Source organism: Corynebacterium afermentans subsp. lipophilum (assembly GCF_030408375.1).
In the GTDB taxonomy this organism is placed as follows: domain Bacteria; phylum Actinomycetota; class Actinomycetes; order Mycobacteriales; family Mycobacteriaceae; genus Corynebacterium; species Corynebacterium lipophilum.
The window spans coordinates 785,617-838,681 of record NZ_CP046530.1; the positions used below are offsets into that span (position 1 = coordinate 785,617).

Sequence of the window (53,065 nt, forward strand, 5' to 3'; positions counted from 1 at the left end):
TGCGTGCGGAGCCGGGGAGGGCGTCGGGCACGATGCCGTCGAAAGGCTCGGGCTTTGCAAAGTGGAGCACGCCCGCGCCAGTGAACAGGGGGATGAGGAATTTCTGAAACTTCGTCACCTTGCCGAGAGTACGCCTCACACCGCCTGAGCCACCTGGTCGGCGACGAAAGCGGACCCGGCGCGGGAGGGGTGCAGGGCCATGTTGTAGTCGGCCGTGGTGGTGTCGATGAGCCCAGCCACCCAGCGGTCGGCGTCGCGGGCGCAAGTGCCGTGGTTGGTGGAAAGCGCGCGGATGTCGATGAACGTCGCGCCCACCTGGGCCGCTAGCGCGCGCTGGTAGGACTGGGTGCGTTGCTCCCACTGCAGCACCCGGGGTGCGGGGACGCCGAGCGGGGCATTCGGCATCACGTTGATCAGGCAGAGTCGCCCGGTTCCACCGGTGACCGAGAGCATCCCCGGGATGACGATCTTGGCCCGGGGTGCGGCGGCGCGCACTTTGGCCACAGCTTCGTGCATGTTGCGGAAGTAGTTGTCGCGCACCGCGTCGGCGTTGTACGGCGCGCCGGGGGATTCGACCAGTGGGCGCCAGTGATCGTTGAACCCGACCGCCAGCGTCACCGCCCGAGTGTTGGCGTTGAGGTCGCCGGCGCGTACCGCCAGGTCGACGTGGCCGGGCAGGCTGGCCGATTGGTGGCCGGTGCACGACCAGTCCGCCACGGTGAGACCGGTGCGGGCTTGTAGCTGGCGCGGCCAGTTATCCGGTCCTTGCAGGCACCCAGCCTGGCTGGGATAGGAGGAGACCAGCCTCTCCGACGACCCCGAGGACAGCTGCGAGATTCCCGTGAGGTTGAGCGCGGAGTTGCGGTATTGGTCCGGGTTCGAGGCGAACGAATCGCCGAATACGACCACGTTGCCGGTGGGCTGAGCCGTGGCAGGTGCGGCTGTGCCGGCGACAAGGGCTGCGCATGCGGCAATGCCAGCGGTGACTTTGCGGAATAGAGCTTTCATTCAGACGACCCTACCGGTCGCCTTTGATGTTGTTGTACGTCTCGAGCGCGGTTTTTCGGGATTCGTTGACGCCCACCATCGGCTCCGGGTACCCGGAGGTGTCGTCGATAAGCACACCTGCGACCTCCCCGCGCGAAGCCGCCCACGACAGGGCGGGGTTGTCCGTGACACGAAGATCGTCGCGGATCCAAACAAGGGTGGTGGGCACGCGCGCCTCCGTTCAGTAGAGTCGAAGCCATGACTGATCGCATGAATGTGGAATCTTTCAACCTCGACCACACCAAGGTAGCCGCGCCGTTCATCCGGCTCGCGGACCGCAAGCAGCTGCCCGCAGGCGACACGCTGGTGAAGTGGGACATCCGCTTCAAGCAGCCCAATGTCGAGCACCTGGAGATGCCGGCGGTGCACTCACTGGAGCACATGTTCGCCGAGCACGCCCGCAACCACGCGGACAACGTCATCGACTTCGGGCCGATGGGCTGCCAGACCGGCTTCTACCTCATGCTTGCCGGCGACGTAGCCGAGGCCGAGGTTGCTGAGCTGGTGGAAAAGACGCTGACGGACATCACCAACGCCGACGAGGTCCCGGCCGCAAACGAGAAGCAATGCGGCTGGGGCGCAAGCCACGACCTGGAGGCGGCCAAGCGCGAGGCCCAGGCGTTTTTGGACAAGCGCGACGAGTGGGGCAACGTCTTTAAGTAGTCGGGTCCACCACTCGGAATTCCAGCGGCGCGGTGCGCAGGCGGTAGATGCCCGGCACCGCGTCGAATGTTGCGAGCAGCTCGTGGGCGAACGCCGCGGTGGCGGGGACGACAATATGGTCGCTCGCACACTCGGTTGTCTGAGACTGCGGGTTGAGTAGCAGCCAAGTTTCACCGTTGAGCAGCGCGAATGACCTTTCGTGCAACAGGCGGTGGCGCGCGGCGCGCAGTAACGCGCGCGCAGCCGCCGGATCCAGGTCCACGCGCCCCTCGGCATCGACCTCGAGGTAGCGGGCGTGCATCGCGCCTATCGACGCCCCTTCGGACCCCACCGCCTCCTCCAACAATGCCCGGTCCTGCGGGTCGGCGCTGATGGGATCGCGGCCCGTGGAACTCAGGCCGAGCGGCACGCGGTCGCCGACAAAGGCCGCGAATTTCAACGGGTCCCAGGACAGCATCTGTTCCACGTCGTCGCCGTTAATGCCGACCGCGTACGTGAAACGGATCAGGCCGGTGGGCCCGTCCACCACACCGAGGACCGGGTCGGTGACAAACACAAAGCCGGACAGGGTGCCGCGCGGGTTGTCCAACACGAGGTAGTGCCCCGGCTCGATGTCGTCGCGGGCGGCGCGGGCGAGCAGGCGCGCCGGCCATTCGTCGGGAAGCGCAGGCGTGCCGGGCACGCGCAACGTCAGCTCCGTCTGGGTGCCCGCGACAGGCTGGGAAGACTCCACGCGGGACTTGCCATACGTGCAGTACAACACGTGGGGAACCGGCTCGGGCAACACGTACGCGTGGACATCTAGGTGGCGGTAGGAAAACACGTACGCGTCCTCGCCGCCGGTGGTCTGCGCGATGTGGCCGCGCACCACCTCACCGCCGGTTCTCGGGCCGCGGCGGGCGTTGTCGAGCACTCCCATGCAGCCCACCATATCCCCGCTGGAAGGTGGCGAGTGATCAGCTGGCATCACACTGGCGGGAACCTTTTTGGTACGTGTGGCGTTATACCCGGTGAACTCTTGGACAAACTCATTGGAAAGGAATGTGCGACGTGAGAAGCACTAACCCCGTTCTGCGCAACATTCCGGGGGCGGATGCGGACAACGGCTACCAGGCCGGCCAGACCGCGACGCTTCCGGGGCACGCGCCCGAAATTGATCAGCAACGCCCGATGACGGTCGACGACGTGGTGACCAAGACGGGCATCACGCTCGCCGTGATCATCGCGTTCGCCGCTGTGAACTTCGTTATCTTCCTCACCGGCAACATCAGCCTCGGTGTTATCTTGACCTTCGTCGGCGCCATCGGCGGCTTCATCACCACGCTGGTCAACGCGTTCCGCCGCGAGTTCGGCTCGAAGACGCTGACGCTGATCTACGCTGCGTTTGAGGGCTTGTTCCTCGGCGGCTTCTCTCTGACCGTCTCCGGCTGGTTCAGCGTCGGCGGCGCCGATGCCGGCCAGCTTATCTTCCAGGCCATTTTGGGCACGATCGGCGTGTTCATCGGCATGCTCGTGGTCTACCGTCGCGGCGCGATCCGCGTGACTCCGCGTTTCCACCGCATCGTCACCGGTATGATCTTCGGCGTGGCCATCATGGCGCTGGGCAACTTCCTGCTGGCAATCTTCACCGGCATCTCCCCGCTTCGCGACGGCGGCACGCTGTCCATCATCTTCGGCGTGGTCTGCATCGTTCTGGCGGCCCTGTCCTTCCTGCAGGACTTTGACTTGGCCGACAAGCTGGTCCGCACCGGTGCGCCGGAGCGCGCCTCCTGGGGCGTCGCGCTTGGTCTGGCTGTGACCCTGGTGTGGCTCTACACCGAGATCTTGCGCCTGCTGTCCTACTTCAACGACCGCTAGGCCCACAGAAACGCAAAGCGCCTCGCTTCCGGATCATCTCCGGAAGCGAGGCGCTTTGTTGTGTGTGTGGCTTAGTAGTTGTTGTCCGGAACCACGGACTGGCCGTCGACGGACACGGTGGTGAACACCGGCTTGCCGTCAATGATCTCCGGGTTGCCCAGCACAACCTTCACGTCTTCTTCGCGGTTGTCCGGGGAGACAACGACGCGGGTGCCGGTGCCCTCGGCGAGATCCTCGCCCCACTGCTCCCAGACGATGTTTTCGAGGAAGTCGTCCTGGTTCTTGCAGTCCACGGTCAGGCGGTCCGGGCGCACCAGGTCGGTGGCGCCGCAGTTATTGAACACCGGGGCGGCAGCGACCGCGGCCTCTGCGGTCTCCTGCTCCTGCGCCGCGTTGGCCTCGGTGACGTTGGTCGCCGTCGCGGTGCTGGTGGCGGTGGTCGCAGTGCCGGCGCCCTTCAGCGAGTCCGGGTCCTGGGTGGTGGCGGTGTCGACCTTCTCGGAGGAGGGGTTCTCGTGCGGCGGGGTGCAGCCTGCCAGAGCGATGGCGGCCAGGGCGGCGACGCCGGCTACAGCTTTGCGGGAAGAGGTGGCAATCACAGGAATGGTCCTTCTGTTTTTGAAAAGAGAAAAGTACTGGCTACTTCGCGCGGGGCGTGGAGGCCTTGACTGAATCATACGGCTCGGCGGAGACGATGGTGACGGAAATCTCGCGGCCGTTCGGGGCGGTGTACTTGCGGGTTTCGCCCTCGGAAGCGCCGACGACGGCAGCGCCGAGCGGGGACTGCTCCGAGTAGGTCTCCAAATCCGCGTTGTCCGTCGAGGCTGCGCGGGTGCCGATGAGGAAGGTCTCGCGGTCGTTCTCGTCGCCGTCGTAGTAGACGTGCACGACGGAACCGACGTGGGCGACACCCTCGACGATGCCGGTGCGCTCGGTGGTGGAGTTGGACAGGATCTCGGAGATCTGCTTGATGCGCGCCTCCTCCTGGTCCTGCTGCTCGCGGGCTGCGTCGTAGCCGGCGTTCTCCTTGAGGTCGCCCTCCTCGCGGCGCTCGTTGATCTCGGCCGCGATGGCGGGGCGGTTGTCAATGAGCTGCTGCAGTTCGGCCTCGAGCTTGGCCTTCATTTCAGGAGTGATGTACTGCTGCTGGGATTCAGCCATAGGGGTCTAAACCTTCCCTGATACGTGAAATCGGCCCGCCGCTCGCGGGCCAATGTGTGCAGATATACAGCCGGAAGATTACCACACGCGAATGTGGCGGTTTCCGCTAGCGTGCTGCGTAGAAGCTGCTCTCCGGGTCCATGTAGAAGGGGAGATTTTCGGAGCAGCCGTAGATGCGCCCCGACACCAACGGCTCGCGCACCGGCAGGTCCACGGCGATGCGGGAGTGCTCGTCGCCGCCGGCTGGCAGGACCACCTCGCGGCGTCCCACCTCGGCGTGGGAGTAGTCCACCGCCGTGACGATGCAGTACGCGGGCGTGTCCGGGTTTTTGCGGTTCACGTCGATCCAGAGCCGGCCCGTGTCGTCGTCGATATGCTCCTGCGAAATAAATTCGGCGCGGACCGGTTCGTTGAAGCGCTCCATGATCGTGCGGGCGCCGACGAAAAGCAGGGCGACCATGAGCAGCCCGGAGACAATCGCCACCACTTTGCCGCCGATCGAGCCGCCGGAGCCGCGGTTGCGGCCGTAGCGTTCGGCTGGGCGGGGAGAGGTAGCGGTGCTCACGGAAACGGCTCCTTGCAGGTGGTAAGGACTTTAGCGTTGATGGTACTAAGATGACGCGGAGGTACAGAACTGACCCCTACGAAAGTTGGATTGATCGAGTGACCGGGTTTCGTCTCATGGCAATTCACGCCCACCCAGACGACGAGTCCTCAAAGGGTGCGGCCACCATGGCCAAGTACGCCGCGGAAGGCAACCGCGTCAAGGTCGTCACGTGCACCGACGGCAGGCGCGGCGACATCCTCAATCCGGCTATGGACCGCCCCGGCGTGCTAGACAACATCCTCGACGTGCGCCGCGAGGAGATGGCGCGCGCCGCGGCGGCGCTCGGCGTCGAGCACGTCTGGCTGGGCTACGAGGACTCCGGGCTGCCGGAGGGCGACCCGCTGCCGCCGCTGCCGGAAGGCTCGTTCGCGGTGCAGGACCCGGAAGAAGTGGCAGTGGAGATCGTGGAGCAGATCCGCGAATTCTGCCCACACGTGATCATCACTTACGACGAAAACGGAGGCTACCCGCACCCCGACCACCTGATGGTGCACGCGATCTCCATGATCGCCTGGGAGCGCGCGGGCGACCCGGATTTCGCCCCCGGCGCTGGCGAGCCGTGGACGCCGCTGAAGCTGTACTACTCGCACGGCTTTATCTTGCAGCGTATGAAGCTTCTGCAGGAGCGGCTCATCCAGCGCGGCGAGAAGAGCCCGTACGAGCTGATGATCAAACGTTGGGAGGAAAACGAGGGCGACGTCTTCGACCGCGTGACCACCCAGGTGGAGTGCGCCGACTACTTCCCGCAACGTGCCGAAGCGCTGACGGCCCACGCCACGCAGATCGATCCCGCCGGCGCTTTCCTGGCAAGCCCGGTGAAGGACCAGCAGGACGTCTGGCCCACCGAAGAGTTTGAGCTGGCCGCGACCAGGGTAAAGACCACCCTGCCGGAAACGGACCTGTTTGCCGGCATCGAGGAGGAAAACTAAATGTCTACGTTCACCGTCGCCTCCGCCAGCGCCGCGAATTTCGTGCTGGCCCAGAACCCGGGCGAGACCCCGGTCGGCCCGGACTTCGGCAAAGCCTCGCCGATCGGGTTGCTGCTGCTGGTGGTCCTGGTCATCGTGGTGCTGTTCATAGGCTGGTCGTTTCACCGCCGCTTCTCCCGGTTCAAGCGCCGCCAGGCGTTTGCGGAAGCCCGCGGGATTGATCCGTTCGACGAGAAAGCGATCGACGAGGCCATGGAGAAGGCTGGTTTGAAGGACCAGCGGAAGAAAAACGCTTTCTAGCTGGCTAGAATTTATCCCGTGTCTGTCCTTTCGAAGCTGCGATACCCGCTGTACCCGCTGTATGAGGCGCGCCTGAAGCGCGAGCTGCGCGGCAAAAAGCGCCCGAAGCACATTGCCGTGATGGCCGACGGTAACCGGCGCTGGGCGCGCGAGGCGGGCTTCGAGGACATCTCCCACGGCCACCGCGTCGGCGGCGCGAAGATCGGCGAGCTCGTACGCTGGTCCGCGGAGATGGACGTGGACGTGCTCACTATCTACTTGCTGTCCACGGAGAATCTGCAGCGCACCACCGAGGAGGTGGAGCTGCTGTTCGACATCATCTCCGGGGTCATCGAGGATCTCGCCACGGAGGACTACACCTGCCGCGTGCGGTTGGTGGGGCATCTGGATTTGTTGCCGGAGGACGTCGCTAAGCGGATGCGCGAGGGCGCGGCCGCAACCGATACGAAGCACGGCCTCACCGTGAATATCGCGGTCGGCTACGGCGGGCGTCAGGAGATCGTGGACGCGGTGCAATCGCTTATCGACGACAAAGCCCACGCCGGAGTGCCAGCCACGGAAATGGCCGCCGAGATCACCGTGGAGTCCATCGCGGAGCACCTGTACACCTCCGGCCAGCCGGACCCGGATTTGGTCATCCGCACCTCCGGCGAGCAGCGCCTGTCCGGTTTTTTGCTGTGGCAGGCGGCGTACTCGGAGATCTGGTTCACCGATATTTACTGGCCGGCGTTCCGCAAGATCGACTTCTTGCGCGCGCTGCGCGATTACTCGCAGCGCTCCCGCCGCTTTGGCAAGTAGCTACATCTTGCGCATGCGCACGCGTTGGACGGTGTGGTCGTAATCCTTGCGCAGCACCAGCGAGGCGCGCACGCGGGTGGGCAGGATGTTTTCCACCAGGTTGGGCAGGTTGATGGTCTGCCACAGCTCGCGGGCGGCGTAGGCGGCCTCGGCGTCGTCCATGCCGGCGAAGCCTTCGAAGTGGTTTCCGGGCTGCTGGAACGACGTATCTCGGAGTTTGAGGAAGCGCTCGATGTACCAACGCTCGATGTCTTCGGTCTTCGCGTCGACGTAAATGGAGAAATCGAACAGGTCGGAGACCATCAGCGTCGGGCCCGTCTGCAGCACGTTGAGCCCCTCGAGGATGAGGATGTCGGGCTGGCGGACTTCCACGAATTCGTCGGGGAGGATGTCGTAGGCCTCGTGCGAGTAGATCGGGGCCTTGACCACCGGCTGGCCGGATTTGACCTCGGTGACAAACCGCATGAGGTTTCTGCGGTTGTAGGACTCCGGGAAGCCCTTGCGTTTCATGATCCCGCGCTCTTCCAGCACCGCCTTCGGGTGCAAAAAGCCGTCGGTGGTGACCAGGTCCACCCGCGGGTGCGAATCCCAGCGCTGCAGCAGCACCTGCAGCACACGCGCGGTGGTGGACTTGCCCACGGCCACCGAGCCAGCCAGGCCGATGATGAACGGCACGTGCCCCGGGTCGCCGCCGATGAAGGTCTCGGTGGCGTTGGTGAGCTTCTGTCGGGCGCGCACCTGCAGGTGGATCAGGCGCGACAGGGGCAGGTAGATGTCCTCGACCTCCTGCAGGTCGAGGTTTTCGCCGATGCCGGAGAGTTTCTTCAGCTCTTCCTCGGTGAGCACCTGGGGCATCTTGGCGCGGCGCTTGCGCCAGTCCTCGCGGTGGAAGTCGAGGTACGGCGACGAATCGGCTCGAGACATAGCCACCATTGTTGCACCCGCGCAAAAGGGGAATAAATCAGCCTTCTGGGCGTGCCGACTTTCCTATACTTCGAGGAGCCGTAATCATCGCGAAAAGAAAGGACCCGGTCGACGTGTCTGAAGACCTCCGTTACCAGGATCTGGCCACCTACGATCCCGAGGTGCACGCCGCAATTGTGGACGAGCTGGCGCGCCAGCGCGACACCTTGGAGATGATCGCCTCCGAGAACTTTGTGCCCCGCTCTGTGCTGCAGGCGCAGGGTTCGGTGCTGACCAACAAGTACGCCGAGGGTTACCCGGGCCGCCGCTACTACGGCGGCTGTGAGCACGTGGACGTGATCGAGGACTTGGCGCGCGACCGCGCCAAGGAGGTCTTCGGCGCCCAGTACGCGAACGTGCAGCCGCACTCGGGTGCGCAGGCCAACGCCGCGGTGCTCATGGCGCTGGCGGAGCCGGGCGACACCATCTTGGGCCTGGACCTGGCGCACGGCGGCCACCTCACCCACGGCATGAAGATCAACTTCTCCGGCCGCCTCTACAACGTGGAGGCGTACCAGGTGGAGGAGGACACCCACCAGATCGACATGGCCAAGCTGCGCGAGCAGGCCCGCGAGGTCAAGCCGAAGGTGATCATCGCCGGCTGGTCCGCGTACCCGCGCCACGAGGACTTCGCGGAGTTCCGCTCCATCGCCGACGAGGTCGGCGCTTACCTGTGGGTGGACATGGCCCACTTCGCAGGCCTGGTCGCCGCCGGTCTGCACCCGAACCCGGTCCCGCACGCGCATGTGGTGTCCTCCACGGTGCACAAGACTCTCGGCGGCCCGCGCTCCGGTTTCATCCTCACCAACGACCTGGAGCTGCACAAGAAGCTCAACTCCGCGGTTTTCCCGGGCCAGCAGGGTGGCCCGCTGATGCACGTCGTGGCTGCGAAGGCGACCGCGTTCAAGATCGCGGGGAGCCAGGAGTTCAAGGACCGTCAGCAGCGCACCCTCGACGGCGCGAAGGTGCTGGCGGAGCGTCTGCTTGCCGACGACGCACGCGAGGCCGGCGTTTCCGTCGTCTCCGGCGGCACCGAGGTGCACCTCGTGCTGGTGGACCTGCGTAACTCGCCGATGGACGGGCAGCAGGCCGAGGACTTGCTGCACTCGGTGGGCATCACCGTCAACCGCAACGCGGTGCCGTTCGACCCGCGCCCGCCGAAGGTGACCTCCGGCCTGCGCATCGGCACTTCCGCGCTGGCCACCCGCGGCTTCGGCGAGGAGGATTTCCGCGAGGTCGCCGAGATCATCGCGGAGACGTTGATCAAGGCCGAGAATGCCGACGTTGATGCGCTGCGCGGCCGCGTTGAGGCCCTGGCGCGCAAGTACCCGCTCTACCCGGACCTCGAGGATTGGAAGATGCTCTAGTCCTCCTCGGCTTCTCCGGCGTCGGCGCTTGCGCCGTCGCCGCCGGCAACATCATGCCCGCGCTGCTCCGCGAGAGTGGCGCGGGCTTTTTGCAGCCACTCGGGCTGGTCGTCCAGCAGCGCGCGGATCTCGTCGGTGGTCATCGCCTGGTCCACGCCGGCGCTTTTCAGCGCGGTCACGGAAATGCCCAGCTTGCGGGCGACCTCGGGGCGCGGGTGTGGGCCGGAAAGGCGCAGCTCCTGCAGCCACTGCGGCGGGTTGTCCTGCAGGTCGCGCAGCTCGGCGTGGGTCACGGCGCCGTCCTGGAACTCCTGCGGGGTGGCGGGAAGGTAGATGCCCAGCTTCTTTGCGGCGGTTACCGGCTTCATGGCGATGCCGGAGGGGGTCTGATCAGTCATGGTCAAAACGGTAGCATTGACGGCCATGCTCACCATTGCCTTCGCCACCGGCACCGAGCCGGGGAAGTGGTTCCGCCGCTTCGAGGAACTCACCGGAAGCCGACTTGAGACGATGCCGGCGGATGATCCGTTCGTGCTCGTCGGCAAGCAAGCAACTGCAGCGCTCGTGCGGCTTCCGGACGAGCGCGTCACCGACGAGTACCACGTGGTGCGCCTCTACGAGGAGGCGGCCGGCGTCGCGGTGCCGAAGGATTCCGTCTACGCGGAGGTAGGGGAGGTTTCCCGCGCGGATCTCGCGGACGAGATTGTGAACTTTGACGGGCAATCGCCTATCGACGACCTCCGGTCCGCCCTGCAAGTCGTCGCCGCGAACGTCGGCGTGGCCTACGGGCCACTGCCGCTGTTGAAGAACCTCGCGCGCAAACAGATCAAAGCATTACCCCTTCTGGGGGAGGAACCGGCGACGCAGATCGCGCTCGTGTGGCGCAGGGCGGACGATTCGGACGCTGTGCAGGACTTTGTCGGTGTGACGAAGGGGCGCACGGTGCGTTCTTCGCGTGGAAATGCGCACCCCCGATCGGGTGCAAAGCGGACTCGACGTTAACGCAAAGTTCATAATGGACGGCGCACTTATTTCAAGAATGAAAGGTATTGATTATGTTTTCCCGTAAGATCGTCGCTTCCGCAGCTGCTCTGACCCTTGGCGCAACCGGCCTGGTTGCTTGCTCCAACGACGGCGAGGGTGAGCCGACCTCCACCGAGATCGTCTCGGAGACCGCTACCGAGACCGAGGTTGCCACCGAGACCGCTGGCGAGGCCGCGGATAACACCGACGCCGCTGCTGCTGGCGACGCTGAGGCTACCGAGGAGATCACCACCGCCGACGGCGCAACCGCGATGGTTCCGGCAGGCGTGAAGGCCGCTATGGACGAGTACGCTCAGCCGGAGTGGGGCGAGCCGATGGCAGTTGAGGAGACTGACGGCGGCTGGATCGTCACCTACGACAACGAGCACTACATCACCTGGAACGAGAACACCGGTGGTGCTCCGACCTGGGGCCAGATCGCTAACGAGTGGATCACCGACGTGCGTCTGGACCAGAAGTTGGGCTTCCCGGTCGCACCGGAGACCGAGAACGCCGACCAGTCGGGCTGGACCCAGGAGTTTGAGAACGGCACCATCGAGTGGACCCGCGGCGGCACCGAGGATGCCTTCACCGCAATCGTGACCGAGAAGTAAATCGGCGGCCTACCTCGCCTGATTCCAAGCGCCACTCCGCTGCGGCGGGGTGGCGCTTTTGCGTTGCTGGGCGAGTGTTTGCGCGCCCTCGCGCGGATCTGGACAATAGAGCGCATGCAAAAATCGGACTTTGCCATCCGGCCCATCCGACCGGAAGACTATCCGCAGGTACGAGCCATCTACGAGATGGGACTACAGACAGGCAACGCTTCTTGGGAGACCAAGGGGCAGAACTGGGAGCAATTCTCCCGCAAGAAAATCATGGAGACCGTCTTCGTGGCGGTTGACGCGAACGACGACAACAAGGTGCTCGGCTGGGTCGGCGCCGCGAAGGCGTCGACACGCAGCGTGTTCCACGGCGTGGTGGAAGACTCGATTTACACCCACCCGGACGCCCGCGGCCGCGGCGTTGCCGGCGCGCTGTTGGACCACCTGATCCAGACGTGCATCAGCCTGCACAAGTGGTCCATCCACTCCTGGATCTTCCCCGAAAATGAAGGATCCGCGGGCCTGCACAAGTCCCGCGGATTTGAAAAGGTGGGCACGTTCCACAACATGGCGCAGATGGCCTACGGCGAGCGCCAGGGCGAGTGGCGCGACTGCGACATCTGGGAGCTGATTCTGCCGATGTCGCGCGAGCAGTGAGCTGCTAGCTCAAGTCCTCCTTGAGTGCCTCTTCGCGTACCGGCAGCAGGAGGACGAAGGCGACGACCGCCAGCGGCACCATCAGTAGGAACACAGGCGTCAGGCCGTCGTTGTAGCTGCTCAGCACGGCTTCCCGGAGGGGATCCGGAAGCTGGGCGACTGTGCCGGGGGTGAGGCTGTTCGCCCCGCCGTCCTGGAACTTCGCGGCGTACGCTTCGCCCTCCGGCCCCAGCTTTGCCAGTGCCTCCGGCAAGCGCTGCTCCAGGTTGTCGCGCATGTTGTGGATGAACAGCGAGCCCGCGAGCGACGCGCCAATCGACGAGCCGATCTGACGGAAGAAGTTGTTCGTGGACGTCGCAGTTCCCACGTGCTTGAGCGGGAACGAGTTCTGCACGATCAGCACCAGCACCTGCATGACCAGCCCAAGGCCGAAGCCGAAGATGAACATGTAGATGCCCAGCCTGGTCAGCGACGTGGTCACCTCCAGGCGGGAGAACAGGAACAGCCCCAGCGTGGTCACGAGCATGCCAACCAGCGGGTAGATCTTGTAGCGGCCGGTCTTGGAGATGATGAAGCCGACCGTCATGCCGGTGACGAGCATGCCGATGACCATCGGCAGCATCATCAGGCCCGCCTCGGTGGGGGTGAGCTGGTGGACCATCTGCAGGTAGGTGGGCAGGTACGCCAGCCCGCTGGTCATGGCCAGGCCCAGCACAGTGCCGGCCAGGGTGGTCAGGACCATGTTGCGGTTTGCGAACAGGTCCATCGGGATCAGCGGGTTGGCCGCGCGCAGCTCCACGAACACGAACGCCACGGCCGCAACCAGCGCGATGAGCGAGGTGGCGATGATGGTGGGGGAGGTCCACTCGTACTGGGTGCCGCCCCACGTGGTGGTGAGGATCAGCGAGGTAGTGGCCACCACCATCAGCGTGGTCCCCAGGTAGTCGTAGTGCATGCCCTTGGCGGTCCCGCGGCGCAGGCGCAGCACAGCGGCGCACACGCTCATGGCGAGCAGGCCCAGCGGAATGTTCATCCACAGCGCCCAGCGCCAGCCGGGCCCGTCGGTGAACCAGCCGCCCAGCACCGGGCCGAGCACCGAGGACACACCGAAGACGGCGCCCATGACACCCATGTACTTGCCGCGCTCGCGGGCGGGCACCACCTCGGCGATGATGGACTGCGAGTTCACCATCATTCCGCCCGCGCCCAGGCCCTGGACGGCGCGGCCGATGATCAGAAGCTCCATGGTGTGGGCGAAGCCGCCGATGGTGGAACCGATAACGAAAAGGCCAATGCCGGTGATGTAGAGCCACTTGCGGCCCAGGATGTCGCCGAGTTTGCCGTTGACCGGCATCGCGATGGTCATGGTGACCAGGAACGCCGAGATGACCCAGCTCATGTGGTCCACGCCGCCGAGCTCGCCGACGATGGTGGGTAGGGCGGTGGCGAAAATCATCTGGCCCAGCGAGCTCATCAGCATGGTCAGCAGCAGGGCCGAGAACACCAGCCCCACGTTTGGCGCGGTGGCCTGTAGCGGATCGCGGTCCGCGCGGGTTTCTACCATGTCATCTCCTTTGCGTAAGTGGATAGATCGTGTGCGTTTGCCAGCAGTTGCTCGACGGGGTCGGCGCCCTCCGGAGGGTGCCACAGGTAGCGGCTTACCGCGCCCTGGAAGAGGATCACGATGAGCTGCGTCTCGTCCTCCAGCGTCCCGGTGTGCCTGCGGTCTTCAGGGAAGCGTTCGAAGTGTGCGTAGACGGCGCGGCCGACCTCGGTGAGGAACCCGCGTTTGCGGGCGGCTTCGGCGTGCATCAGGCCGGGGTTGTTTTCCAGCAGCTCCCGGCGGCATTTCGCGGCGGGCCCGTCGAAGCGCCCCGTCTCGACCTCGATGGAGCGGATGACAAGCTCGAGCACGTTGTCGCTTTGCGTCTGGCGGATCGCGGCGAGCGCGTCCTCGCTGAAGGCGAAGGGGAACGAGCCCAAGATCGCCTCGTCTTTGGAGTCGACGTAGTTGAAAAACGTGCGCCGGGAGATGCCTGCAGCCAGGCAGATGTCGTCGACGGTGACGTTGTCGTAGCCGTGAGCGCCCACAAGCCGGGCCGCCTCGTCGCGGATGCGTTGCAGCGTTTCGCGCCGCTTCTGCTCCCTGATTCCCTCATTTTGCACGGGGTGCAATATTACACCCGGTGCACATTATGGCAAGCCCGCTGAAAGTTCGCCTTCTACCAGCGCTTTTCCGTCCTCTAAGTAGGTCAGCTTCACAATGCCGGGCGTATGCTTCTCGACGTCCCAACGGCCCTGCCCGTCATTACAGCCCTTCGTCAACGGGATCGATTCGCCGCCTTCACCGATCAACGCCGTGCAGCCAGTGAGGGGGTAGGTCACCGAGGCGGTGCCGCCGCCGAAGGTCGCCACCGCGGGCCACGCCTTGACCTTTGCGTCATCTTCCAAGCTGTTCAGCGTTCCGGTGTAGGTGCCGGTGGGGGCCGAAGGGTCGTCGATAGGCGATTGCGGCTGCGCGGTGACCGTGACCGTTTCGGGGACGGTGCTTTCGGGCTCGGGGCGCGGGTTGGCGTACCAGTAGGCCGCCGCGAGCGCGACGCCGATGATGGCGACGATGAGCGCAAGCACCCCGCCGACGACCCACGGCTTGTTCGGCCCGCCCGCGGTGCGCAGTTCGGAGAAAGAATCAGGCATGGAAAAAGCCCCCAGCAGATTGGTTGATGTGCTGGGGGCAGATTCTAGCGGGGAGCTAGTTGCGGACTAGTTGCGGTCCGTGTTGGCCATGGACAGCACGTCGAGGCGCTTGTCCAGCTCCTCCTCGGTGAGCTTCTCGCCGTCCACGAAGCCCAGGTCGATGGTGGCCTGGCGGATGGTGATGCCCTCCTTGACCGCGTGCTTGGCAATCTTCGCGGCGTTTTCGTAGCCGATCGCGGAGTTCAGCGGGGTCACGATCGACGGGGAAGATTCGGCCAGGGTGCGCATGCGCTCCTCGTTCGGCTCGATGCCGTCGACAAGCTTGGTGGCGAACTGGCGGGCCGTGTTCGCCAGCAGGCGGGAGGACTCGAGGACGTTGCGCGCCATCATCGGGATGAACACGTTGAGCTCGAACTGGCCCTGGGTGCCGCCGAACGCGACAGCCGCGTCGTTGCCGATGACCTGCGCGGAGACCTGGGTTGCGGTCTCGCACAGCACCGGGTTGACCTTGCCCGGCATGATGGAGGAGCCCGGCTGCAGGTCCGGCAGGTGGATCTCGCCGAAGCCGGCCAGCGGGCCGGAGCCCATCAGGCGGATGTCGTTGGCGATCTTGTACAGGGACACAGCAACGGAGCGCATCGCGCCGGAGAACTCGACCAGGCCGTCGCGGTTGGCCTGCGCTTCGAAGTGGTTCTTCGCCTCGGAAAGCTGCTCAACACCGGTGAGCTTGATCAGCTCTTCGGTGACCTTGCTGCCGAACTCCGCCGGGGTGTTGATGCCGGTGCCCACGGCGGTGCCGCCGATGGCGAGCTCGCCCAGGCGCTCCAAGGTGCCCTCGACGCGTGCGATGCCCAGCTCGATCTGGCGGGCGTAGCCGGAGAACTCCTGGCCCAGGGTGACCGGGGTGGCGTCCATGAGGTGGGTGCGGCCGGACTTGACCACCTCGTGCCACTCGGTGGCCTTCTTCTCCAGGGACTCCTGCAGCACCTTCAGCGCCGGGATCAGGTCGTTCGCGGCGGCCTCGGTGGCGGCGACGTGGGTGGCGGTGGGGAAGGTGTCGTTGGAGGACTGGCCCATGTTGACGTGGTCGTTCGGGTGGACCTCAACGCCGTTCGCCTTCGCGATGGAGGCGATGACCTCGTTGGTGTTCATGTTCGACGAGGTGCCGGAGCCGGTCTGGAACACATCGATAGGGAACTGCTCGTCGTGCTTGCCGTCCGCGATCTCCTTCGCGGCGGCGATGATGGCGTCGGCCTTCTCGGCGTCCAGGTTGCCCAGGTCCTTGTTTACCTGCGCGCAGGCCGCCTTGAGCAGGCCGAGCGCGCGGATCTGCTGGGACTCCAGGCCGCGGCCGGAGATGGGGAAGTTCTCCACAGCGCGCTGCGTCTGGGCGCGCCACAATGCGTCGACGGGCACCTTGACTTCGCCCATCGTGTCATGCTCGATGCGGTATTCCTGATCAGCCATTATTGTCCTTTACTTCTGTCGCGTGCACGTCGCGCACGGTAAGGTGCGCGCGTGCCTTTCCACTGCACGATTATGCCCCAACCGGATATGCCGAGGAGATGAAATGCCCGAACCGCAGGCCATGAAGACCCCCACTTTGAGGGACGCGGGAGTCGCGGCCGCCGCGATGGGGTCGATGTACGTTTTGCTCCTCGGCCAGGGGCTGATGTTGGTGCGCGCGGGTGTGTCCCGGACGGTGGCGCTGACGGTGCTGCCGGTTGCTGTGTTGGTCGCGCTGGCGGTGCCGACGGTGCTGCTTGTGCGCTACATGCGGCGCCGCGGGCTCGAGCTCGGCTTCGCGCGGCTTGGGCGCCGAGGCTGGCACTTGCTGTGGCAGGCTCCGGCGGTGGTGCTCGGCTCTGCGGCGGCGACGTCGGTTGTCGCGCCGCTGTCCGGACTTGAGCCCCGCGGCGACTCCGCCAGCGAGACCCTCGCCCGGGACTTGGACAGCGCCGCGCCAGTGCTGCTTTTGCTGGTGGGCTACCTGCTCATCGGGCCGTTGATTGAGGAGATCGTGTTCCGCCGCGTGCTCATGAACTACTTCGACACGCTCATGCCCGCGGCGGCGAGCGTACTGGCTACCTCAGCGATCTTCGGGGCGGCCCACATCGCGCCGCCGGCAATCGTGTTCACCTTCTTCGCCGGCGTTGGTCTGGCGCTGGTGGCACGCTTCCACGGCACCATCACCGCCAGCTACATCGTGCACGTGGTGAACAACCTGCTGGCCAGCGCGGCGCTGATCGGCGCGTTGCTTTAGGCTGCGGCCTAGTTCTCCGGATCGGAGTAGTCGACTACGGAGTAGTCCTGCAGCTTGGTCAGCTGGTGCTGGGACTCAATGAAGCGGACGGTGCCGGACTTCGAGCGCATCACCAGCGAGCGGGTGGTGGCACCGGACTTGCGGTAGGTCACGCCACGCAACATGTCGCCGTTGGTCACGCCGGTGGCGGCGAAGTAGCAGTTGTCGGAGGTGACCAGGTCGTTGATACCCAACACGCGGTCCAGGTCGTGGCCGGCGGCGAGGACCTTCTCGCGCTCCTCGTCGCCCTGCGGGGCGAGCATGCCCTGGATCTCGCCGCCCAGGCACTTCAGAGCGCACGCCGTGACGACGCCCTCCGGGGTGCCGCCGATACCCATCGCAATGTCGATGGAGCTGGTGTCCTGTGCAGCGGCGATGGCGCCGGCGACGTCGCCGTCCATGATGAAGCGGACTTTGGCGCCGGCGGCGCGAATGTCGTCGACAAGCTGCTTGTGGCGCGGACGATCGAGCACGACCACCGTGATGTCGGCGGGGCGCACGCCCTTCGCCTCGGCGACCGACTTGATGTTCTCGGCGGTCGACTTCGTGATGTCGATCGCGCCGACCGCCTCTGGGCCGACGGCGATCTTGTTCATGTAGAACGCGTCCTGCGGGTTGAACATCGAGCCGCGGTCGGCGGCGGCGATGACGGAGATCGCGTTCGGGCGGCCCTCGGCCATCAGGCGGGTGCCGTCGACTGGGTCGACGGCGATGTCCACGGCGGCGCCGTGGCCGGTGCCGACCTGCTCGCCGTTGAACAGCATCGGGGCTTCGTCCTTCTCGCCCTCGCCGATGACGATGACGCCGTCCATCTCCACGGAGTTGATCATCTTGCGCATCGCGTTGACGGCGGCACCGTCGCCTTCGTTCTTCTGGCCGCGGCCGACCCAGCGGCCGGAGGCGAGCGCGGCGGCCTCGGTGACGCGCACCAGCTCCATCGCGAGATTGCGGTCGGGGTAAAGATCGGACTGTTCGGTCATGGGGAGGCCTTCCTAAACATGAATCACAAAAAGACCCCTCTATTGTGGCACTTCTATCCGCGTTAGTGCCCGTTCTTCCCACCTTTAAGGGGGAAGCGGGGGCGCATGCCATACTGATCGGCGTGGCTAGCAACAAAAAACCCCGCATCTTCCAGGACGGACGAGACATCGCGATCAACTCCGTGCTCATCATCGTGCTGATGGTCGTCGCCGTCGGCGCGACCGGGCTGTGCTCGTTTAATCCCGGCACGCCCGAGCAGGGGCCGGTCCAGGAGGTCGACGCGAAGACCTTCCTCGACCTAGAGGCGCGCGGCGTGGACTTCGCTGTGCGCTACCCGGAGATGCCTGAAGGCTGGGTCACCAACTCCGCGCGCCGCACCATGCTGGGCGGCCAGCCGGCGCCGACGGTCGGCTGGGTCACCGCGGACCGCGGCTTCATCCAGCTCACCCAGACCGGCGCCGACGCGAAGGAAGCGGTCGAGGGCGCAGACGCGAAGCCGCGCACCTTAGATCGCACCGAGGACATCGACGGCCGCAGCGTGGAGGTCTACACCTCCGAGGAGAAGGACGTGCGCGACCTGTGGGTCGTCGACGCGGGCGACGCACGCCTGGTGCTCACCGGCGCCGGGGAGGCCCGCGAGTTCGAGGAGCTGATCTCGACCGCGCTGGCTACTGCTCCGATTGAGCATCCGGCGAGCTAGCGTTACCGCCCTGGCGGGAGCCGATGGCTTCCTCGACGCGCTGGGAGGCGCCGTCGAGGAGCACCTCGCACCGCTTCGCCAGCGCCTCGCCGCGCTCCCAGTATTTCAGTGACTCGTCCAGGCTCATTTGCCCCAGCTCGAGGATCTTAACGGTCTCAATGAGCTCGTCGCGGGCCTGCTCGTAGCTCAAGGTGGCGGGATCCGGCAGCGCGTTTTCGTTGGCCTGGCCGGTGCCGAAAGAGTTCTCAGTCATGTTTTGTGTTCCTAATCTGCTTGCGTGGTGGACATGGAGGCGGCGGTAATCGAGCCGTCGCCGACGCGGATGCGCAGCTGCGATCCGGGCGGGGACTGGTCGATGGAGGTGACAACTTCGGCGTCTGAGCCGTCGCGGGGCAGCACCTGCACCACGGCGTAGCCGCGGGCAAGCGTCGCCGAGGGGCCCAATGCGGAGACCTGGGCGCGCAGCCCGCGCACGTGCTGGGTTTCGCGCTGCAGCAGGTGGGACACGTCGCGGCGGATCAGGGCGGTGGCGCGCTCGATCTCCTCGCGGCGGCGGGTAATGGCCATCATCGGGTCGGCGAGCGCCGGGCGCGAGCGCACCGAAGCCAGGCCGTCGCGTTCGCGTTGGACCCATCCGCGCAGGGCGGCGGCCATGCGGGCACGTGCTTCGTCGATAAGCAATCGCTCCTGCGCCACATCGGGGACCGCGCGCTTGGCAGCATCGGTGGGGGTGGCGGCGCGCACGTCCGCGACGTTGTCCAGCACCGGGTTGTCAGGCTCGTGGCCGATCGCGGAGATCACAGGGGTGCCAAGCTTTGCGACGGCACGCTGCAGCGCCTCCTCCGAAAACGGCAGGAGGTCCTCCACGGACCCGCCGCCGCGGGCGACGATGATCACGTCCACCTCGGGATCTGCATCGAGCGCCCCGAGCGCCTCGATCACCGCAGGTACGGTGGTCGGGCCCTGGACCGGGGTGTTGATGGTTTCGAAGCGCACCTGCGGCCACCGGCCCTGCGCCACCGAGTGCACGTCGCGCTCGGCCGCGGAACCGCGGCCGGTGATCAAACCGACCTTCCTGGGCAGGTAGGGCAGCGGCTTCTTGCGCGCGGGGTCGAACAGGCCCTCGGAAGCGAGCTGCTTGCGCAGCGCCTCGATGCGCGCCAGCAGCTCGCCCGCGCCGACGTGCCTGATCTCGGTCACCCGCATGGAGAAGGTGCCGCGGCCCGTGTAAAACGACGGTTTCCCCAGCACAACGACGCGGTCGCCGTCGTTGAGCGGCACCTGCATGCCCGTGAGCAGCGAGGTCTCCGCGGTGAGCTGGACGCTGGCCTGCTCCTGGGTGTCGCGCAGCGTGAGGTAGGAATACCGCCACGTTGGCTTTGTGCTGACCTGGGTGAGCTGGCCCTCGATCCACAGCCAGCCGAGGCGTTCAATCCAGCCCTTCACCGACGTGTTGAGCTTGGACACCGACCACGGCGACTCCGGCGAGCTCTTCGAATCTGCCACCGCATGCTCCTTTCCATTAGACGGATGCCACGTTACCCGGCGAGCCGACACCGCCCGCCTATTGTTTTTGACGCTGATTAGTTAGGGTTGGTTCCATGACAGATCAGGGTAAAAAAGTCCTCCTCGCATCCCCCCGCGGCTACTGCGCTGGTGTCGACCGCGCAGTGGAGACCGTAGAAAAGGCCCTGGAGAAGTACGGTGCGCCCGTCTACGTGCGCAAAGAGATCGTGCACAACAAGTACGTCGTGGAAACGCTGCAGGAGCGCGGCGTGATCTTCGTCGACGAGACCGACGAGGTGCCCGAAGGCGCCCACCTGGTGTTCTCCGCCCACGGCGTCTCCCCGGCGGTGCGCGACTCCGCCAAGAACCGCAACCTGCTCACCCTCGACGCTTCCTGCCCGCTGGTGACCAAGGTGCACAACGAGGCCAAGCGCTTCGCCCGCGACGGCTACCACATCCTGCTTGTCGGCCACGAGGGCCACGAGGAGGTCGAGGGCACCGCCGGTGAGGCTCCGGAGATCACGCACCTTGTCGACGGAGTGGACGGCGTGGACCGCCTGCCCGACTTCCCGGACGACCAGAAGCTGGTGTGGCTGTCCCAGACCACGCTGTCGGTGGACGAGACCATGCTCATCGTGGACAAGCTGCACGAGCGCTACCCGAACCTGGAAAATCCGCCGAGCGACGACATCTGCTACGCCACCCAGAACCGCCAGGCCGCGGTCAAGGAGATCGCCCCGCGCTGCGAGCTGGTTATCGTGGTCGGCTCCCAGAATTCCTCGAACTCCCGCCGCCTGGTCGAGGTGGCGCTGGAGGCAGGCGCGAAGGAGTCGCACCTGGTGGACTACGCCTCCCAGGTCAAAGACGAGTGGTTCGACGGCGTTTCCACCGTCGGCGTGACCTCGGGCGCGTCCGTACCGGAGATCCTGGTCAAGGAGCTGGTGGAGGAGCTCGCCCGCCGCGGCTACGCGGATGCGGAGGAAGTGACTACCACCGTGGAGACCATCACGTTCTCCCTGCCGCGCGATCTGCGCCTGCCGCGCCGCGAAACCCCGGCGGTAGCCCAGGGATAGAGCGCCTTACCCCTTGTAGAGGTCCTCGCCGAGCCGGTCCGCAATCGAAGTGGAGCCGGACCGCGGGGACTTTTTCTGTACCCGCTCGGTCCGCTCGGTCCGCTTTGTGCTGCGTTCGGTATCCGCGCGCCGCAAAAGCTCGTCCACCGACACGGCCTTGGCGCGCTCGCGGGCGCGGCGGCCTTCAGAATTCGTGCGGCGGTTGCTGCGGTTGATCCGGGTGCGCTCAGCGGTTTCGCGGCGCACGAGCTGTTCGTTGTGGCGCTTGATCAAGCGGATGCGCACGACCGCAATGATGATGGAGCCCAGCGTGACGGCGAACAGCACGGGGAATAGCTCGGTGACCGGGTAGAACACCAGGAGCAGCGCGGCCTTGCCTGAGGAGCCTCCTGCTGCGATCTGGTCGCGCGACATCACCCAGCCGGCGATGACCACCGCGGTGACGAACAAGATCGGTGCGCTGGCCACGTTGAGGAACAGGCCGCGCGGGTTGACCAGGGTGGACACCACGATCACCGCGACGGCGTAGAGGGTCAGAAACGGCCAGCCGATCACGCCGGTGGACAGTGAAAGTAGCACGCCGGTAAACAGTGCGGCGAAAACGATGCCAATGCCGGACCCCGTGGGCAACCCGTGAAACGTTGCGGACGGGGAGGTTGAGTTCCGGTGAGAGACATGCGACACGCCAGACGAGTCTACTCCCCGGTGTCCTCGGCGGCGTGCCGGGCACGCGAAGAGACCGGTTTCAGTGCCGGGGCCTCGCCACGTCGCGACGGCACCTGCGCCTCTTCGAGCTTGCGGGCGGTGACCATGACGCGCGAATCCATCGACGCCAGCGTGGCGTTGTACGCCTCCACCGCCTTGTCCAGCGAAGCGCCGACCCGGTTGTAGTGCTCCGCCATGGTGGCAAGGCGCTGGTGCAGCTGGCCACCTAAGCGCTGGATCTCCTTCGCTGCGTGGTTCAGCGATTCCTGGCGCCACCCCAGCGCCACTGTGCGCAGCAGCGCGAACAGGGTGGTGGGGGTGGCGATGACCACGTCTCGGGCAAAGGCGTAGTCCAAAAGCTCGGGGTCGATGGAAAGCGCGGCGTCCAGAAACGGGTCCGCCGGCACGAACAGCACCACGAACTCCGGGGTGGGCTGGAACGCCTCGATGTAGGACTTCGCCGACAAGGTGTCCACGTGCGCGCGCACCAGGTGGGCGTGGCGGCGCATGAACGCCTGGCGCTCCTCCGGGTCCTCGGTGCCGAGCGCATCCAAATACGCCTGGAAGGGCACCTTCGCGTCGACGACGATGTTTCGGCCCTGTGTGAGGCGGATGATCATGTCGGGGCGGACGCGTGAGCCGTCGATAAGCATGTGCTCCTGGGTGTCAAAGTCGACGTGCTCGAGCATCCCGCCGAGTTCAACCACCCGCTCGAGCTGGATTTCGCCCCAGCGGCCGCGGGTCTGCGGCGAACGCAGGGCGGTGATGAGCTGGTCGGTGCGGTCGCCTAGGCGCGCCGACGTCCGCCCGATCGCCTGCACCTGGCCCGCCAGCGAGGATGCGGAGACGGCCTGCTGCTTGTCCATCTCGTCGAGCTGGGCGCGCATGTCTTTCAGTGCGCGGGCGACGGGGCGCAGGTCCTGCGGCGGCTGTTGTGGTGTGGAGCGGCGCATCCAGGCGGCGCCGGTGAACACGCCGGCGATGAAGCCCGCGAGTAAGCCGGTGGCGAGGAGGAGAAGCACGGTGGCGGTCGACATGGTTGGAAGTCAACCACACCGGCCCGACACGCTAGCGCTCGGGTTCGCTCAAGTGTTCGCTTTTAGTGGGCTTGTCGGCGCTGTCGCTCGACTGCCACCCGCGCAGCCGCCCAAGGCCGCTCTCGCGCAGTTTGCGCAGGCTTGAGGTGCCGAAGCGCTCGGTGTGCTCGTCTGCCTCCTCGTCCGCCACAGGGGCGTTGACCCATTCGCGCTCACCGCGCCACTCCTGGCGTTTGTGCACGGACTCTTTCTCCGCGATCTCCGCGATGACGCGGCCTTCGTCGGTGGCGAACTCGATGTCGTTTGCTCCCAGCTCGCCGGCGTTGATGCGCAGTACCTCCAGCAGGTAGCGGTACACCACCGCGACCATCGCCGCAGCCGGCACCGCGAGGAAACCGCCGACAAGGCCGAACAGCGCGCCGCCGACGGTCACCGAGACCAGCACGATCACCGGGTGCAGGTTCATCGCGCGCGATTGCAGCATGGGGGAGAGCACGTTGCCCTCCAGCTGCTGGGTGGCCAGCACGATCGCCAGCACGATCAACGCCTTCGTGAACCCGAGGGTGACCAGCGCGATCAGCACCGCCAACGCGCCTGCCACCACGGCGCCGACGATCGGGATGAAGCCCGCCACAAACGTGATCAGCGCCAGCGTGAACGCCATTGGCACGCCCACGATGGCGATGCCGGTGCCGATGACGATCGCGTCCACCAGCGAGCACACCGCCTGCGCGCGGATGAACCCGGACAGGGTGTTCCAGGCGCGGGTGAGCAGCTCCGTCAGGTACAGGCCGGTGCGGCCGCCGGTGGCGGAGCGCAGCCACGGCAGGAAGCGGTGCCCGTCCTTGAGGAAGAAGAAGGTGAGCACGACCAGCACCATCAGCGTCACCGACAGCCCGGCCGCGGTGTTGATGCCGGAGAACACCCCGCCGGCTATCGCGCCCGCCTGGTTCTGGATCCACTGCGTGATCTCGTCGACGCCCTCGTTGAGGTTCTCCGGATCCAGGTTCAGCGGCGGGCCCTGCGCCCACAGCTGCAGGCGCTGGATGCCCTCGAGGGCCTGGATGTACAGCAGGCGGGACTGCCCCACGATGTCCGGGGCGATGAGCATGCCGATAAACGCCAGCACCCCGAAGAACAGCAGCATCGTCAAAAGGGCTGCCAGGCCGGCGGGGACCTTGTGGCGTCGTAAAGCAGCTGCGATGGGGGCGAGCACGGTGCACACGATGAGCGCGAGCACGACCGGCAAAATGCCCGCCCAAAACGCGCCGATGAGCTGGCCCACCGCGTACAAAAACACGGCGATGACCAGGATGCGCAGCGTGAACTTCGCCGCGGAAGCGATCCAGTCGTTGAACACAACGTTGCGGTCCACGCGGTCGTCGCGCACGGGGGTCTGGATCGGTTCACTCACGCGCACCATTGTGCCCCATTGCATTTCGCTTTGCGACGGCCCACCTCACGGCCCCCTCCGAACCTCGCACAAGCCTCCGCTAGGATGTTGCGACGTGAGCCTTACTCTTGGAATTGTCGGTCTGCCCAACGTTGGCAAGTCCACCCTGTTTAACGCCCTGACGCGCAACGAGGTGCTTGCCGCGAACTACCCGTTCGCCACCATCGAGCCCAACGTGGGCCTGGTGGAGCTGCCGGATCCGCGCCTGGACCGCCTGGCGGAGATCTTCGACTCGGAGCGCGTGCTGCCCGCCACGGTGTCCTTCGTGGACATCGCCGGCATTGTCAAGGGCGCCTCCGAAGGCGAAGGTATGGGCAACGCGTTTCTGGCCAACATCCGCGAGGCGGACGCGATCTGCCAGGTCGTGCGCGCGTTTTCCAACGACAACGTCATCCACGTCGACGGCAAAGTCGACCCATCCTCGGACATCGAGGTCATCAACACCGAGCTGATCCTCGCCGACTTGCAGACCATTGAAAAGGCCCTGCCGCGCCTGGAAAAGGACGGCCGCAAGGACAAGGACGTCGCCGCCCAGGCCGAGGAAGCCAAGAAGGCCCAGGCCGTGCTCGAGGACGGCCGCACGCTCTTCGCCGCCGCCAAGGGCGGGGAAGTGGACCTTGCGCTGCTGCACCACCTGCACCTGATGACGGCGAAGCCGTTCCTCTACGTGTTCAACTCCGACGAGGACGTCCTCACCGACGACGCGCGCAAGCAGGAGCTGCGCGACCTGGTCGCCCCCGCCGAGGCGGTGTTCCTGGACGCCCAGACTGAGACCGAGCTGCTCGAGCTTGACGACGAAGACGCCGCCGAGCTCCTCGCCGCCGTCGGCCAGGACGAGCCGGGCCTGCAGACCCTGGCCAAGGCCGGCTTTGACACCCTTGGCCTGCAGACCTACCTCACCGCAGGCCCGAAGGAGGCCCGCGCCTGGACGATCCGCAAGGGCGACACCGCCCCGAAGGCCGCCGGCGTGATCCACTCCGACTTTGAAAAGGGCTTCATCAAGGCCGAGATCGTCGGCTTCGACGACCTGGACGCAGCCGGCTCCATGGCCGACGCCCGCGCCGCCGGCAAGGTCCGCCAGGAAGGCAAGGATTACGTCATGGTCGACGGTGACGTCGTGGAGTTTCGTTTCAATGTAACCTAAATACGCTATGAATAGCGTATGACTACACGCGCTGCTATTTACCTCCGTATCTCGTTAGATGCTGCCATGGACGGCCTCGCCATCGACCGGCAGCGTCAGGACTGCGAAGCCCTCGCCGAGCAACGCGGCTGGGACGTCGTGCATACCTACGTCGATCAATCGATCTCTGCATCAAAGAAGGACGTGGACCGTCCCGACTACGACGCGATGGTGGCGTCCTTTGAGCGCGGCGAGATCGACGGATTCTGGAACGCTAAGGCGCGTTCTTATTTCACCGTGAATCGGTGCCATACTTCGACTGTGACCGTCAACGGCAGAACGCAACGAAGCATCAACACCCGCGGCGGCCAGAAGTCGATCGCCGAGCTTTCGGCAACGAATTTGCCGGGCACTAAGGACAGCTACTACTACAACTTCTGCTAGAACTCATGCGCATTCGACCCCTAGTACTTGGGCTTTTGAGCCTACTTCTTGCTGCAGTCATCGCGACTACTGGGTGGCTGCTGACAGCCCTGGTTGACTCCACCAAGCCCTTGTCCTTAGGGGTCGAATCAACCTTTAGTCTTGACTACGTCGAGCCTAAGACTTCACTCGCGGAGGAACTTGAGTCAGACTACGCACCGACGGTAATCCGTAACTCACTGGTTTCATTGGCCGAGCAGAACGGCTACTCCATCTACCGGCTGACTGGCACCGATGACGCAAGCGGGACTTCCCACGAGGTTTTCATCCCGCTGGAGCAAAATTATCCAGCACCGGAACGCATTCCCCGGCTCAACCGGCCGGATGCCTTGAGCCAAGCGTCCAGTGAGCTTGGGTCGCTGGATTACCACGGTGACTACGTCTTGGTTCCCAAAGCAACGGGTGGCAATGCGAACCACTTCTACGAATCGGCCAGGAATGACGGGCTCAGGCTAAGCGAAAAGACGCAGTTCCTTCACCTCATCCAATCGGTCGTATTCCGCCTGCCCGCGTTGGTGGCGATCCTGTTTCTATTTGTCGTTTCCCTTTTTGCCCTGGTATTTGTTCTTCGGGTTTCCGGTCTTAGATTGGCAGCGCTGCGCACAATAAATGGCGGGCACCGCAGTCAAAAAGGCAATTGGCGGCAATGGGCCTTTGTCATCCTCCCACACCTAGTTCTCATTGGCCTTGCGAGTACATTCCTCGCCCGCCAAGGAAGCTATTCTTTTGCCTTCCTGTTCCTCAGGTTCTACGCCGCCGGGATAGGCTTGGCCCTGGCCACCACCGGTTTGGCCGTAGCCGTCACCGCCCCATTGTTGCGCCGCGCAGTAGCGCTGCTGGGGCAGCGTGCCCCCGCAGAGAAGGCGGCGGGAAAAGCGCTGAAAGTAATTTCGGTCTTTACCTGCGTGACCTTTGTAGCAGCGGGTCTTAGCTCAGCGGCTGCGCTCCGCTCCTACCAGCAGGAATCCGAGGCCCAGCAGACCTGGAAATCTCTCGCGGAGTTTGGAGCCTTGCATTTTTCAGCCAACTTCGACGGCCCTGCTGGCCGCGCGGAAGGAGGCGAGCTCTTGCCGCCCAGTGTGCAGCAGAACTTCCGCGACTTCGCGCTCAGCTGGGAACGGGAGCACGGGGCTGTCCTCAGCCATACTTTGCCGAAAGAAGGTACCGGTGTGCCGGACTCCTGCCCCGTGGCACTTGCTAACCGCCAATGGCACGATCTGCAGGATTATCAGTTCCGTCCCGGAGACGACAACCACTCGGTCGACTATTCCGCAGCCCAAGAGCATTTCGCAGCTTCCGTGGATCTGTGGGCTCAGGAATCCGGCGACCTGCTCCTTAAGTCTGCGCAAATTGGTCCGGTCAGTGCCGATCATGCGGTCGGATTCATTAGTGGAACAATGTCGGGGGAACTGGTTCCCGGCGATTGTTTTTACGTGCTTGAAACGGACGATCTATCCGGCTTCGACGCAGACTTCCTAAGCTCCACAGCTTCGAGTGAAAATTTGCTCTTCGCGGATTTCTCGGAACTGGGTCCAGAACTTACCGCTGCCGGCCTCGAAGGCTACGTGTACCCGGTACGCGCGGCCGATCGCGGTCTGGCCGAACTAGTAGCCAGCACGGCGCTGTTCTGGCTGAATATCCTGAGCGTCCTCGGAGCTTTGCTCGCCACGCTTGCGGCCTTGATAGTCCAGGCGCGCATCCAGCTCCGAGTTCACCGTCGCCTCCTGGTACTCCTCCACAGCGCTGGGCAATCACCGGACAAAACGATGTGGCGACTATTCAAAAGCCAACTGGTCAGCCTGACAGTTGTCGTCATATTGTCCGTCCTGGCTCCGCTACTGCTTCCCAACCCGTTCCTCTACACCTTCACCGCGCTAAGCTGCCTTGTCTTAATCGTCTACCTCGGTTTTGCCCGTCTCAGTATTTCTCAGCACATGTCCGCCTCCCCTAGGAGTCACAATGTCATTGGCTAGCCCCAATCAGTCCCCCACTCTGCCGCCGGAGATTTCCACCTCTCATCTCTGTCTCGCCGCGGAGTCGACTTTTTCTGTGGGGCGCAGCACGCGGATGGTGAAGAAGTCCCTCGTGGAAAATGCAACGTTTTCCCTACCCGGGCCAGGCTTTGTCGCCATCTGTGGAGCCAGCGGTTCCGGAAAGACTTTGCTGCTCAACACCTTGGCCGGGCTCCTGCCGCCGGCGGACGGCCTCCTCCGGATAGACGGTGAGAATGCCTCCGCGTGGAGGATGAAGCGGAGGCGGAGATTCTGGCGAGAACGCGCAGCGATAATCCACCAAGACCACGGAATCATTCCCGAACTAAGCTGCGAAGATAACCTCACCCTCGGACTATCCAGGAAGCAATACTCCAAAGAAGAATTGCTGCACTCCCTCGGCGAAGTCGGTCTTGATGTCCCCTTCGACGGGCCGGCAGCTATTCTCAGCGGAGGCGAGCAGCAGCGGCTGGCGATCGCCCGAGCCCTGCTCCGCGGCGCGGCTTATGTGTTCGCTGACGAGCCGACCGCCTCCCTCGACCCCACTAACCGCGACCAAGTTATCGCGCTCCTGCGGCGAGCTGCGGACGGGGGCGCACTCGTTCTGGCCGCCACGCACGATGCCGCAGTTATTGCTGCCGCTGACAGCACCTTGCGCATCAATGATCGCCAGGTCACAGTCTCCGGCTCTGCGCGGGATTAAATCGCGATGCCCGCGGCCTTGGCCACCTTCCGGTACCCGGCCGCATGGTCCGCGACGCTGGCGTGGGCGTTGAGTCCGCTGGGGTTGTCGAGCACGGGCCTGACCCCCGGAAAGTAGACACGTCGGGGGTTAGCTATGCTGCTTGGGTCAGCGTAGCTGATGTGAGTGCTTCGAAGTCATTGGGGGCTAGAAAGTTGCACCAGGAGTGCCGTCTGCGGGTGTTGTAGCGCATGCACCACCGGAAGACTTCTTGGCGACTGATGTCGAAGTGGTCGAGTTTTAAGTTCAATGTTAGCTAAGGGCCTTATTAAAAGCGTTTGGCAACACGCGCTCCTATTTACCTTCGTATCTCGCGAGACGCTGACGTGGATGGCCTCACCATCGACCGGCAGCGTCAGGACTGTGAAGCCATTGCAAAGCAGCGTGGCTTGGACGTTGGACATAGGGCATAACTACGTCGATCAGTCCATTTCCGCGTCAAAGAAGAATGTGGCTCGCCCCGACTACGACGCCATGGTGGCATCCTTTGAACGCGGCGAAATCGACGCGATCATCTGCTGGGACCTCGAACTACCCGCCCCACGTCGGTGGGTAGTCCGATCAGTCGGACAAAACTACTCCCGCACCACAGCGTAATAAGGGGTGCACCTTAAAAACATCCGGAGGTGGGGGTAACTCCCCCTCGTTGCCCAGAGACAAAATACGCCAGTGGCGTCTGTACGACGAGCCGAAGGTAGGACAAATTCCAATCCAGAGAGGTCTTGCACTGTTGCGGTGCGGTTGTCTTCTTTCTCACCGTATTGGACCCTGCGAAATTAATTGGATACGATAGGCCCATGTTGATTTCAGGTTCCGTTTTCATGCGGCCGCTCACCAGCCGCTAAGGCGGTTTTCTCCCTCCCGCAGGTTAGAAACCGCTCCGGTCCTTTAGCCGGGCGGCCATTTGCCATGCCCGGCTCCGTTTCAACTCCACGGAGCACACCTGATGTCTACATACGGATACGGCCGTCACGAACATGGCCAAAATTTTCTCACAGACCACAAGATCATCAACTCCATCGTCGATCTTGTAAAACAAACCTCCGGCCCCATCATTGAGATCGGGCCAGGAAGCGGTGCCCTCACTCACCCGATATCCCACTTGGGGAGGGCAATAACGGCAGTTGAGGTAGACGCAAAACTAGCTGCCAAACTCACAAAAAAGACCGCCTCGGCGTCGGTCGAAGTGGTCCATGATGATTTCCTCAACTTCCCGTTACCCGCCACTCCCTGCGTCATTGTGGGAAACATTCCCTTTCACCTCACCACTGCCATTCTTCGAAAGCTGTTGCATGCGCCGGCATGGACTGACGCTGTACTCCTCATGCAGTGGGAAGTCGCTCGCCGCCGGGCCGGGGTAGGTGCAAGCACGATGATGACAGCTCAGTGGTCCCCATGGTTCACGTTTCACCTTGGTTCCCGGGTACCAAGGTTTGCTTTCCGGCCACAGCCAAACGTTGACGGGGGGATCTTAGTGATCCGCCGGGTGGGTGACCCGAAGATCCCGATAGAGCAACGCAAAGCCTTTCAGGCGATGGTGCACACCGTTTTCACCGCCCGGGGACGCGGGATAGGGGAAATTCTCCGAAGGGCAGGGTTGTTTTCATCACGTTCAGAGACACAATCATGGTTGCGCTCGCGAGGAATCGACCCCGCAACCCTACCTCCCAGATTGCACACCAGCGACTGGATCGATCTCTTCCAGGTGACTGGTTCCTCTTCACCGCGCCATCGGCCCATTTCACAATCGGGAAGTAGTCAACGCCCTCCTCAACGGAAAAATCGAGGCCGGCGGCGGTAATCCCCCCACCACCAAAACCGAAATCCACCAGTAGTAGTGAACGACCCATGTTCGTCTACCGTGAGCCGCGTTATGGCAGTGACGTGTTCTCGTCGGGCACAGTCATAGTTCCCGGCGTTGCCAGCGACAGGGTTCTACACCCAGCAGCGGGACCGATCAAAATCACCCGCACGGGGAACGACCCTGCTGGTGGTTTCGATTTTGATGAAAGCGAGGAGACATAGCCCCTCGCCAACTCCCCGTAGCTGGCGAACAGTAGCTCCTGGCGCTGGCGCTCGTTGGTGAGTTTGCGTGCCACATCGAAAGCCTTATCGACTTCCCGGTCCAAGTTGTTGTGAGCCTTGAGCAGAATTGGGTCCATCGATAACGGGTTGTAGTGCTCCGCGAGTGACCGCTGGGGGTGCCGCTCGCGTGCCCGCAGCACCAACTGTCCAGCGTCGATGATTCGCTGCTGCGCCTTCTCATCTAGTTCACACAGAGCTGGTCCGCAGTTGTAGCTCCCGATGTACTCCGAAAACGGAAAAAATAAATAGTGGGGATACATCAACCTTCCACTTTCCATTCTTCCGGCTCAGAGTATTGAGGGGTCTGGGACCGTGTCCGTAAACCCTTTATGTTTTTCGCGCACAGCGGTTTTTAGCGACGCACCCTATAGGTTTTCCGCAGAACTTATATGTGTTTCTGTGCACCCCATATGTTGTCTGTTTTAGCGGTATTTCGTTGTTAATTCCGCACGCGCGCATCAAATGGTTATTTATCGACGACACTCCGTGGAATTTAAGTTCAATGTGTAGGTTAGCCGAATAAGAAGCTCTGGCAGATGGTGGGGTAATCCTGCTCTGACATCTTATTCCAGCTTGGATGCGCTGGGATTAGGACTGGTCACGTGTGAGAAGGTTTCGTGTACAACTAGGGATATGAACTTTTTGTTGCTCGGTGGTACCGGTTTCCTTGGAGGGCACATTGCGTTTGCAGCAGTCGAGCGAGGACATCAAGTTACTTGCCTCGCGCGGGGTAACGGGAAGGTTCCCAACGGAACCGAATTTGTGAGTTCAGACCGTGACCGTGACGGTGCGTACGATGAGGTTGCGGGGAAAACTTGGGACACCATTGTGGATCTGACGAGTCAGCCGAAGCATGCGCGGGATGCGGCGGCGAAACTCCAGGCCAAGCATCGTATATTTGTGTCTTCGAGCAGCGTATATGAGGATCAGGGAAGTATTTCTTCCGAGTCTGATTCTGTAGTCGCTCCGCTTGAAATTGACTACATGGAGAACATGGGGCAGTACCCAGCCGCAAAGTCTGCTTGCGAAACGACTTATCGAAGCACAAATCGGTCGGTAATGGTAGTTCGACCCGGTCTGATCGCCGGCTACGGCGACGAAACAGGGCGCAGTGGTTACTATCCGTGGCGCTTCGCGCATCCCACGGGTGAGAACGTGATCGTCCCAGACCCGGCGTTTCCCGTCGCTATGATCGATGTGAAAGACCTTGCAGGCTGGATAGTTGAGTCCGCAGAAGTCGGGACTTTCGGAACCTTTAATGCTACGGGGTTTGCTACTTCCTTGTCCGATGTGTTCAAGATTTCGCGGGAGTTAACCGCATCGGAGTCTACGGAGCGACCTTGCTCTGATGAACTGCTTCTCGCTAATGATGTAACCCCGTGGATGGGCCCAAAATCGTTGCCGTTGTGGGTACCAGGTGAACAGTTTCGCAACATCGCGCTACTCGATTGCACCGCAGCCTACGAAGCGGGCCTGCGGATTCGCCCGTTGAAAGAAACATTGGCGGATGCGCTGCGATTCGAAGAGGAACAACACGGTGAAAGACTTGCCGGGCTCAGCGATGAAGAAGAAGTCGTGCTTCGCCAGCGGTTAGAAGATGGTATTTAGTTTCGGCACCAACAGTTCTAGCTGCAGCCAGGACCGTGCTCAGTTGGTTTTCGTTCCGCGACTGACTGTGAGAATGAGTCCGAATCTGGCGTGAGGGCAACTTCGGCGGTGCCAGCTCTTCGTGACGGGGAGCGATCTAGCCTGCGGAGGTTGCCTTTCCGAGCAGAAAACGCCTTGCGGCACACTTTTCAGGTTTCTCGAATCGCTTACAACTGAGTGAGGTAGCCTTCTTTCGCCACTCCGTTGAATTCAAATTTAATGTGTAACGCGGAGCGTTAATGACGTTTCGCGTTATTGGGGGGGGAGGTTGAAGAGCGCTGTCTCTAACTCCGGTTTTCGTTCGGCCTCGGTCCATTCCGCTACCTCGTGTGTAGAATCTGCAAGCGGTATCGGGCCGTTGAACTATTAGGTTCACCCACAGTTCCCGTGCCTGCACGCATCGAGAAGGACCAGGTGGTGAACTCGAATGACTCGCCTGGTCCAACGTGTGTGCGCTCGGCGCGTGGTTTAACTCTTATAAGACTTGCCGGTCACAGCCTCAGCGTTTCGCTCGTGCAGCCCGCAGGCCGTTCAAGATCACGATGACTTCAGCGACTTCGTGAACCAACACGACGGCGGCCAGGCCCAGCACACCGCTGATCGCCAGTGGCATCAACACGATGATGATGGCCAGAGACAGCACGATGTTCTGGTTGATGATCCTGCTGCCTCGGCGGGCGTGCTGCAGCGCCTGCGGGATCAGCCGGAGGTCGTGGCCGGTGAAGGCGACGTCAGCGGACTCGATCGCGGCGTCAGAGCCGGTTGCTCCCATCGCTATGCCCACCGTCGCGCCCGCCAGTGCCGGCGCGTCGTTGATGCCGTCGCCGATCATCGCCGTCGGCGTCTTGGAGGAAAATTCGGCGACGATGCTTGCCTTGTCCTCAGGGCGCAGCTCGGCGCGCACGTCGTCGATTCCGGCGATTTCAGCCAGCGCCCGGGCGGTGCGAGTGTTGTCGCCGGTGAGCATGCTCACTTCCACATCGTTGGCGCGCAGGGTCTGCACGGCTTCGGGCACCTCGGGTCGCAGCTCGTCGCGGACACCGATCGCTCCGGCGAGAGCGTCATCGACGGTGACTAGGACGCAGGTCTGGCCTTCGGACTCCATGCGCTCAACGTCTGCCTTCAGTGGCCCGGCGTCGATCCACCGGGGGCTGCCCACCAGCACCCGTCGGCCTTCGACGGTGCCGCTGATGCCGTGCCCGGCTTCCTCGCTGATGTCCTGGGCGGCGGGCGCTTCGGGCCCCGCTGCCGCGATCGCCGCGGCGAGGGGGTGCGTCGATTGCTGCTCAACTGCCGCCGCGAAAGTAAGCACCTGCGCCCGATCAAACCTGTCTGCCGGGACCACGCCGGTAACCTCGGGCTGGTTGCGGGTGAGGGTTCCGGTCTTGTCCACCGCCAGGTGACGGATGCCGCCGAGCCGCTCGAACGCCGCGCCAGACTTGATGACCACGCCGAACTGGCTGGCCGCGCCGATCGCGGCCACGACCGTCAGCGGCACGGAGATTGCCAGCGCGCACGGCGACGCTGCGACCAGAACCACCAACGCACGGGTGATCCACGTCTCGGGGTCGCCCAGCAGCGAGCCGATCACGCCGACTAGCACCGCCAGGATCATCACCCCGGGCACTAGGGGTTGGGCAATCCGGTCGGCGATCCGGGCGCGGTCGCCCTTTTCCGCCTGCGCCTGCTCGACCAGGTCCACGAGTGTGGTCAGCGAGTTGTCCGTTCCAGCTGCGGTCGTCTCGACTTCCAGCACACCGGCGGAGTTGATCGCTCCCGCGGGCACCTCGTCGCCGGGCGCAACCTCCTCCGGAATGGATTCTCCGGTGATCGCTGAGGTGTCAAGGCTGGAGCGCCCAGACCGAATGATGCCGTCCGTGGCGATCCGCTCTCCGGGGCGCACGAGCATAAGCTCGCCAGCCGCGAGGTCCTTCGCTGCGACCTCGACCGCCGTGCCGTCGCGCAGCACCGTCGCGGTCTGCGGTACCAACTTCAACAGTGCCCGCAGTCCGCCCTGCGCCCGGTCCATCGCCTTGTCTTCCAGCGCCTCGGCGATCGAGTACAGGAACGCTAGCGCCGCGGCCTCTCCGACGTAACCGAGGATTACCGCGCCGACCGCGCTGATGGTCATCAGCAAACCAATGCCGAGCTTGCGCTTCGTGACAAGGTTTCGGATCGCGTCGGGCGCGAACGTATACGCCCCTAGCAGCAGGCCGCCCCAGAACAGTACTGTCGCGGGTGTCTCTAGCCCGGACCAGCCCAGCGCCAGGCCTATGCAGAGGGCTACGCCGGAGAAGATCGGCAGTAGCAACTCGGGGTCCTTCCACCATGGCCGATCGAGTTCTTCGATCTCCGTGGCGGGTTCGTGTTCGCATCCACACGCCGAACTCATGCGTCCGCTCCCTTCTCGCCGCAGCCGGGCACCGAGCACTCAGGGTCGATGCACGGGGCGTTTTCGTCGACAGCCAACGTCGCGTTCACCAGCGCGTTGAGCGCTGCCGCGAGGTGCGGATCGGCGATTTCGTAGCGTGTCTTTCGGCCCTCCGGCTCGGCAACGACGATGCCGCAGTCACGCAGGCAGGTCAGGTGGTTCGAGACGTTTGAGCGGGTCAGGCCCAGGTCGCGCGAAAGTACGGCCGGGTAGCTCGGGCCGTCGAGTAGTGTCATCAGGATTCTGGAACGCGTCGGATCCGCCATGGCCCGGCCGAGCCGGTTCATGACGTCGAGGCGTGAAGCAATAGTCAGCATGTGCTGAACAATACATCGTGTGCTGAACTATTCAAAGTGTGCTGAACTGACAGTTACGCGAAGGTCCTGCGACCTGCAAGAATTAGTCGATGGGATAGCAGATGACTGATCCTTTGTGGTTCGGCTGCCACCCAACGCGGGAGCGACGTGGGTGGCGAGGTTCTCGAGAAAGTTACTTTGCAACTACATACCGTGGAGTTCAAGTTCAATGTGTAACTAGGCCTCGGGGCTGCCCACGCAGAACTCGTTGCCTTCCGGATCCTGCATCACGGTCCATACGAGTCCTGGCGCCTCGTGGGTGGTGAGTTCGGTAGCGCCCAAGTCTGTGAGGCGCTCCACTAAGGTTTCGCGTTCCGCCCCGCCAACGTCGATATGCATGCGGTTCTTGCCAGGCGTGGGATCCTCGACGCGCTGAAACCCTAGCGCTGGAGTCGAATCAACCATCACGAAATCGCCGTAATCCGCGGCGATTTCGCAGCCGGCTGCGGCTGACCAGAACTCGGCGAGCCTAGACGGATCGTGACAGTCGAAGGTAATTTGCCGGATAGTGAGGTTCGGGTCGCTCATGAGCATCATTATGGGGGCGGGGCTTAGAAAGTGCAGCCTGGTCTCCAGGCGGGGACTCAGCCTTCCGGCGTAGTGGAGCGTTTTGAATCGCGAGGGTCACTCCCGCGAGAGCGTAAGAACTCGATCTCGTAGCCATTTTCGGCTTCGGTGACCCAAGCATCAACCTGATCTTCACTGATCGGCTTCCCGTTTATTGTCTTCACGGTAATCACCGTAATGCGGAGCTTGCGACGGTGTGGTTGCGTAAAGTGGGTGTGCATTTGCATTCGGGTGAGCACAAACTTAACGTTGTGCGTTATTGACGCTTCGCGTTATGGGGGATAGGGTGAGACATGATCCAGTCGTTCGCTGACAAGGACACTGAGCGTCTGTGGAATCGAGAGCGGGTTCGCTCGATCGATTCCCGCATTCACTCAGTAGCGCTGCGCAAGCTTCGCCAGCTTGGGTACGCGCAGACGCTTGATGAGTTACGGATTCCCCCGGGGAACCGGCTCGAGGCGTTGAAAGGTGACCGGCGGGGTCAGTTCAGCATTCGAATCAACGACCAGTGGCGGATCTGTTTTCGGTGGTCCGCCGCGGGGCCAGAGGAGGTTGAGATCGTTGACTACCACTGACAAGCTCCCTCCGGTTCATCCGGGTGAGATCCTTATGGAGGACTTTCTCAAGGAAATGGAGATCACCCAGCACAAGCTGGCCGTCTCCATCGGCGTTCCGCCCCGCCGGATCAACGAAATTGTTCACGGTAAGCGCGCTGTAACGGCTGACACGGCCCTTCGTCTAGCGAAGTTTTTCGAGATGAGCCCCCAATTCTGGCTCGGGTTACAGGCCCAGTACGACCTGGATGTGGCAGAAGACAAAATCCTGGCGGAAATCGAACGGATTCAGCCGTTCCAGGCTGCCTCGGCGTAGCAGGTCAGCGACTCTAAATGCGTCGAGCCATGTCGGGGTAGTAGACGACAACCCCATCTTCGTCTACTTCGAGCTCTACATCGACTCCTCGTGTTCCGCTTGCGTAGCGAACTTTGTGTGAGTCGATTGAACTGTAGTACTGATCCGAGGCGATCACCTGGAGGGAAGGCATATCAATCCAGGCCATGATGAGCGGAGTCTTGGAGACATCTTCTTCGAGCAACCCGAGGCGCCGGATGGGCATCGTGTTTGTCAATGGGCATAGTCCGAGATCACAGTCCAGTGCAGTTTCAAGATCAGCTGGTTGCACAATGCCAGGGGATGGGAGACCGTTCGGCTGGGTACCCGATTCTTTAGTAGTCGATGTCCACTCGCCATCTTTGGTCCGTGTGAGCTCAAGGTGGCGCTCCCAACCGTCGCCCACGACGTTGACCTCCACGTTTTGGGTTACCCAGTTCTCTACAGCACTCAGTTCCCAGGTGGCTTCGTACCCTTCCCCGACCTGGGTACCGCTAGCCGTCAAGCCAGTTCGGTGAAACTGCACTCGGGCCTCGTTCTGGATTGAGGGGTTGTTTACGTGCTGCCATGTGTAAGTCTGTTCCATGCGCCGAAGCCTACTGGCCCAGGGAGCTTGTGGTCGATGGCGACAGCTCTAGGGAATCTGAGGTCGCTTCCTTGTGGACTTCAGCTCCGAGCGACGCATCTTCGCTTCTCGACGGCGCCGCACCGAGCCCCTGGTCGGCTTCGTCTTCCGGCGCGGAGGAGGCGGCGGGGCGAGCGCCTCGCGCAGCAGGGCGGCCAAACGCTCGCGCGCCTCGGCGCGGTTGCGGATCTGCGACCGTTGGTTCGACGCGGCCACGGTGAGGACGGTGCCGTCCAGGCGGTGTCCGAGGTTGCGCAAGATGCGGCGGCGTTGGGCGTCGGAAAGCGATGCGCACGCCGCGACATCGAGGGAGAGCTGCACCTTGCTGTCGGTGGTGTTGACGCCCTGGCCGCCCGGGCCCGACGACTTGGCGAACCGCTCCGTCAGGTCGACGGCGGCTATGACCACGCCGCCGGGGATCCCCGGGCCGGGAGCGATGGTCAGGTCCTTCATGCCGCCCACCCTACGTTTTCGCCTCCTGTGTCAACAGCTTCCGATTCTTTAGCACCCCAACTCGCGACAAATCTCGTCCGTAGTGAACCTCTCACCGGAGTCGAACTCGAGAGCACCACGAAGTTCGTCAACATTTTGGAGGTCTTCGACTTTTTCCATGATGGCTGCCGTTCGCGCAGGCGCCGTGGGGCGCGCACTTCGGTGTCGTCGAGGACAAGTTCGGACTCGCCTGGAACATCACTACTGGCGACGGAAGGTAGGTCGCGGGGTGGGGCGGAGCGCCGTCGAGAAGCAAGTGCGCTACCGTCCCGGCAACACCACGGTGGGGTACTTGCGCACGTAGCCCACCGCGATGATGACAAGCGCCGCGATCGCACCGATGACAGTTTCCGCGGTACGGGCGAGCAGCATCGGCGCGACGGGGGCGGCGTCGACGACCTGAATCATGAGCAGCGCCGTCGGGGTGATAAACGTCGCCGCGATGGTGTAGTTGCGGGTCACGTACATCTCGGTGAGGTACTGCAAAATTACAATCCACACGACGATCTGCCAGCCCTGCATCGGGTGTGACAGCAGGAAACCGGCGGCCGCGATGCCGGTCAGGGTGCCCAGCACGCGCTCGATCGCCCGGTAGTACTGCACCTTGAACCGGGAGTTCACCAGCGGCGCAACCGCGGCGACCATCGCCCAGTAGGAATGCGATAGCGGGTCGAAGATCGTCACCGAAATCAGGCCCAGCACGCCGGCGAGCAGCGGGGCGAAAAAGAAGCGGCGCGCCTCGACGCGCAGGCGCCGCCAGGGAACACGGCCCGCGTCGGGGGCGCGGGAGGGGTGCTCGGTTTCCTTCGCGTCGCCGCCCGGGCCCTCGCCGATGAGGTGGGACAGCTGCCCCAGCGCAACGCACAACAACGCTGCGCTACCGGCGATGGCGAAGGCGAGCGCCGGGTGGACCGGGTTGTTGAGGGAGCCGACCGCGGCGACAGAAAACACCACGAACACGGAACCGGTCGGCTTCATGTCGTTCGCCAGCGCCACCGTCGCCCACGCCGAGGACACCAGGGCGGTGGCGGCGATGAGCAGCCAGGGACTCAAATCCAACCACGCAATCGTCGCGCCGAGAGTAACCGACAGCGTTAAGGCGGAACCCGCGAGGATGTGATGCTTCAGCCGCACCTGGCGTGTGGCGTGGCGCCCGTAGACCCCGGTGAACGCGCCGAAATTCGCGTAGATAGCAAGGTCCAGCCGGCCGAGCGCAAGCAGGGTAAACATCGCGGCCGCAACGCCGAGCGCGACGCGGAACGCCGGGATGTGGTCGCGCCGCGCAGGGCCCATCTCAAACAGCGGGCTGAAGTGGTGCAACCGTGGACCTCCCAAACGCGTTCGTGAATTTTTCCGGCGGAGAGTCTAGCGCGGTGGGCGCGGCGACGCGGACTCGTGCCTCTGCACATATCAACCGCGAGGCATACCATGGCCCAGTTAGCCCACACGCAACAAAGACAAGGAGCATGCCGCAGTGTCCCGCACCGGGAATTTCTTTTTCGCCGCCCGCAATCAACCGAACTACGCGTGGTGGAGGCCCCTCGGCGAAATCCTCGCGGTGGCCGTCCTCGCTGTGCTGTTTACGGGAGTGCTCGACCTGTCGTTGGAAGCTGCGGGCGTGGACACCTCCAGCGGCGCGGCCGACAAGTACTTCGGCTACGGGTCGGTGATTGTGGAGATCCTCGCGGTGCTTGTCGCCGTCCGCTTCATCGGGCGCCGGCCGGCCGCGTCGGTGTTCACCGGGCAGCCGGGCACGAAGCCGTGGGTGCCCTTTGCGGCTTTCGCGGTGGCCCTGGTGGTTATCTCTGTGGTCATGTCGCTGGTGGGCGTGTACGGATACGGCGCGTCGTGGGGTCAGGTGGTCGGCAACATCGGCGCCGACTTCCCGGTTGAGCTGGTCGCGCTGCTGTTCGCCGCGCTCGCCGAGGAGATGACGTTCCGCGGCGTGTTCCTCCAGGCGTTCACCGCGTGGACCCGGAACCCGGTGATCGGCGCGCTGCTCGCTGCGGTCCCGTTCGTCCTCGTGCACCCGCAGGCGTACGGCTCCCCGGTCGGCATCGCGCACTACGTCGCCGACGCGCTGCTGTTTACCCTGCTGGTGTGGGTGTTCAACGGGATCTGGGTGGCGGTGGCCGTGCACCTGGCCTGGAATACGTTCGGCACGGTCCAGGACCTTGGATTGCCCACCTCGGCCGCGGCCACCGCAGCGAGCTTCGTCGCCATGGCGGCCGCGACTGCACTGGTCATAGCTCTCTTCCGGCGAAAGGCGTCGGCGCAGCCCGCCGCGTAGCCGCCTCCGCTACCATCGCGCTTGTGTTGGAAGTGCTACGCATATTCACCCGCCTCGGCCTGACATCCTTCGGCGGGCCGACGGCGCATTTGGGGTACTTCCGGGACGAGTTCGTGGAGAAGCGAAAGTGGCTCAGCGACGACGAATACGCCGACCTCGTCGCCCTGTGCCAGTTCATGCCGGGGCCCGCATCGAGCCAGGTCGGCATGGCAATCGGCCTCAAGCGCGCGGGCTACGGCGGCATGCTCGCGGCGTTTTTGGGCTTCACGCTGCCGAGTGTGGTCCTCATGGTCGCGTTCGCGCTCGGCGTGACGCGCCTCGGCGACATCTCGCACGCAGGCTGGCTCGCGGGGCTCAAGGCGGCGGCGGTCGCGGTCGTCGCGCAGGCGGTGATGGGGATGGCCAAAAGCATCGTCACGGACCGGTTGCGCGCGGCCGTCGCGCTCGCCGCCTTCCTCATCGTCCTGCTCGTCCCACACCCGGCGGCCCAGGTCGGCGCGATCGTTGCGGGCATGCTCGTGGCCAGCTTCGCACTTTCGCCTATCGACGCCCTTCCGGCCCCCAACCGCACCTCCACCGCCAGCCGCACCGTAGGGATTGTCAGCTTGGGAGTGTTCGCGGCCCTGCTCGCGCTGCTTCCGCTGGCTGGGCGCATGGGCACGAGCTGGGGGATGTTCGACAGCTTCTACCGCTCCGGCGCCCTCGTCTTCGGCGGCGGACACGTGGTGCTGCCGCTGTTGGAGCAGGCCACGGTGCCCACCGGCCTGGCGGACCACGACACCTTCCTCGCCGGCTACGGCGCCGCCCAGGCGGTGCCCGGCCCGCTGTTCACCTTCGCCTCGTTCCTGGGCGCCTCGGCCCAGGGCGTGCACTGGCTGTGGGGCGCGACCCTGGCCACGGTGGCGATCTTCCTGCCTGCGGCGCTCTTGGTCGTCGGGATCATGCCGTTCTGGGACCGGCTGCGCGCCAACCCGCGCGCGGCCGCAGCCCTCGCCGGCGCGAATGCGGCCGTGGTGGGCATCCTCGCCGCGGCGCTGTACACCCCGGTGTTCACCTCCGGCATCCATGGGCCGGCCACGATGGCGGTGGCGGCCGCGGCGTTCGTGGCGCTGAAAAACTTCAAGGCCCCGGCCTGGGCGGTGGTCATCGGCGCCGCGGCGGTTGGGCAGGTGGTGTTGTGATTCGGATGGCGACGGTGGGGGAGGCGGAGCTCGTCGCAAAGCTGTTGCACGATTTCAACACCGAGTTCGACACCCCGGTGCCCGACAACTTAGAACGCAGGTTCGCGCAGCTCATCGCCCGCGACGACGTGATCGTGGTGCTGGCGGGCGAGGTCGGGTTCGCGTATTTAACGCTGCGGCCAAGCCCGTACTACGACGGCCCGGTGGCGATGCTGGAGGAGCTCTACGTCGCCCCGGCGCACCGCGGCCGCGGGCTGGGCACGCAGATGATGGCGCGGGTGCTGTCTGAGTTCGAAGCGCGAGGGGCGGGCGAGATGCAGATCAACGTCGACGAGGTCGACGCGGGCGCTCGCCGGTTCTACGAGCGGCACGGCTTCACCAACATCGAGGCTGGATCAAGGATGCTGCTGTATATCCGGGAGCTGTAGCGTAAAGGCATGCACGCGACCGATCTGCTCGACGTCATCTACACCGCCGGTGTCGTCTTCGACGGGCTGTCCACCAGCCGTCCTGCCACCGACCGCTACCTGCGCTCGGGCGATACGGACGGGGTGCGTGGCCGCGGTGATCTGGCGTTGCTGCAGGACCTGGAGGCGGCGGCGGAGTTCGTCATCGCCACCGCCGGCGAGCCAATTACCGCGGCCTATCTTGGGCGCATCAATGCGCAGCTCACCCGCAGCGCCGCGCTCAACCCTGGAAAGCTGCGCCGGGCGGAACAGGGCATCGGCGTGCACACCGCCCACGGCCGGCACGAACCCGCGGCGCTCACGGCTGAAGAGCTCGACGCGCTCATGCAACAGCAGCTCAAGCTTGACGACTCCCTCCGGTCCGCCGCACACCTCTTCGTCGAAGTCGCTCGAGCCCAGCCTTTCGAAGACGGCAACAAACGCACCGCGATCTTCGCCGCGAACAGTTACTTAATCGGCCAGGGGGCAGGTGTGCTGATGGCGGTGCCGCACGACGACGCGGACCCGTCGGTGAGCCGCGAGTTTCACGACCTGCTCGCTCGGGCCTACGTCTTCGGCGAGACAGGACCGGTAGTGGAAGCCCTGGTCCGGCACAACTCGCGCCAATAGGGAATACTTAACCCCCATGACGAGTAAGAACCAAGCAGAAGTGACCCAAACCGTGATCCTCCCGCAGTCGCGGGACGCGCTGTTTATCACCCTCGGCTTCAAGGAGGGCGGCGAGCAGGCGGCGCTGGATGTGCTTTCCAGCCTGTCCAGCCTGACCAACGGCGTGGGTTTCCGCTACCCGGAGGCGCACTTAAGCGCGGTGGCCGGCGTCGGCGCGAAGATGTGGGACCGCCTCTTCGCGCTGGACAAGCCGGAGCACCTGCACGAGTTCGTGGAACTTCAGGGCGCGAAGCACCACGCGCCGTCCACCCCGGGCGATCTGTTCTTCCACATCCGCTCCGACGAGTTCGACGTCGCCTTCGAGCTGGCGCGCCGCATCAACGCGATCGTTGAGGACGCGATCGACTACCACGACGAGGTCCACGCCTTCCAGTACCAGGACTTCCGCGACCCGCTCGGCTTCGTCGACGGCACCGAAAGCCCCCGCGGCCAGGAGGGCGTCGAGGTGGCGATCATCCGCGACGGCATTTGGAAGGGCGGCAGCTACATCGTCGAGCAGAAGTACGTGCACAACCTCAAAGACTGGAACACCCTGCCGGTGGAGGAGCAGGAGCGGGTCATCGGCCGCACGAAGCACTCCGACATCGAGCTGGACGAGAAGGCCCCGAACAGCCACGTGGCCGTCAACCAGGTCGAGGACGAGGACGGCAACGGCCTGGAGATCGTGCGTAACAACCTCTCGTTCGGTGACGCGCTGGGCAAGCAGGGCACCTTCTTCATGAGCTACGCCCGCGACCCCCGAGTCACCGAGGTGATGCTGCGGCGCATGTTCATCGGCGAGCCGGAGGGCAACTACGACCGCATCCTGGACTTCTCCGAGGCGCTGACCGGCTGCAACTTCTTCGCCCCGCCGCGGGTGTTTTTGGACCACTGCGCCGACTACGCTCACGCCCATCTGCGCGGCGAGGGCGGCGGGGAGCCGAACCAGCCGGCGATCAACCTGCCGCAGGGCAAGGCGGTCTTCCCGGACCGCGCGGACGTGCCCACCTCCCACAACGCCGAGGACGTCGAGGCGGCGAAGGCGCGCTTCGAGGGCGCGTTACGCAGGGAGCAATAGCTTTACGACGAGCCCGCCCCCGGCCCGCGGCGCCAACTCAACCGAGCCGCCGTGGGCTTTCGCTATCGCCTTGACCAGGGCCAGACCCAGCCCGTGGCCGGAACCCGAGGTGCGGTGGGCGCGGGCGAACGGCTCGGTCCAAGTGGCGACCTCGGCGGGGTCGAGCGGGTCGCCGCCGGATTCGACGGTGATCTCGGCGCCGGCCCCGACGCGCCTGAGTGCGATCGAGCCGCCTGTGCCGTGGATGGCGGCGTTGCGCGCGAGGTTGTCCACGGCCTGGCGGACCAGGGTGGGGGAGGCCTCGACGGTCAGCGGCGCGCCGTCTGCGGTGTCTACGGGCATGCCGTGGGCGGCGCCGACCTCGCGGCACACGGCGGCCAGGTCCACGGCCGCGCGGTCGCGGACCTGCACGTTGGCCAGCTGCAGCAGCGAGGAGACGGTCGCGGCGTTGCGGGCGTTGACCTCGCGGATCCGGCCCAGTGCCGGGCGCAGGTCAGCGTCGTCGCCGGAAAGCGCAACGTCGGCGACGGTCTGAATGGTCGCGATCGGGGTCTTCAGCTCATGCGAGGCGTTGGCGGCGAAGCGGCGCTGGCGCTCGACGGCGTCGGCGAGCTCGTCCAACATGGCGTTGAGCGCCTCGGCCAGCTCGCCGACCTCGTCGCGGGGGCCGTCGTAGTCGATGCGGGCTTTCAGGTCGCCGCGGGTGACGGTGCGGGCGTCGTCGGCGATGGAGCGCAGTGGGGTGATCACCAGCCCCGCCACGAACCATCCCACCACGCCCGCAAGCGCGGTGAGCAGCGCGAGCGCCCCCAGGGAGGCGAGGAGGATGCGGCGCAGGATCTCGTCGGTCACCGGCACGGCGCCGTCGATGACCACGCCGTCGTCAGCGCCCGGAAACGACGCCATCACCGGCACCGGGGTCAGCTTCAAATAGGCGTACACCAGCCCGATCAGCGCCAAGCCGACGCCGAGGACGGTGGCGATGAACATCACCGTGATCCGTGCCCGCAGGCTCAGCCTCATCGCTCCGCCTCCGCCACGTAGTACCCGGCGCCGGTGACGGTGTGCACGATGCGCGGCTCGCCGAGCTTCTTGCGCAGGTGCGACACCGTCACGCGCGGGGAGTTGGTGAACGGGTCGGCGTTTTCGTCCCACGCCTCGGCAAGCAGGTCCTCGGCGGAGATCACCCCGCCGCCGGCCTCCATGAGCACCTTGAGCACCGCGAACTCCTTTGGGCTCAGGCTCACCGGTGCTTCGCCGCGGGTCACCTCGCGGCGGAAGGTGTCCAGGCGCACATCCCCGCAGCGGTACACCTCGCCGCGCGACGGCGCGTTGCGCTTGGCCAGGGCTTTAACCCGCGCCACCAGCTCCGGCAGCTCGAACGGCTTGGCCAAGTAGTCGTCGGCGCCGAGGTCGAAGCCCTCCAGCCGGTCGTCCAGCGCCCCGGACGCGGTCAGCATGATCACCCGCGTGGCGGGCTGGGACTCCACGACGTGCCTGCACACCGCGTCGCCGTGCACCCCGGGCAGGTCCCGGTCCAATACGACGACGTCGGGCGGCAGCTCGTCGATAAGCTTCAGCGCCTCAAACCCGTCGTAGGCGACGCGTGTGTGCATCCCGGCGCGCGAAAGGCCGGTGGCGATGGCGTCGGCGAGGAAGGCCTCGTCGTCCACGATAAGCACCCGAATTGTCATGGTTGCGATCGTATGCGCCGCGGTGTTGCGGAGACATAAACATCCGGGTTAACGCGGGCGCAACACGCGGGTTCGTAGCTTCAAGCGGCATGCAGACCAGAATCGTTGGAATCGACGCGGCCCGGGCGGTGGCGCTCATCGCGATGATCGTCGCGCACCTCACCGCGCCGGGCGGCATCGCAGCGCAGCTGCTGTTCGGCTTCCCCGCGGGGCTCTTCGCGTTCCTCGCCGGGGTGTCCATGGGGCTGATGCGCGCCCGGCCGGCGCAGTTCGTGGTGCGCGGGGCGTGCCTGATTGCGCTGCACTTCGCGCTGGTGCCGTTCTCCGGAACCATCGAGGTGGTCCTGGGCACGATCGGGGTCTGCATGATCGTCCTCGCGTGGGCGCCGAAGCTGGATTCGGCGTGGCTTGCCTGGCTCGCCTTCGCCGGCACGTTGGGCTCCGCGGCACTCGCGCCGTCGAGCTCGCCGTACCCGCCGCTGATGTGGGCAGTGCTCATGGTCGCCGGGATCCTGTTTGCGCGCCACATGCCGCTGCGCGCCGGGGCGGTCGTCGGGTGCGTGCTGTTCGCGGCCGATGTTGCGCTGCGGTGGTGGGTGCCGTTGCCCCCGCTTCTCGACGCCACCGGCCACGCCGGCGGGCTCGTCGATGTGGTGGGGACCGCCGGGACGTCGATAGGCATCTGCTCCCTGTGCTGCCTGGCGCAGCGATGGCTGTGGTGGCTCGCCCCGCTGGGACGGATGACGCTGACCCTGTACTGCCTGCATGTGCTCAGCGCGCAGTGGGTCGGGGTGTGGGCGAGCTTGATCGGCGCGGCCGTGATCGCGTACGGCTGGCTCGCTGTGTTTAAGCGCGGGCCGATGGAAAGTATTGTTCGCCGCCTTACGGCGGTGGTTGGAAAGGAAAATAATGAAAAAGTTGGCGCTTAATGTTGCGGTTGGTGTTGCGGTTGGTGTCGCTGTGGCGGCGCAACCGGCGTGGGCGATGGAATCCGAGCAATTCGCCGGTGATGCGGCGGAAGCCGAACCGGTGGTCTCGGTGCGTGTGGACGACTCCGACCCCGACGACGGCGTGTGCACCGGCACCGCCATCGACCCGCACTGGGTGATCACCGCCCGCCACTGCGTCGAGGCGGCCGCCAAGCCGGGCGGCTCGGTGCGCACCGGCCAGGGCGAAAACCAGAAGGTGTTCCAGGTGGACCGCCACGAGGTCGCGCCCCGCGGCGACATCGCGTTGCTGCACACCACCGAAGACATGGGGCTTTCCTCCTACGCTTCGGTTGCGGACACGGTGCCGTCCGGGGAAGTGAACATCTACGGCTGGTCCTCCGACGGCTCCGGCGGCTCGACCAAGCTGCCCGCCGCGGAGGCGACGGTGCGCGGGGAATCGCCGCTCGCGCTTTTCGACGCTCCGTCCGCCCTCGACGTCGCTCTAAAGCACGGGGCGCGGATCCAGCCTGGCGACTCCGGCGGCGCCATCTTCTCCGGCCGCAAGGTCGCCGGCGTGATGTCGGCGGGCCTGTTCGAGGACCCGGAAAACCCCACCGAGGAGGAGATGAACTCCAACGGCGCGGTGGCGGTGGCGCCGGTGGCGGAGCAAGCCGAATGGATCCGCGGCGTGGTTGCGGGTTCGGCGGATGCTTCAGGGGGCGAGTCCTCGGAACCCGCCGTGTCCCTGCGCTACGTGGTGCTCGGCCTCGGCGCGCTCGCGCTGGTGGCGGCCGGGTTCGTCATGGCGACGCGCCGCAAGGCTCGTTAGAGAATCTCCGCGCTCTTGTATTGGCTCACGCGCAGCGCACCTGTCGGCATGGAGGTGTCGGTGGGGAAGTGCACGTGCTCCGGGGCGACGGTGAGCCGGACGCGCTCGCCTTGGAGTCGTTCCCACTCCAAGCCGTCGAGGCGCTCGTTACCGCGCGCGCTGATCTCGCGCCGGCCCAAGGAGACGTACTCGGCATCGCGCGAGTACACCGAGCCGGCGTGGTGGTGGTCGGTGAACTCGCGGGGCGCATCCAGCTGGAGCAGGAGGTACTCGCTGGCGGGGTCTTCACCGTTCGGCATGCTGTCGATGAGCTCGGCGCCCGTCTTCGCCACCACGGTGCCTTCGACGACAACATCAGGCTCATCGACGGGCGCCGGACCGCGCACCTCCGGCATGGAAACCGTCAGCTCGCCGGCATCGAGGGCGGCGCGGTCCTGTGTCGGCTGCCAATTCACAGTCAAATGGCCGGGGCGAGGGTACTGCACGTTCATTTCTTCGGGCTCGGTCGGGGCGGAAATGGTGGCGCCGTCCACGTCGTGCCATACCGTTGAGCCGTCGCCGGTGCCGCTGACCCAGTGCGCCTGAAACAGGCCGCGGCCCAGCTGGGACGCCTCCACGCCGGCGCGGCTGCCGCCCGCGCCGGCGGCGCCGTAGATCAGGGACTCGCCGGAGGTTTGCAGGGAGCCGCCGTCGGTGGAAAACACGAGCACGCGGGCGAAATGGTTCGAGTGCTCGTCGGAGCTCATGGAGCTCAGCAGCAGCTCGGGCGCGCCGCCGCCGTTGGCCTCTACGAGCGCATAGAAGTACTCGCCGTCGGGCACGTGGTCGACCTCGTCGCGGCCCGGGCTGGGCACGTTGAAGTTGTAGGCCTCTGGGTCGTCGAGGACCTTGGCGTACTCCGCGGGCCATTCGGTGGCGCCGCTGTTTTCTTCGGTGGCATCCTCTGGGGCCGAAGGTGCCCCGATTTCGGTGGTCACCACCTCTCCCGAGTCGGGATCAACCCACTCGGTAGCGGTGACGACGACCGTCTCGCCGGCTGTGGAACAGGAAGCCAGGAAGAGGGCGCAAGCGAGCGGGGCCAGGGCGCGGGAAACCTTCATGCAGCTAACGATAAGCCAGTCGCCGCGCACCCGCGCCGGCAGGCCCGCTAGCGCTTAGCGATCGGCCCCAGCACCCCGTCTACCGCAAACGGGAACAGCAGGGCCACCAGGTTGGCGAGCCCGAAGGCGCCCGCGAGCGCCACCGGGATGATCCAGCCGAGGTTGCCGGAGCTCGAGCCGTTGTCGGCAGCGGGCTCTGGCGTGCTCGGGGCGGGCTTGCTCGGCTCGGCCTGCCCCGCGGCGGGCGCGACCTCGACGGGGACGGTCACCTCGGTGCCGGCGTCAGTGGTGATGCGCAGCTCCTGGGCGCCAGACATCCCCGCCGGGACGGTCAGCTTCACGGTGGCGGTGCCGTACTCGTTGGCGGTCATGTCGCCGTTGTTGGGGGAGATGGTGGCGGAACCGGAGGCGTCGCCAAGCGATGCGGTGGCGGTGGTGGCGGCCTCGCCCTTGTCGAAGAGGAGGGAGCTGAGCTCGATGGTTGCTTCCTTGCCCGCGGTGAGCGGGGCGGGGAGGTGGACGCCCACGTTTGACTGGCCGGTGCGCTGCTTCTGGCCGGAGCTGAGCGCCTCCACCAGCGCGTTGAGGTCCACGTAGCCCAAGTTCGCGGGCTCGGAACCCTTGGTGAAGGCCTTGAAGTTGTCGCCGCCGGCGAGCAGGAAGGTCGAGCCGGCCACCACGTAGGTCTTCTCCGGGTCGATCGGGGCGCCGTCGACGGTGACGGAGGTGATCTTGGAACCGACCGGCGCGGCCGGGTCGTAGGTGTAGGAGACGTTGTCGGAAATGCCCAGCGGGAACATGGGGCGGTCCGGGTCGTCGCGCCACTGCTCCTCCAGCGCCTGTACCACGTCGGAGCCCTTCAGCTCGACGTAGGTGTTCTCGCCGCCGAACGGCTGGACGGAAAACGCCTGCTCGTAGGTGACGTCGCCGGCCTCGAGCTCGGCGCGGACGCCGCCCGCGTTCATCACGCCGATGTCGGCGGTGACCGACGAGTTCTGGGTCACGCCCTGGCGGGTCGCTTCCGCGATGTAGTTGTTGAGCTGGGACTCCTTGTCGCCCGCCTTGTACAGGTCCTCGTCCGTGTGCCCGATGACCTTCTTGCCCTCGGTGCCGGCCTTCGCCAGCGCGTCCTTGACCACGGCGTCGATTTCGGGCTGCGGGGTGTCGCAGGCGCGGATCGTGTCGGCGTCGAGAAGCTCGGCGTTTCTCACGGTCAGCTTCTTGGTGGCGCGGTCGAAGCTCAGGTCCACGTTGGCAAGGTTGGCGCCGTAGGAGCCGGCCTGGATCAAAAGCGGCTTCTCGCCGGTGGGCTCGATCGACTGGTGCGAGTGGCCGAGGAACGCCACGTCGACGGCGTCCGAGAACTCGTCGGCCTTGATGCCGCCCTCGTGCACGAGTGCGATGACCACGTCGGCCTCGCCGCTATCTTTTAGCTGCTCGGCGAGCTTGTTCGTGGTCGCGACCGGGTCGTTCCAGGCGATGCCCTCGATGGACTTCGGGTTGACCAGGTTCGGCATGTCGTCGGTGATGGTGCCCACGAAGGCGACCTTCGCGCCGTCGAGGTCCTTGACCACGTAGTCCTTCGTGTTCTTCACGGTCTTGGCGTTGGCGGCGAGGTAGTCGAACTTCGCGGCCGCGGTGACGCGGTCGGAGAACTCAGCGGCGCCCTCGTCGAGCTCGTGGTTGCCCAGCGCGGAGACCTGCAGGTTCATCAGGTTGAGGATCTCCAGGGTGGGGGCGTCGTTCAGCAGCTTGGACGCGAAGGGGGAGGCGCCGATGTTGTCGCCGGCCGAAGTGAAGACGTGGGTCTTGCCCGCGGCGGCCTCGTCCACGGCGCACTTGAGGTGGGCGGCGCCCGGGACGTTCTTCGTCTCTTCCCAGTAACCGTGGAAATCGGTGACGTTGGAGATGGTGAATTCGGAGGTCTCGGCCGCCATCGCCGCCGGGGCGAGGGGCGTGAAGGCGGTGGCGAGGGCGGCGGCGGTGGTCGCGGAGATCAGCTGGATGCGGAAGCGGGCGGACACGAGGGGCCTTTCTTTCGGTCGGGTTGTGTGAGAGCAACCTTAGAAAGGCCGTTTTGCGGTGAGGTTTCTATCAGGTGAACTCTGGGTAGCGGACAAGGAGGTCGTCGCCGATGACGGCACCTTCGTTCAAGGTTGCCTCACTTATCGACGCCCCCTCCGCCGTCGCCCCCATAATGTGGCCCACATCGTCCCCGTGGGCGATGAGGTGGTCGGCGATGATGCGGCGGTGGCAGCGCCACCACACTGCCTCGGAGCACATCACCGCGGTGGGGGTTTCGGCGGCCTGGTCGCGGAGTTCGGCGAGGGCGCGCGCGAACTCGTCGCCGAGGGCGTGGTCGGCGTAGTTGTGGAAGCTGCGGTTGCGCCAGTTGCCGTTGACCTCGAAGGGCACGGTGCGCGAGACGTTGCGGCGGCCGGTGAGGCCCTCGCTGCGGCTGTAGGCGATGCCGTGCTCGGGCAGGTGCGCGGCGAGGTGGTCGTCGTTGAACCACGGGTACTTGCGGGACCCGGGGAGTTTGCGCACGTCAACGATGGACTCCACCCCGGCGGCAGAAAGCATCGCGGTGAAGTCGTCGAAGTCGAGGTTGGAGTGGCCCACGGTGTAAATGCGCATACGGATAACGCTACGCGCGGGGGAGTCACACCCGTATCGGGGTCCAGGTGTCTTTCATCGGCGGGTGGCCGGGCGGGTAAAACGCCGGGTCGCGACCAGCATGTTTGGCGCATTCGCACCGGCCCTTCGCCGCATAGATCCTGCTCACCGCCGAATGTTTCGCTGGGACCGATTGGTTGAATTTCAACGGGTCACCGGGTCGCCGTCGGAACCCTGACCTGCCCGTATTCGGGTCGAAATCCATGTACCCCTTGTTAAAGGAGCCGTCTCTGTGGTCGTTGTTGCATCTGTGGTGCTCGCGGCATAGCCCGGTGAGGTTTTCAATGTCGGTGTTTCCACCTTTGATCCACGCGAGGATGTGGTGGGCCTCGCATTCCGACATAGCCGCGGTGCAGCCGAGCCAGGAGCAGACCCCTTGCACCGCGAACATGGCGATGCGCTGGGCCACCGACGCCAGTCGGCTGGTGCGCCCCATCCACAGCGGCACGGAGCTAACCCCGTCGACCTGCAGCAGGAAGTCGGTTGTGCCGTCCATGCCTAGGCGCACAAGGTCGAAGCAGTCCACCTCGATGCCGGTGTTGGTGTCGAAGAGCATCGCGGCGTCGCCGTCCGCGAGGTCGTCCAACGTCAGCGCAAGCACCACGGACGCGGCGCCGTCGTTCGACTTCTGGCACTGCTCCTCGTACTGCTCGAAGATGGCGAAGAACTGATCGAATCGGCGTTGCTCCGGTGTGCGCGAATCCGCCTCGCCCTGCAGTTCCTCCGGCAGGTTCGAGTTCGGTGCCAGGCCCTTGTCCATGTGCGCCTTCATTAAGGCCGCGTGGCCGGCGGTGGCGTTGATGTGGATGTCCACCATGCCGTCTGCCTTGCGACGGCCAAAGGTGGCACTCCTCTTTTCAAACCCGGCGTTCGGGTTGGAGTGGGGCGCGTGCTTCCGGTTCGCCGCGTTCACCGCCTTGCGCACGAACAGGCGCAGGTCCTCGGGGCTGCGGTGCAGTGCCTCCTCCATGGCCTCAGAATGAATGCGGGTTCGCTCGCAGGCCGCGGCCTTGAGCAGCTTGTCCAGCTCGCGGCGGATAATGTCCTGCTTTTCCGCGCTGACCTTCGACGAGTTCTCGCGCGCTTTCTTCTGGCGGGCGCGTTCTTCCTCGGCGGCAGCCTCCGCGGCGGCCTGGGCCTCGGCCTCGGCATCCTCCCCGGTCATGTCGAACAGGTCCTCCACGTCCTCGGGCGGGGGAGGGGTGGGCTCCGGCGGCGCGCCGTACAGTAGCCGGCCGCGCTCGAGGCGGTTGTAGGCCTCGCCCTTGGACAGGTCCAGGCACTGCTGCAGGTAGGCGTTCGGGTAGTTGGCGCCGACGATGCGTCCGGCATCGTCCCGGTCGGCGATGAAGGCAAATGCTGCGTCGATAGTTGCCTTCTTTTTAAACTGCTCCTCCAAGCGCTCCATGTCGTGCCGGACGTCCTCAAATGCGAGGGTGGAGGGGTCCTCGAACAGCGTGCTAAGCGTGCGCAGTGCTGAAGCAATCTCGTCGACGCACCGGGTGATCTCGCTGGTCATGGCTCCTCCTTCCTGCCGGGAGTGCGGTTGTTTGAAAGTGATGAACTCAATCTAACAACGCGCCCGACACCGCCATCGCGAAATTCGAACACCCATTCGATCTAGGGGCTAATTTAGCACTTCAATATCACTTGGAGAGAGGCCGAGCTGACTGCCAAAGGGGAGGCTTGCATCGGACGAGTAACCGAAGTCGCCCGCAGGAACATGCAGCCGCACCCGTTTTCCCACGTACTGGTCCCAGCCGTTGGTGTAGTCGATCGTGCCGTACTTGGTGTACTGCACGGATCCAAGGCGCGCGAAGGGGCTTTCCTGGGCGACTTGAGACCCAGCCTTGTTCGCCGTGACGCTCACGGGGGAATCGAAGACTAGCACGTAGTATACGTTGTCTGGGTCTTCATCATTCGGCGTGGGACGTCCTTGTCGCGCCTGTTCGGTCGACCACGCTTCCACGTTTCCGGTGAAAACTGCGTCACCATTTGCGGCAACAACCGCCGGTCCCTCCTCCGTAGCAGCGACGCTTCCGCTCGCACTCTCGCCGGAGGGTGGAAGCACCGTCAGGTTGCCGTCGTGAAGCGGCTGCGGGTTGCTCACCGGAATCCAGTCGATGAGTTGGTGGTCCGGGAGGAGGCCGTCGCTAGGGAAGTTCTCCTTTGCGCTATCGCTTAGCGACGTGCCGTTCAACGCGAACAGCTCAGAAACGGATTCCTTGCCCAGCGACGAACCACTGATCTGGTACACGCCCCTGCCACCCGCGGACGCCCGCACCGCCAACCGGCCGCCACCATTGCCGGGCGCG

At 64.8% G+C, this 53,065-nt stretch carries 61 protein-coding genes and 1 pseudogene (2 of these 62 running past the window's edge); 28 read left to right on the forward strand and 34 right to left on the reverse strand.

Annotated elements, in window-relative coordinates:
* The 3 genes in view from CAFEL_RS03765 to CAFEL_RS03775 are tightly spaced (at most 17 nt apart) and all read right to left on the reverse strand, a layout consistent with a single transcriptional unit that may run on beyond the window.
* A protein-coding gene (locus CAFEL_RS03765) for a DoxX family protein (RefSeq protein ID WP_290172235.1) crosses the window boundary here: on the reverse strand, nt 1-118 show its start. 236 nt of this gene lie to the left of the window's left edge; 118 of the gene's 354 nt are visible here — the first part of the coding sequence; the start codon lies at nt 116-118; its stop codon lies beyond the left edge, outside the window.
* A 17-nt stretch (nt 119-135) separates the two neighbouring features.
* Complete coding sequence (locus CAFEL_RS03770) at nt 136-1,008, reverse strand: GDSL-type esterase/lipase family protein (RefSeq protein ID WP_194560372.1); 873 nt, start codon at nt 1,006-1,008, stop codon at nt 136-138.
* Nucleotides 1,009-1,018: 10 nt separating this feature from the next.
* A complete protein-coding gene (locus CAFEL_RS03775; RefSeq protein WP_194560371.1) occupies nt 1,019-1,216 on the reverse strand; it encodes a deoxyribodipyrimidine photo-lyase in 198 nt (65 codons plus the stop codon).
* Nucleotides 1,217-1,245: 29 nt separating this feature from the next.
* Between CAFEL_RS03775 and CAFEL_RS03780 the strand changes: the two genes are divergently transcribed.
* Nucleotides 1,246-1,710, forward strand: coding sequence for an S-ribosylhomocysteine lyase (locus tag CAFEL_RS03780; RefSeq protein WP_194560370.1), 465 nt, complete (start codon nt 1,246-1,248; stop codon nt 1,708-1,710).
* Here the strand turns inward: CAFEL_RS03780 and CAFEL_RS03785 are convergent.
* Nucleotides 1,703-2,629, reverse strand: coding sequence for a suppressor of fused domain protein (locus CAFEL_RS03785; RefSeq protein ID WP_194560369.1), 927 nt, complete (start codon nt 2,627-2,629; stop codon nt 1,703-1,705). The two genes, CAFEL_RS03780 and CAFEL_RS03785, sit on opposite strands and share 8 nt — an antisense overlap.
* A 131-nt stretch (nt 2,630-2,760) precedes the next feature.
* Here CAFEL_RS03785 and CAFEL_RS03790 point away from each other — a divergent pair, with 131 nt between their 5' ends.
* Nucleotides 2,761-3,567, forward strand: a complete 807-nt coding sequence (locus tag CAFEL_RS03790) for a Bax inhibitor-1/YccA family protein (RefSeq protein WP_290172238.1) — start codon at nt 2,761-2,763, stop codon at nt 3,565-3,567.
* A gap of 71 nt (nt 3,568-3,638) precedes the next feature.
* On the opposite strand, the gene CAFEL_RS03795 is transcribed toward CAFEL_RS03790, so the two are convergent.
* The 3 genes from CAFEL_RS03795 to CAFEL_RS03805 all read right to left on the reverse strand — a co-directional run bounded on the left by CAFEL_RS03795 (nt 3,639) and on the right by CAFEL_RS03805 (nt 5,293).
* Nucleotides 3,639-4,166, reverse strand: a complete 528-nt coding sequence (locus CAFEL_RS03795; RefSeq protein WP_194560367.1) for a hypothetical protein — start codon at nt 4,164-4,166, stop codon at nt 3,639-3,641.
* 40 nt (nt 4,167-4,206) lie between these two features.
* On the reverse strand, nt 4,207-4,728 hold the full coding sequence (gene greA, locus CAFEL_RS03800; protein ID WP_194560366.1) for a transcription elongation factor GreA: 522 nt from the start codon (nt 4,726-4,728) through the stop codon (nt 4,207-4,209).
* Nucleotides 4,729-4,834: 106 nt separating this feature from the next.
* Entirely contained in the window at nt 4,835-5,293 is a 459-nt protein-coding gene (locus tag CAFEL_RS03805; RefSeq protein WP_290172241.1) for a DUF4307 domain-containing protein, read from the reverse strand.
* Nucleotides 5,294-5,409: 116 nt separating this feature from the next.
* On the opposite strand from CAFEL_RS03805, the gene mca reads away from it, so the two are divergent.
* The 3 genes from mca to CAFEL_RS03820 are packed head-to-tail and all read left to right on the forward strand — an operon-like array spanning nt 5,410 to nt 7,362.
* Nucleotides 5,410-6,264 (forward strand): mycothiol conjugate amidase Mca, encoded by an 855-nt coding sequence (gene mca / locus CAFEL_RS03810; protein ID WP_267238677.1) that lies wholly within the window; start codon nt 5,410-5,412, stop codon nt 6,262-6,264.
* Nucleotides 6,265-6,564 (forward strand): hypothetical protein, encoded by a 300-nt coding sequence (locus tag CAFEL_RS03815; RefSeq protein ID WP_194560364.1) that lies wholly within the window; start codon nt 6,265-6,267, stop codon nt 6,562-6,564.
* 18 nt (nt 6,565-6,582) lie between these two features.
* Entirely contained in the window at nt 6,583-7,362 is a 780-nt protein-coding gene (locus CAFEL_RS03820; RefSeq protein ID WP_194560363.1) for an isoprenyl transferase, read from the forward strand.
* Here CAFEL_RS03820 and coaA read toward each other — a convergent pair whose 3' ends face one another.
* Nucleotides 7,363-8,286 (reverse strand): type I pantothenate kinase, encoded by a 924-nt coding sequence (coaA, locus tag CAFEL_RS03825; protein WP_194560362.1) that lies wholly within the window; start codon nt 8,284-8,286, stop codon nt 7,363-7,365.
* A 113-nt stretch (nt 8,287-8,399) separates the two neighbouring features.
* Here coaA and glyA point away from each other — a divergent pair, with 113 nt between their 5' ends.
* A complete protein-coding gene (gene glyA, locus CAFEL_RS03830; protein ID WP_394354797.1) occupies nt 8,400-9,692 on the forward strand; it encodes a serine hydroxymethyltransferase in 1,293 nt (430 codons plus the stop codon).
* Here glyA and CAFEL_RS03835 read toward each other — a convergent pair.
* Nucleotides 9,689-10,090 (reverse strand): DUF5997 family protein, encoded by a 402-nt coding sequence (locus tag CAFEL_RS03835; protein WP_194560361.1) that lies wholly within the window; start codon nt 10,088-10,090, stop codon nt 9,689-9,691. The two genes, glyA and CAFEL_RS03835, sit on opposite strands and share 4 nt — an antisense overlap.
* Before the next feature lie 25 nt (nt 10,091-10,115).
* Here CAFEL_RS03835 and CAFEL_RS03840 point away from each other — a divergent pair, with 25 nt between their 5' ends.
* The 3 genes from CAFEL_RS03840 to CAFEL_RS03850 all read left to right on the forward strand — a co-directional run bounded on the left by CAFEL_RS03840 (nt 10,116) and on the right by CAFEL_RS03850 (nt 11,974).
* Complete coding sequence (locus tag CAFEL_RS03840) at nt 10,116-10,694, forward strand: LysR family transcriptional regulator substrate-binding protein (RefSeq protein ID WP_181888107.1); 579 nt, start codon at nt 10,116-10,118, stop codon at nt 10,692-10,694.
* A 53-nt stretch (nt 10,695-10,747) separates the two neighbouring features.
* The gene (locus CAFEL_RS03845) at nt 10,748-11,329 is read left to right on the forward strand and encodes a hypothetical protein (protein WP_181888108.1); all 582 of its coding nucleotides are present in this window, start codon (nt 10,748-10,750) and stop codon (nt 11,327-11,329) included.
* Nucleotides 11,330-11,443: 114 nt separating this feature from the next.
* Nucleotides 11,444-11,974 (forward strand): GNAT family N-acetyltransferase, encoded by a 531-nt coding sequence (locus tag CAFEL_RS03850; RefSeq protein WP_194560360.1) that lies wholly within the window; start codon nt 11,444-11,446, stop codon nt 11,972-11,974.
* Nucleotides 11,975-11,978: 4 nt separating this feature from the next.
* Here CAFEL_RS03850 and CAFEL_RS03855 read toward each other — a convergent pair whose 3' ends face one another.
* The 4 genes from CAFEL_RS03855 to CAFEL_RS03870 form a co-directional block, all read right to left on the reverse strand.
* Nucleotides 11,979-13,538: an MDR family MFS transporter gene (locus CAFEL_RS03855; protein WP_194560359.1), complete on the reverse strand. Its 1,560-nt coding sequence runs from the start codon at nt 13,536-13,538 to the stop codon at nt 11,979-11,981.
* Nucleotides 13,532-14,140 (reverse strand): TetR/AcrR family transcriptional regulator, encoded by a 609-nt coding sequence (locus tag CAFEL_RS03860; protein ID WP_290172246.1) that lies wholly within the window; start codon nt 14,138-14,140, stop codon nt 13,532-13,534. Before CAFEL_RS03860 ends, CAFEL_RS03855 begins: the two co-directional genes overlap by 7 nt.
* A 27-nt stretch (nt 14,141-14,167) precedes the next feature.
* A complete protein-coding gene (locus tag CAFEL_RS03865) occupies nt 14,168-14,671 on the reverse strand; it encodes a hypothetical protein (RefSeq protein WP_194560357.1) in 504 nt (167 codons plus the stop codon).
* Nucleotides 14,672-14,737: 66 nt separating this feature from the next.
* Nucleotides 14,738-16,138 carry a class II fumarate hydratase gene (locus CAFEL_RS03870; protein WP_194560356.1) on the reverse strand — a complete coding sequence of 467 codons (1,401 nt, stop codon included), beginning with the start codon at nt 16,136-16,138 and terminating at the stop codon, nt 14,738-14,740.
* A 103-nt stretch (nt 16,139-16,241) separates the two neighbouring features.
* Between CAFEL_RS03870 and CAFEL_RS03875 the strand changes: the two genes are divergently transcribed.
* The gene (locus tag CAFEL_RS03875; protein WP_194560355.1) at nt 16,242-16,934 is read left to right on the forward strand and encodes a CPBP family intramembrane glutamic endopeptidase; all 693 of its coding nucleotides are present in this window, start codon (nt 16,242-16,244) and stop codon (nt 16,932-16,934) included.
* An 8-nt stretch (nt 16,935-16,942) separates the two neighbouring features.
* On the opposite strand, the gene glpX is transcribed toward CAFEL_RS03875, so the two are convergent.
* Entirely contained in the window at nt 16,943-17,953 is a 1,011-nt protein-coding gene (glpX, locus tag CAFEL_RS03880) for a class II fructose-bisphosphatase (RefSeq protein ID WP_194560354.1), read from the reverse strand.
* Nucleotides 17,954-18,075: 122 nt separating this feature from the next.
* Between glpX and CAFEL_RS03885 the strand changes: the two genes are divergently transcribed.
* Nucleotides 18,076-18,654, forward strand: a complete 579-nt coding sequence (locus CAFEL_RS03885) for a DUF4245 domain-containing protein (protein WP_194560353.1) — start codon at nt 18,076-18,078, stop codon at nt 18,652-18,654.
* Here the strand turns inward: CAFEL_RS03885 and CAFEL_RS03890 are convergent.
* Complete coding sequence (locus CAFEL_RS03890) at nt 18,623-18,907, reverse strand: exodeoxyribonuclease VII small subunit (RefSeq protein WP_194560352.1); 285 nt, start codon at nt 18,905-18,907, stop codon at nt 18,623-18,625. The genes CAFEL_RS03885 and CAFEL_RS03890 overlap by 32 nt on opposite strands.
* 11 nt (nt 18,908-18,918) lie before the next feature.
* Nucleotides 18,919-20,160, reverse strand: coding sequence for an exodeoxyribonuclease VII large subunit (gene xseA, locus CAFEL_RS03895; protein ID WP_194560351.1), 1,242 nt, complete (start codon nt 20,158-20,160; stop codon nt 18,919-18,921).
* A 95-nt stretch (nt 20,161-20,255) separates the two neighbouring features.
* On the opposite strand from xseA, the gene CAFEL_RS03900 reads away from it, so the two are divergent.
* A complete protein-coding gene (locus tag CAFEL_RS03900; protein WP_194560350.1) occupies nt 20,256-21,233 on the forward strand; it encodes a 4-hydroxy-3-methylbut-2-enyl diphosphate reductase in 978 nt (325 codons plus the stop codon).
* A 6-nt stretch (nt 21,234-21,239) separates the two neighbouring features.
* On the opposite strand, the gene CAFEL_RS03905 is transcribed toward CAFEL_RS03900, so the two are convergent.
* Genes CAFEL_RS03905 through CAFEL_RS03915 form a run of 3 tightly spaced genes read right to left on the reverse strand, consistent with a single transcriptional unit; the run spans nt 21,240 to nt 24,389 of the window.
* Nucleotides 21,240-21,917, reverse strand: a complete 678-nt coding sequence (locus tag CAFEL_RS03905) for a DUF6542 domain-containing protein (RefSeq protein WP_194560349.1) — start codon at nt 21,915-21,917, stop codon at nt 21,240-21,242.
* A gap of 11 nt (nt 21,918-21,928) precedes the next feature.
* Nucleotides 21,929-22,975 carry a DNA recombination protein RmuC gene (locus CAFEL_RS03910; protein WP_194560348.1) on the reverse strand — a complete coding sequence of 349 codons (1,047 nt, stop codon included), beginning with the start codon at nt 22,973-22,975 and terminating at the stop codon, nt 21,929-21,931.
* A gap of 31 nt (nt 22,976-23,006) precedes the next feature.
* Nucleotides 23,007-24,389, reverse strand: a complete 1,383-nt coding sequence (locus CAFEL_RS03915; protein WP_290172251.1) for an AI-2E family transporter — start codon at nt 24,387-24,389, stop codon at nt 23,007-23,009.
* A gap of 94 nt (nt 24,390-24,483) precedes the next feature.
* Here CAFEL_RS03915 and ychF point away from each other — a divergent pair, with 94 nt between their 5' ends.
* From ychF to CAFEL_RS03935, 4 genes are all read left to right on the forward strand, one after another.
* Complete coding sequence (gene ychF / locus CAFEL_RS03920) at nt 24,484-25,572, forward strand: redox-regulated ATPase YchF (RefSeq protein ID WP_194560346.1); 1,089 nt, start codon at nt 24,484-24,486, stop codon at nt 25,570-25,572.
* An 18-nt stretch (nt 25,573-25,590) separates the two neighbouring features.
* Nucleotides 25,591-25,995, forward strand: a complete 405-nt coding sequence (locus tag CAFEL_RS03925; RefSeq protein WP_074299875.1) for a recombinase family protein — start codon at nt 25,591-25,593, stop codon at nt 25,993-25,995.
* Nucleotides 25,996-26,222: 227 nt separating this feature from the next.
* Nucleotides 26,223-28,007, forward strand: a complete 1,785-nt coding sequence (locus tag CAFEL_RS03930) for a bacteriocin-associated integral membrane family protein (protein WP_228496378.1) — start codon at nt 26,223-26,225, stop codon at nt 28,005-28,007.
* Nucleotides 27,994-28,728 carry an ATP-binding cassette domain-containing protein gene (locus CAFEL_RS03935; protein WP_016456434.1) on the forward strand — a complete coding sequence of 245 codons (735 nt, stop codon included), beginning with the start codon at nt 27,994-27,996 and terminating at the stop codon, nt 28,726-28,728. The genes CAFEL_RS03930 and CAFEL_RS03935 overlap by 14 nt, the downstream gene beginning before the upstream one ends.
* A gap of 133 nt (nt 28,729-28,861) precedes the next feature.
* Here CAFEL_RS03935 and CAFEL_RS03940 read toward each other — a convergent pair.
* Nucleotides 28,862-28,984 (reverse strand): annotated as a pseudogene (locus CAFEL_RS03940) (IS3-like element IS1206 family transposase); the annotation flags it as partial.
* Nucleotides 28,985-29,097: 113 nt separating this feature from the next.
* On the opposite strand from CAFEL_RS03940, the gene CAFEL_RS03945 reads away from it, so the two are divergent.
* A complete protein-coding gene (locus CAFEL_RS03945) occupies nt 29,098-29,364 on the forward strand; it encodes a recombinase family protein (protein ID WP_101687314.1) in 267 nt (88 codons plus the stop codon).
* Between the two features lie 349 nt (nt 29,365-29,713).
* Entirely contained in the window at nt 29,714-30,568 is an 855-nt protein-coding gene (gene erm, locus CAFEL_RS03950) for a 23S ribosomal RNA methyltransferase Erm (RefSeq protein WP_049172293.1), read from the forward strand.
* A 70-nt stretch (nt 30,569-30,638) separates the two neighbouring features.
* On the opposite strand, the gene CAFEL_RS03955 is transcribed toward erm, so the two are convergent.
* Entirely contained in the window at nt 30,639-31,112 is a 474-nt protein-coding gene (locus CAFEL_RS03955; protein WP_228496377.1) for a type IIL restriction-modification enzyme MmeI, read from the reverse strand.
* A 373-nt stretch (nt 31,113-31,485) separates the two neighbouring features.
* Here CAFEL_RS03955 and CAFEL_RS03960 point away from each other — a divergent pair, with 373 nt between their 5' ends.
* Nucleotides 31,486-32,460: an NAD-dependent epimerase/dehydratase family protein gene (locus CAFEL_RS03960; protein ID WP_005291014.1), complete on the forward strand. Its 975-nt coding sequence runs from the start codon at nt 31,486-31,488 to the stop codon at nt 32,458-32,460.
* Nucleotides 32,461-32,998: 538 nt separating this feature from the next.
* On the opposite strand, the gene CAFEL_RS03965 is transcribed toward CAFEL_RS03960, so the two are convergent.
* From CAFEL_RS03965 to CAFEL_RS03975, 3 genes are all read right to left on the reverse strand, one after another.
* Complete coding sequence (locus tag CAFEL_RS03965; RefSeq protein ID WP_194560345.1) at nt 32,999-34,891, reverse strand: heavy metal translocating P-type ATPase; 1,893 nt, start codon at nt 34,889-34,891, stop codon at nt 32,999-33,001.
* Nucleotides 34,888-35,247 carry a Cd(II)/Pb(II)-sensing metalloregulatory transcriptional regulator CmtR gene (gene cmtR, locus CAFEL_RS03970; RefSeq protein ID WP_194560344.1) on the reverse strand — a complete coding sequence of 120 codons (360 nt, stop codon included), beginning with the start codon at nt 35,245-35,247 and terminating at the stop codon, nt 34,888-34,890. The genes CAFEL_RS03965 and cmtR overlap by 4 nt, the downstream gene beginning before the upstream one ends.
* Nucleotides 35,248-35,463: 216 nt before the next feature.
* Nucleotides 35,464-35,814, reverse strand: coding sequence for a VOC family protein (locus CAFEL_RS03975; RefSeq protein ID WP_181888124.1), 351 nt, complete (start codon nt 35,812-35,814; stop codon nt 35,464-35,466).
* Between the two features lie 332 nt (nt 35,815-36,146).
* On the opposite strand from CAFEL_RS03975, the gene CAFEL_RS03980 reads away from it, so the two are divergent.
* The gene (locus CAFEL_RS03980; protein WP_005290974.1) at nt 36,147-36,428 is read left to right on the forward strand and encodes a type II toxin-antitoxin system RelE/ParE family toxin; all 282 of its coding nucleotides are present in this window, start codon (nt 36,147-36,149) and stop codon (nt 36,426-36,428) included.
* 34 nt (nt 36,429-36,462) lie between these two features.
* On the forward strand, nt 36,463-36,723 hold the full coding sequence (locus CAFEL_RS03985) for a HigA family addiction module antitoxin (protein WP_239306094.1): 261 nt from the start codon (nt 36,463-36,465) through the stop codon (nt 36,721-36,723).
* 13 nt (nt 36,724-36,736) lie between these two features.
* Here the strand turns inward: CAFEL_RS03985 and CAFEL_RS03990 are convergent, their stop codons facing one another.
* The 3 genes from CAFEL_RS03990 to CAFEL_RS04000 form a co-directional block, all read right to left on the reverse strand.
* Nucleotides 36,737-37,327 carry a putative glycolipid-binding domain-containing protein gene (locus CAFEL_RS03990; protein ID WP_194560342.1) on the reverse strand — a complete coding sequence of 197 codons (591 nt, stop codon included), beginning with the start codon at nt 37,325-37,327 and terminating at the stop codon, nt 36,737-36,739.
* 48 nt (nt 37,328-37,375) lie between these two features.
* Nucleotides 37,376-37,819: an alternative ribosome rescue aminoacyl-tRNA hydrolase ArfB gene (gene arfB, locus CAFEL_RS03995; RefSeq protein WP_181888127.1), complete on the reverse strand. Its 444-nt coding sequence runs from the start codon at nt 37,817-37,819 to the stop codon at nt 37,376-37,378.
* Nucleotides 37,820-38,119: 300 nt separating this feature from the next.
* On the reverse strand, nt 38,120-39,178 hold the full coding sequence (locus CAFEL_RS04000; protein WP_181888128.1) for an FUSC family protein: 1,059 nt from the start codon (nt 39,176-39,178) through the stop codon (nt 38,120-38,122).
* 154 nt (nt 39,179-39,332) lie between these two features.
* Here CAFEL_RS04000 and CAFEL_RS04005 point away from each other — a divergent pair, with 154 nt between their 5' ends.
* From CAFEL_RS04005 to CAFEL_RS04025, 5 genes are read left to right on the forward strand one after another with little or no spacing between them, the layout of a single operon-like run.
* Entirely contained in the window at nt 39,333-40,148 is an 816-nt protein-coding gene (locus CAFEL_RS04005; protein WP_194560341.1) for a CPBP family intramembrane glutamic endopeptidase, read from the forward strand.
* Between the two features lie 14 nt (nt 40,149-40,162).
* Nucleotides 40,163-41,329 carry a chromate efflux transporter gene (chrA, locus tag CAFEL_RS04010; protein ID WP_290172378.1) on the forward strand — a complete coding sequence of 389 codons (1,167 nt, stop codon included), beginning with the start codon at nt 40,163-40,165 and terminating at the stop codon, nt 41,327-41,329.
* A 5-nt stretch (nt 41,330-41,334) separates the two neighbouring features.
* Nucleotides 41,335-41,757, forward strand: a complete 423-nt coding sequence (locus CAFEL_RS04015; protein WP_194560501.1) for a GNAT family N-acetyltransferase — start codon at nt 41,335-41,337, stop codon at nt 41,755-41,757.
* A 9-nt stretch (nt 41,758-41,766) separates the two neighbouring features.
* Nucleotides 41,767-42,405 carry a Fic family protein gene (locus CAFEL_RS04020; RefSeq protein WP_194560340.1) on the forward strand — a complete coding sequence of 213 codons (639 nt, stop codon included), beginning with the start codon at nt 41,767-41,769 and terminating at the stop codon, nt 42,403-42,405.
* A gap of 16 nt (nt 42,406-42,421) precedes the next feature.
* Nucleotides 42,422-43,522, forward strand: a complete 1,101-nt coding sequence (locus CAFEL_RS04025) for a Dyp-type peroxidase (RefSeq protein WP_194560339.1) — start codon at nt 42,422-42,424, stop codon at nt 43,520-43,522.
* On the opposite strand, the gene CAFEL_RS04030 is transcribed toward CAFEL_RS04025, so the two are convergent.
* Both CAFEL_RS04030 and CAFEL_RS04035 read right to left on the reverse strand, forming a co-directional pair.
* The gene (locus CAFEL_RS04030) at nt 43,505-44,545 is read right to left on the reverse strand and encodes a sensor histidine kinase (protein ID WP_194560338.1); all 1,041 of its coding nucleotides are present in this window, start codon (nt 44,543-44,545) and stop codon (nt 43,505-43,507) included. The genes CAFEL_RS04025 and CAFEL_RS04030 overlap by 18 nt on opposite strands.
* Nucleotides 44,542-45,216, reverse strand: coding sequence for a response regulator transcription factor (locus CAFEL_RS04035; RefSeq protein WP_228496376.1), 675 nt, complete (start codon nt 45,214-45,216; stop codon nt 44,542-44,544). Before CAFEL_RS04035 ends, CAFEL_RS04030 begins: the two co-directional genes overlap by 4 nt.
* Before the next feature lie 89 nt (nt 45,217-45,305).
* Between CAFEL_RS04035 and CAFEL_RS04040 the strand changes: the two genes are divergently transcribed.
* Both CAFEL_RS04040 and CAFEL_RS04045 read left to right on the forward strand, forming a co-directional pair.
* Nucleotides 45,306-46,145, forward strand: coding sequence for a DUF418 domain-containing protein (locus CAFEL_RS04040; protein ID WP_194560337.1), 840 nt, complete (start codon nt 45,306-45,308; stop codon nt 46,143-46,145).
* On the forward strand, nt 46,126-46,974 hold the full coding sequence (locus CAFEL_RS04045) for a trypsin-like serine protease (protein ID WP_194560336.1): 849 nt from the start codon (nt 46,126-46,128) through the stop codon (nt 46,972-46,974). Before CAFEL_RS04040 ends, CAFEL_RS04045 begins: the two co-directional genes overlap by 20 nt.
* On the opposite strand, the gene CAFEL_RS04050 is transcribed toward CAFEL_RS04045, so the two are convergent.
* The 5 genes from CAFEL_RS04050 to CAFEL_RS04070 form a co-directional block, all read right to left on the reverse strand.
* Nucleotides 46,971-48,074: a hypothetical protein gene (locus CAFEL_RS04050; protein ID WP_194560335.1), complete on the reverse strand. Its 1,104-nt coding sequence runs from the start codon at nt 48,072-48,074 to the stop codon at nt 46,971-46,973. The genes CAFEL_RS04045 and CAFEL_RS04050 overlap by 4 nt on opposite strands.
* 47 nt (nt 48,075-48,121) lie before the next feature.
* On the reverse strand, nt 48,122-50,098 hold the full coding sequence (locus tag CAFEL_RS04055; protein WP_194560334.1) for a bifunctional metallophosphatase/5'-nucleotidase: 1,977 nt from the start codon (nt 50,096-50,098) through the stop codon (nt 48,122-48,124).
* A gap of 70 nt (nt 50,099-50,168) precedes the next feature.
* Complete coding sequence (locus tag CAFEL_RS04060) at nt 50,169-50,711, reverse strand: DUF488 domain-containing protein (protein ID WP_194560333.1); 543 nt, start codon at nt 50,709-50,711, stop codon at nt 50,169-50,171.
* A gap of 25 nt (nt 50,712-50,736) precedes the next feature.
* A complete protein-coding gene (locus CAFEL_RS04065; RefSeq protein ID WP_194560332.1) occupies nt 50,737-52,269 on the reverse strand; it encodes an HNH endonuclease signature motif containing protein in 1,533 nt (510 codons plus the stop codon).
* A 108-nt stretch (nt 52,270-52,377) separates the two neighbouring features.
* A protein-coding gene (locus tag CAFEL_RS04070) for a hypothetical protein (RefSeq protein ID WP_194560516.1) crosses the window boundary here: on the reverse strand, nt 52,378-53,065 show its 3' portion. 446 nt of this gene lie beyond the right edge of the window; the window shows 688 of its 1,134 coding nt (coding positions 447-1,134); its start codon lies beyond the right edge, outside the window — the gene reads right to left on this strand; the stop codon is at nt 52,378-52,380.

Excerpts from the sequence above, each read along its gene's own strand:
- greA (WP_194560366.1), bottom strand. The coding sequence starts at position 4,728 with ATGGCTGAATCCCAGCAGCAGTACATCACTCCTGAAATGAAGGCCAAG.
- erm (WP_049172293.1), top strand. The coding sequence starts at position 29,714 with ATGTCTACATACGGATACGGCCGTCACGAACATGGCCAAAATTTTCTC.
- arfB (WP_181888127.1), bottom strand. The coding sequence starts at position 37,819 with ATGAAGGACCTGACCATCGCTCCCGGCCCGGGGATCCCCGGCGGCGTG.
- CAFEL_RS03835 (WP_194560361.1), bottom strand. The coding sequence starts at position 10,090 with ATGACTGATCAGACCCCCTCCGGCATCGCCATGAAGCCGGTAACCGCC.
- CAFEL_RS04025 (WP_194560339.1), top strand. The coding sequence starts at position 42,422 with ATGACGAGTAAGAACCAAGCAGAAGTGACCCAAACCGTGATCCTCCCG.
- coaA (WP_194560362.1), bottom strand. The coding sequence starts at position 8,286 with ATGTCTCGAGCCGATTCGTCGCCGTACCTCGACTTCCACCGCGAGGAC.
- CAFEL_RS03875 (WP_194560355.1), top strand. The coding sequence starts at position 16,242 with ATGCCCGAACCGCAGGCCATGAAGACCCCCACTTTGAGGGACGCGGGA.
- CAFEL_RS04060 (WP_194560333.1), bottom strand. The coding sequence starts at position 50,711 with ATGCGCATTTACACCGTGGGCCACTCCAACCTCGACTTCGACGACTTC.
- CAFEL_RS04030 (WP_194560338.1), bottom strand. The coding sequence starts at position 44,545 with ATGAGGCTGAGCCTGCGGGCACGGATCACGGTGATGTTCATCGCCACC.
- CAFEL_RS03990 (WP_194560342.1), bottom strand. The coding sequence starts at position 37,327 with ATGGAACAGACTTACACATGGCAGCACGTAAACAACCCCTCAATCCAG.
- CAFEL_RS04065 (WP_194560332.1), bottom strand. The coding sequence starts at position 52,269 with ATGACCAGCGAGATCACCCGGTGCGTCGACGAGATTGCTTCAGCACTG.
- CAFEL_RS03960 (WP_005291014.1), top strand. The coding sequence starts at position 31,486 with ATGAACTTTTTGTTGCTCGGTGGTACCGGTTTCCTTGGAGGGCACATT.
- CAFEL_RS03870 (WP_194560356.1), bottom strand. The coding sequence starts at position 16,138 with ATGGCTGATCAGGAATACCGCATCGAGCATGACACGATGGGCGAAGTC.
- CAFEL_RS03985 (WP_239306094.1), top strand. The coding sequence starts at position 36,463 with ATGGAGGACTTTCTCAAGGAAATGGAGATCACCCAGCACAAGCTGGCC.
- CAFEL_RS03770 (WP_194560372.1), bottom strand. The coding sequence starts at position 1,008 with ATGAAAGCTCTATTCCGCAAAGTCACCGCTGGCATTGCCGCATGCGCA.
- CAFEL_RS03780 (WP_194560370.1), top strand. The coding sequence starts at position 1,246 with ATGACTGATCGCATGAATGTGGAATCTTTCAACCTCGACCACACCAAG.
- CAFEL_RS03850 (WP_194560360.1), top strand. The coding sequence starts at position 11,444 with ATGCAAAAATCGGACTTTGCCATCCGGCCCATCCGACCGGAAGACTAT.
- CAFEL_RS03865 (WP_194560357.1), bottom strand. The coding sequence starts at position 14,671 with ATGCCTGATTCTTTCTCCGAACTGCGCACCGCGGGCGGGCCGAACAAG.
- CAFEL_RS03955 (WP_228496377.1), bottom strand. The coding sequence starts at position 31,112 with ATGTATCCCCACTATTTATTTTTTCCGTTTTCGGAGTACATCGGGAGC.
- CAFEL_RS03945 (WP_101687314.1), top strand. The coding sequence starts at position 29,098 with ATGGCCTCACCATCGACCGGCAGCGTCAGGACTGTGAAGCCATTGCAA.
- CAFEL_RS03975 (WP_181888124.1), bottom strand. The coding sequence starts at position 35,814 with ATGAGCGACCCGAACCTCACTATCCGGCAAATTACCTTCGACTGTCAC.
- cmtR (WP_194560344.1), bottom strand. The coding sequence starts at position 35,247 with ATGCTGACTATTGCTTCACGCCTCGACGTCATGAACCGGCTCGGCCGG.
- CAFEL_RS03840 (WP_181888107.1), top strand. The coding sequence starts at position 10,116 with ATGCTCACCATTGCCTTCGCCACCGGCACCGAGCCGGGGAAGTGGTTC.
- glpX (WP_194560354.1), bottom strand. The coding sequence starts at position 17,953 with ATGACCGAACAGTCCGATCTTTACCCCGACCGCAATCTCGCGATGGAG.
- CAFEL_RS03845 (WP_181888108.1), top strand. The coding sequence starts at position 10,748 with ATGTTTTCCCGTAAGATCGTCGCTTCCGCAGCTGCTCTGACCCTTGGC.
- CAFEL_RS03815 (WP_194560364.1), top strand. The coding sequence starts at position 6,265 with ATGTCTACGTTCACCGTCGCCTCCGCCAGCGCCGCGAATTTCGTGCTG.
- CAFEL_RS04045 (WP_194560336.1), top strand. The coding sequence starts at position 46,126 with ATGAAAAAGTTGGCGCTTAATGTTGCGGTTGGTGTTGCGGTTGGTGTC.
- CAFEL_RS04040 (WP_194560337.1), top strand. The coding sequence starts at position 45,306 with ATGCAGACCAGAATCGTTGGAATCGACGCGGCCCGGGCGGTGGCGCTC.
- CAFEL_RS03900 (WP_194560350.1), top strand. The coding sequence starts at position 20,256 with ATGACAGATCAGGGTAAAAAAGTCCTCCTCGCATCCCCCCGCGGCTAC.
- CAFEL_RS04020 (WP_194560340.1), top strand. The coding sequence starts at position 41,767 with ATGCACGCGACCGATCTGCTCGACGTCATCTACACCGCCGGTGTCGTC.
- CAFEL_RS03935 (WP_016456434.1), top strand. The coding sequence starts at position 27,994 with ATGTCATTGGCTAGCCCCAATCAGTCCCCCACTCTGCCGCCGGAGATT.
- CAFEL_RS03855 (WP_194560359.1), bottom strand. The coding sequence starts at position 13,538 with ATGGTAGAAACCCGCGCGGACCGCGATCCGCTACAGGCCACCGCGCCA.
- CAFEL_RS04035 (WP_228496376.1), bottom strand. The coding sequence starts at position 45,216 with ATGACAATTCGGGTGCTTATCGTGGACGACGAGGCCTTCCTCGCCGAC.
- CAFEL_RS03785 (WP_194560369.1), bottom strand. The coding sequence starts at position 2,629 with ATGGGAGTGCTCGACAACGCCCGCCGCGGCCCGAGAACCGGCGGTGAG.
- CAFEL_RS03890 (WP_194560352.1), bottom strand. The coding sequence starts at position 18,907 with ATGACTGAGAACTCTTTCGGCACCGGCCAGGCCAACGAAAACGCGCTG.
- CAFEL_RS03925 (WP_074299875.1), top strand. The coding sequence starts at position 25,591 with ATGACTACACGCGCTGCTATTTACCTCCGTATCTCGTTAGATGCTGCC.
- CAFEL_RS03910 (WP_194560348.1), bottom strand. The coding sequence starts at position 22,975 with ATGTCGACCGCCACCGTGCTTCTCCTCCTCGCCACCGGCTTACTCGCG.
- CAFEL_RS03980 (WP_005290974.1), top strand. The coding sequence starts at position 36,147 with ATGATCCAGTCGTTCGCTGACAAGGACACTGAGCGTCTGTGGAATCGA.
- CAFEL_RS04015 (WP_194560501.1), top strand. The coding sequence starts at position 41,335 with ATGGCGACGGTGGGGGAGGCGGAGCTCGTCGCAAAGCTGTTGCACGAT.
- CAFEL_RS04050 (WP_194560335.1), bottom strand. The coding sequence starts at position 48,074 with ATGAAGGTTTCCCGCGCCCTGGCCCCGCTCGCTTGCGCCCTCTTCCTG.
- CAFEL_RS03965 (WP_194560345.1), bottom strand. The coding sequence starts at position 34,891 with ATGAGTTCGGCGTGTGGATGCGAACACGAACCCGCCACGGAGATCGAA.
- mca (WP_267238677.1), top strand. The coding sequence starts at position 5,410 with ATGGCAATTCACGCCCACCCAGACGACGAGTCCTCAAAGGGTGCGGCC.